The sequence below is a fragment of the Bacillus sp. NPDC057893 genome, assembly GCF_042796455.1.
Taxonomy (GTDB): Bacteria; Bacillota; Bacilli; order Bacillales; family Bacillaceae_G; genus Bacillus_A.
Genome location: NZ_JBHVNG010000011.1, coordinates 1 through 57,671 on the forward strand (window position 1 = coordinate 1; position 57,671 = coordinate 57,671).

General features: G+C 32.9%; 40 protein-coding genes and 17 pseudogenes (1 of these 57 running past the window's edge). 42 read left to right on the forward strand and 15 right to left on the reverse strand.

The window, feature by feature from the left end; translation table 11 throughout:
• The first annotated feature begins 398 nt into the window (after positions 1–398).
• Entirely contained in the window at positions 399–971 is a 573-nt protein-coding gene (locus ACFVQC_RS25960) for a dUTP diphosphatase (RefSeq protein ID WP_377899641.1), read from the forward strand.
• A 329-nt stretch (positions 972–1,300) separates the two neighbouring features.
• Here ACFVQC_RS25960 and fosB read toward each other — a convergent pair whose 3' ends face one another.
• Positions 1,301–1,720: a FosB/FosD family fosfomycin resistance bacillithiol transferase gene (fosB, locus tag ACFVQC_RS25965; RefSeq protein ID WP_377899642.1), complete on the reverse strand. Its 420-nt coding sequence runs from the start codon at positions 1,718–1,720 to the stop codon at positions 1,301–1,303.
• A gap of 179 nt (positions 1,721–1,899) precedes the next feature.
• Positions 1,900–2,092 (reverse strand): annotated as a pseudogene (locus ACFVQC_RS25970) (hypothetical protein).
• A 157-nt stretch (positions 2,093–2,249) separates the two neighbouring features.
• Here ACFVQC_RS25970 and ACFVQC_RS25975 point away from each other — a divergent pair.
• Positions 2,250–2,549: pseudogene (locus ACFVQC_RS25975) on the forward strand (dUTP diphosphatase); the annotation flags it as partial.
• A 1,619-nt stretch (positions 2,550–4,168) separates the two neighbouring features.
• On the opposite strand, the gene ACFVQC_RS25980 reads toward ACFVQC_RS25975, so the two are convergent.
• From ACFVQC_RS25980 to ACFVQC_RS25985, 3 genes and pseudogenes are all read right to left on the reverse strand, one after another.
• Positions 4,169–4,384, reverse strand: coding sequence for a spore germination protein (locus ACFVQC_RS25980; RefSeq protein ID WP_377899643.1), 216 nt, complete (start codon positions 4,382–4,384; stop codon positions 4,169–4,171).
• Between the two features lie 300 nt (positions 4,385–4,684).
• Positions 4,685–4,792 (reverse strand): annotated as a pseudogene (locus ACFVQC_RS30250) (CDI toxin immunity protein); the annotation flags it as partial.
• Between the two features lie 181 nt (positions 4,793–4,973).
• Positions 4,974–5,163 (reverse strand): annotated as a pseudogene (locus ACFVQC_RS25985) (hypothetical protein).
• Positions 5,164–5,420: 257 nt separating this feature from the next.
• Between ACFVQC_RS25985 and ACFVQC_RS25990 the strand changes: the two are divergent.
• The 4 genes and pseudogenes from ACFVQC_RS25990 to ACFVQC_RS26005 form a co-directional block, all read left to right on the forward strand.
• Positions 5,421–6,130: pseudogene (locus ACFVQC_RS25990) on the forward strand (IS6 family transposase).
• A gap of 84 nt (positions 6,131–6,214) precedes the next feature.
• A pseudogene (locus ACFVQC_RS25995) lies at positions 6,215–6,996 on the forward strand (5-deoxy-glucuronate isomerase).
• A 183-nt stretch (positions 6,997–7,179) separates the two neighbouring features.
• Positions 7,180–8,064: an Rpn family recombination-promoting nuclease/putative transposase gene (locus tag ACFVQC_RS26000; protein ID WP_377895504.1), complete on the forward strand. Its 885-nt coding sequence runs from the start codon at positions 7,180–7,182 to the stop codon at positions 8,062–8,064.
• A gap of 135 nt (positions 8,065–8,199) precedes the next feature.
• Positions 8,200–8,355, forward strand: a pseudogene (locus ACFVQC_RS26005) (IS6 family transposase); the annotation flags it as partial.
• Positions 8,356–8,363: 8 nt separating this feature from the next.
• Here the strand turns inward: ACFVQC_RS26005 and iadA are convergent.
• Positions 8,364–9,338, reverse strand: a pseudogene (iadA, locus tag ACFVQC_RS26010) (beta-aspartyl-peptidase); the annotation flags it as partial.
• Between iadA and ACFVQC_RS26015 the strand changes: the two are divergent.
• From ACFVQC_RS26015 to ACFVQC_RS26025, 3 genes and pseudogenes are all read left to right on the forward strand, one after another.
• Positions 9,326–9,460 (forward strand): annotated as a pseudogene (locus tag ACFVQC_RS26015) (hypothetical protein); the annotation flags it as partial. The pseudogenes iadA and ACFVQC_RS26015 sit on opposite strands and share 13 nt — an antisense overlap.
• A gap of 471 nt (positions 9,461–9,931) precedes the next feature.
• Positions 9,932–10,354 carry a DUF1801 domain-containing protein gene (locus ACFVQC_RS26020; RefSeq protein ID WP_377895503.1) on the forward strand — a complete coding sequence of 141 codons (423 nt, stop codon included), beginning with the start codon at positions 9,932–9,934 and terminating at the stop codon, positions 10,352–10,354.
• A 627-nt stretch (positions 10,355–10,981) separates the two neighbouring features.
• On the forward strand, positions 10,982–12,601 hold the full coding sequence (locus ACFVQC_RS26025) for an S-layer homology domain-containing protein (RefSeq protein ID WP_377899644.1): 1,620 nt from the start codon (positions 10,982–10,984) through the stop codon (positions 12,599–12,601).
• 191 nt (positions 12,602–12,792) lie between these two features.
• Here the strand turns inward: ACFVQC_RS26025 and ACFVQC_RS26030 are convergent.
• Positions 12,793–13,487 (reverse strand): annotated as a pseudogene (locus ACFVQC_RS26030) (IS6 family transposase).
• A gap of 479 nt (positions 13,488–13,966) precedes the next feature.
• A pseudogene (locus tag ACFVQC_RS26035) lies at positions 13,967–14,215 on the reverse strand (1,4-dihydroxy-2-naphthoate polyprenyltransferase); the annotation flags it as partial.
• Positions 14,216–14,608: 393 nt separating this feature from the next.
• Here ACFVQC_RS26035 and ACFVQC_RS26040 point away from each other — a divergent pair.
• The 5 genes from ACFVQC_RS26040 to ACFVQC_RS26060 are packed head-to-tail and all read left to right on the forward strand — an operon-like array spanning position 14,609 to position 19,253.
• Entirely contained in the window at positions 14,609–15,457 is an 849-nt protein-coding gene (locus tag ACFVQC_RS26040) for a HesA/MoeB/ThiF family protein (protein ID WP_377899645.1), read from the forward strand.
• Positions 15,444–16,337 (forward strand): HesA/MoeB/ThiF family protein, encoded by an 894-nt coding sequence (locus ACFVQC_RS26045; RefSeq protein ID WP_377899647.1) that lies wholly within the window; start codon positions 15,444–15,446, stop codon positions 16,335–16,337. The genes ACFVQC_RS26040 and ACFVQC_RS26045 overlap by 14 nt, the downstream gene beginning before the upstream one ends.
• A 14-nt stretch (positions 16,338–16,351) precedes the next feature.
• Positions 16,352–16,789: a DUF441 family protein gene (locus ACFVQC_RS26050; RefSeq protein WP_377899648.1), complete on the forward strand. Its 438-nt coding sequence runs from the start codon at positions 16,352–16,354 to the stop codon at positions 16,787–16,789.
• A gap of 14 nt (positions 16,790–16,803) precedes the next feature.
• Positions 16,804–17,868 carry an alpha/beta fold hydrolase gene (locus tag ACFVQC_RS26055; protein ID WP_377899650.1) on the forward strand — a complete coding sequence of 355 codons (1,065 nt, stop codon included), beginning with the start codon at positions 16,804–16,806 and terminating at the stop codon, positions 17,866–17,868.
• The gene (locus ACFVQC_RS26060; protein ID WP_377899651.1) at positions 17,865–19,253 is read left to right on the forward strand and encodes a homocitrate synthase/isopropylmalate synthase family protein; all 1,389 of its coding nucleotides are present in this window, start codon (positions 17,865–17,867) and stop codon (positions 19,251–19,253) included. Before ACFVQC_RS26055 ends, ACFVQC_RS26060 begins: the two co-directional genes overlap by 4 nt.
• 170 nt (positions 19,254–19,423) lie before the next feature.
• Here the strand turns inward: ACFVQC_RS26060 and ACFVQC_RS26065 are convergent.
• Positions 19,424–19,816: pseudogene (locus ACFVQC_RS26065) on the reverse strand (helix-turn-helix domain-containing protein); the annotation flags it as partial.
• 94 nt (positions 19,817–19,910) lie between these two features.
• Between ACFVQC_RS26065 and ACFVQC_RS26070 the strand changes: the two are divergent.
• A complete protein-coding gene (locus tag ACFVQC_RS26070) occupies positions 19,911–20,618 on the forward strand; it encodes an IS6 family transposase (RefSeq protein WP_377899652.1) in 708 nt (235 codons plus the stop codon).
• Between the two features lie 83 nt (positions 20,619–20,701).
• Here the strand turns inward: ACFVQC_RS26070 and ACFVQC_RS26075 are convergent, their stop codons facing one another.
• Both ACFVQC_RS26075 and ACFVQC_RS26080 read right to left on the reverse strand, forming a co-directional pair.
• The gene (locus ACFVQC_RS26075; protein WP_377899653.1) at positions 20,702–21,934 is read right to left on the reverse strand and encodes a HAMP domain-containing sensor histidine kinase; all 1,233 of its coding nucleotides are present in this window, start codon (positions 21,932–21,934) and stop codon (positions 20,702–20,704) included.
• Positions 21,935–21,938: 4 nt separating this feature from the next.
• Positions 21,939–22,631 carry a response regulator transcription factor gene (locus ACFVQC_RS26080; RefSeq protein WP_215553670.1) on the reverse strand — a complete coding sequence of 231 codons (693 nt, stop codon included), beginning with the start codon at positions 22,629–22,631 and terminating at the stop codon, positions 21,939–21,941.
• 705 nt (positions 22,632–23,336) lie between these two features.
• On the opposite strand from ACFVQC_RS26080, the gene ACFVQC_RS26085 reads away from it, so the two are divergent.
• The 3 genes from ACFVQC_RS26085 to ACFVQC_RS26095 are packed head-to-tail and all read left to right on the forward strand — an operon-like array spanning position 23,337 to position 27,337.
• On the forward strand, positions 23,337–24,137 hold the full coding sequence (locus ACFVQC_RS26085) for a lipoprotein BA_5634 family protein (RefSeq protein WP_377899654.1): 801 nt from the start codon (positions 23,337–23,339) through the stop codon (positions 24,135–24,137).
• 21 nt (positions 24,138–24,158) lie between these two features.
• On the forward strand, positions 24,159–24,872 hold the full coding sequence (locus ACFVQC_RS26090) for an ABC transporter ATP-binding protein (RefSeq protein ID WP_215575532.1): 714 nt from the start codon (positions 24,159–24,161) through the stop codon (positions 24,870–24,872).
• A complete protein-coding gene (locus ACFVQC_RS26095) occupies positions 24,869–27,337 on the forward strand; it encodes an ABC transporter permease (protein WP_377899655.1) in 2,469 nt (822 codons plus the stop codon). The genes ACFVQC_RS26090 and ACFVQC_RS26095 overlap by 4 nt, the downstream gene beginning before the upstream one ends.
• A 405-nt stretch (positions 27,338–27,742) precedes the next feature.
• Here the strand turns inward: ACFVQC_RS26095 and ACFVQC_RS26100 are convergent, their stop codons facing one another.
• A complete protein-coding gene (locus ACFVQC_RS26100) occupies positions 27,743–29,125 on the reverse strand; it encodes an alpha/beta hydrolase family protein (RefSeq protein WP_377899656.1) in 1,383 nt (460 codons plus the stop codon).
• Positions 29,126–29,534: 409 nt separating this feature from the next.
• On the opposite strand from ACFVQC_RS26100, the pseudogene ACFVQC_RS26105 reads away from it, so the two are divergent.
• From ACFVQC_RS26105 to ACFVQC_RS26120, 4 genes and pseudogenes are all read left to right on the forward strand, one after another.
• Positions 29,535–30,098 (forward strand): annotated as a pseudogene (locus tag ACFVQC_RS26105) (IS4 family transposase); the annotation flags it as partial.
• A 426-nt stretch (positions 30,099–30,524) separates the two neighbouring features.
• Positions 30,525–30,929: an alpha-ketoglutarate permease gene (locus ACFVQC_RS26110; RefSeq protein ID WP_377899657.1), complete on the forward strand. Its 405-nt coding sequence runs from the start codon at positions 30,525–30,527 to the stop codon at positions 30,927–30,929.
• Positions 30,930–31,376: 447 nt separating this feature from the next.
• Positions 31,377–32,135: an ADP-ribosyltransferase gene (locus tag ACFVQC_RS26115; protein WP_377899658.1), complete on the forward strand. Its 759-nt coding sequence runs from the start codon at positions 31,377–31,379 to the stop codon at positions 32,133–32,135.
• A 702-nt stretch (positions 32,136–32,837) separates the two neighbouring features.
• On the forward strand, positions 32,838–34,130 hold the full coding sequence (locus tag ACFVQC_RS26120; RefSeq protein ID WP_377899659.1) for a D-alanyl-D-alanine carboxypeptidase family protein: 1,293 nt from the start codon (positions 32,838–32,840) through the stop codon (positions 34,128–34,130).
• Positions 34,131–34,227: 97 nt separating this feature from the next.
• On the opposite strand, the pseudogene ACFVQC_RS30255 reads toward ACFVQC_RS26120, so the two are convergent.
• From ACFVQC_RS30255 to ACFVQC_RS26130, 3 pseudogenes are all read right to left on the reverse strand, one after another.
• Positions 34,228–34,389: pseudogene (locus tag ACFVQC_RS30255) on the reverse strand (IS6 family transposase); the annotation flags it as partial.
• Positions 34,387–34,790: pseudogene (locus ACFVQC_RS26125) on the reverse strand (helix-turn-helix domain-containing protein); the annotation flags it as partial. The pseudogenes ACFVQC_RS30255 and ACFVQC_RS26125, both read right to left, overlap by 3 nt.
• A gap of 68 nt (positions 34,791–34,858) precedes the next feature.
• A pseudogene (locus ACFVQC_RS26130) lies at positions 34,859–35,208 on the reverse strand (IS6 family transposase); the annotation flags it as partial.
• 327 nt (positions 35,209–35,535) lie between these two features.
• Here ACFVQC_RS26130 and ACFVQC_RS26135 point away from each other — a divergent pair.
• The 20 genes and pseudogenes from ACFVQC_RS26135 to ACFVQC_RS26230 all read left to right on the forward strand — a co-directional run.
• A complete protein-coding gene (locus tag ACFVQC_RS26135; protein WP_377899660.1) occupies positions 35,536–36,609 on the forward strand; it encodes a D-alanine--D-alanine ligase family protein in 1,074 nt (357 codons plus the stop codon).
• Positions 36,606–37,979: a UDP-N-acetylmuramoyl-tripeptide--D-alanyl-D-alanine ligase gene (locus ACFVQC_RS26140; RefSeq protein WP_377899661.1), complete on the forward strand. Its 1,374-nt coding sequence runs from the start codon at positions 36,606–36,608 to the stop codon at positions 37,977–37,979. Before ACFVQC_RS26135 ends, ACFVQC_RS26140 begins: the two co-directional genes overlap by 4 nt.
• Positions 37,976–39,058, forward strand: a complete 1,083-nt coding sequence (locus tag ACFVQC_RS26145) for an alanine/ornithine racemase family PLP-dependent enzyme (RefSeq protein ID WP_377899662.1) — start codon at positions 37,976–37,978, stop codon at positions 39,056–39,058. Before ACFVQC_RS26140 ends, ACFVQC_RS26145 begins: the two co-directional genes overlap by 4 nt.
• Entirely contained in the window at positions 39,048–40,049 is a 1,002-nt protein-coding gene (locus tag ACFVQC_RS26150; RefSeq protein ID WP_377899663.1) for an acyltransferase family protein, read from the forward strand. Before ACFVQC_RS26145 ends, ACFVQC_RS26150 begins: the two co-directional genes overlap by 11 nt.
• A 504-nt stretch (positions 40,050–40,553) precedes the next feature.
• Positions 40,554–40,715: a hypothetical protein gene (locus ACFVQC_RS26155; RefSeq protein WP_377899665.1), complete on the forward strand. Its 162-nt coding sequence runs from the start codon at positions 40,554–40,556 to the stop codon at positions 40,713–40,715.
• A 161-nt stretch (positions 40,716–40,876) separates the two neighbouring features.
• On the forward strand, positions 40,877–41,704 hold the full coding sequence (locus tag ACFVQC_RS26160; RefSeq protein WP_377899666.1) for a polysaccharide deacetylase family protein: 828 nt from the start codon (positions 40,877–40,879) through the stop codon (positions 41,702–41,704).
• A 220-nt stretch (positions 41,705–41,924) separates the two neighbouring features.
• Positions 41,925–42,440 (forward strand): transglycosylase SLT domain-containing protein, encoded by a 516-nt coding sequence (locus ACFVQC_RS26165; RefSeq protein WP_377899668.1) that lies wholly within the window; start codon positions 41,925–41,927, stop codon positions 42,438–42,440.
• Positions 42,441–42,532: 92 nt separating this feature from the next.
• The gene (locus ACFVQC_RS26170; RefSeq protein ID WP_377899670.1) at positions 42,533–43,228 is read left to right on the forward strand and encodes a response regulator transcription factor; all 696 of its coding nucleotides are present in this window, start codon (positions 42,533–42,535) and stop codon (positions 43,226–43,228) included.
• Complete coding sequence (locus ACFVQC_RS26175) at positions 43,218–44,372, forward strand: sensor histidine kinase (protein ID WP_377899690.1); 1,155 nt, start codon at positions 43,218–43,220, stop codon at positions 44,370–44,372. The genes ACFVQC_RS26170 and ACFVQC_RS26175 overlap by 11 nt, the downstream gene beginning before the upstream one ends.
• A gap of 100 nt (positions 44,373–44,472) precedes the next feature.
• A complete protein-coding gene (locus tag ACFVQC_RS26180; RefSeq protein ID WP_377899671.1) occupies positions 44,473–45,372 on the forward strand; it encodes a D-alanyl-D-alanine carboxypeptidase family protein in 900 nt (299 codons plus the stop codon).
• Between the two features lie 85 nt (positions 45,373–45,457).
• Complete coding sequence (locus ACFVQC_RS26185) at positions 45,458–46,165, forward strand: M15 family metallopeptidase (RefSeq protein ID WP_377899672.1); 708 nt, start codon at positions 45,458–45,460, stop codon at positions 46,163–46,165.
• A gap of 126 nt (positions 46,166–46,291) precedes the next feature.
• Positions 46,292–46,468, forward strand: a pseudogene (locus ACFVQC_RS26190) (IS4 family transposase); the annotation flags it as partial.
• On the forward strand, positions 46,440–48,179 hold the full coding sequence (locus ACFVQC_RS26195) for a sensor histidine kinase (protein ID WP_377899691.1): 1,740 nt from the start codon (positions 46,440–46,442) through the stop codon (positions 48,177–48,179). The pseudogene ACFVQC_RS26190 and the gene ACFVQC_RS26195, both read left to right, overlap by 29 nt.
• A 481-nt stretch (positions 48,180–48,660) precedes the next feature.
• A complete protein-coding gene (locus ACFVQC_RS26200) occupies positions 48,661–49,503 on the forward strand; it encodes a polysaccharide deacetylase family protein (protein ID WP_377899673.1) in 843 nt (280 codons plus the stop codon).
• Between the two features lie 499 nt (positions 49,504–50,002).
• Positions 50,003–50,671: a GDSL-type esterase/lipase family protein gene (locus ACFVQC_RS26205; protein ID WP_377896049.1), complete on the forward strand. Its 669-nt coding sequence runs from the start codon at positions 50,003–50,005 to the stop codon at positions 50,669–50,671.
• 431 nt (positions 50,672–51,102) lie between these two features.
• On the forward strand, positions 51,103–51,792 hold the full coding sequence (locus ACFVQC_RS26210) for a GDSL-type esterase/lipase family protein (protein ID WP_377899674.1): 690 nt from the start codon (positions 51,103–51,105) through the stop codon (positions 51,790–51,792).
• Between the two features lie 90 nt (positions 51,793–51,882).
• A complete protein-coding gene (locus ACFVQC_RS26215) occupies positions 51,883–53,289 on the forward strand; it encodes an MBOAT family O-acyltransferase (RefSeq protein ID WP_377899675.1) in 1,407 nt (468 codons plus the stop codon).
• A gap of 52 nt (positions 53,290–53,341) precedes the next feature.
• Positions 53,342–54,481, forward strand: a complete 1,140-nt coding sequence (locus ACFVQC_RS26220) for a DHHW family protein (RefSeq protein WP_377899676.1) — start codon at positions 53,342–53,344, stop codon at positions 54,479–54,481.
• A gap of 102 nt (positions 54,482–54,583) precedes the next feature.
• Positions 54,584–55,081 (forward strand): DUF4358 domain-containing protein, encoded by a 498-nt coding sequence (locus ACFVQC_RS26225; RefSeq protein ID WP_377899677.1) that lies wholly within the window; start codon positions 54,584–54,586, stop codon positions 55,079–55,081.
• An 829-nt stretch (positions 55,082–55,910) separates the two neighbouring features.
• Positions 55,911–57,671, forward strand: the 5' portion of a protein-coding gene (locus tag ACFVQC_RS26230) for an immune inhibitor A domain-containing protein (RefSeq protein ID WP_377899678.1). Its footprint extends 630 nt past the window's final position; only the first 1,761 of its 2,391 coding nucleotides appear in the window; it begins with the start codon at positions 55,911–55,913; its stop codon lies beyond the right edge, outside the window.

The window sequence follows — 57,671 nt, forward strand, 5'->3', positions numbered from 1 at the left end:
TGGATAGATACGAAATTTATATGCTTTATTAATCATCATTCATTTCACCTCCATTTCGGTATGTTTCTATTATACAACAAACGTACATTCGATAGGTAGTGAAGTAACAGTTTATGTATGTCGAACAATTAAGATGGCTCCCTGCCATCCCTTGTCCGAAGTCAATTCATCTCCCACCTACTCTCTTCGCGTTCCTTGAGGAAGGAGTCTTCTTGGCTAAAATGATAAATCTAAGGACGGGCTTCGAGATTTGTTCGAATGCTCGTTTGAGGAGTTAGTGGAATTGTTGGAGGGAGAAGAGTGAGCTTTAAAAAGGAAATGGTAATCATTTTAGTCAGCTGGCTTTTAATCAGTGTGACTATTTTCTTACTAAAATACAAACTTGGAGTGAACTTATAATGATTCAGTTACAAACAATTACATCTGAAGAGAAGAAACAAAACTTTGATATTACGGAACTATTTGAAATGCAAAAAGAACTGGATAAACGAATTGGATATAAAGGAAATGACAAAATGGATATGTTGTTTCGTGCATTACTGGTGGAGATTAGTGAAGCATGGAATGAAACTCGAGCGTTTAAGATGTGGAGCACAGGATTTGGAGTTCCTAAGAATGGACTATTAGAAGAGTTAATTGATGGTCTCCATTTTTTCATGAACATTGTAATTGAATTAGATAAATGTACATGGAGACATGAACTTATTCCATCGTTCAGTATGCAATCAATTATGAGAAAAGATACGAGCAATGTAAATATGCTGTTCGAATGGTACATGCAAGATGTGTTGACTGCAAAAAGGGCATGGTGTCAGTACAGAGATTTAACTACAACAATGGGGCATTTGAGAAGAGCGTTTGGCATTTTCTTTCGTATTTGCTATTTGTATGGATTTACTTATGAGGAAGTTATTGATTCTTATAAGGAGAAAAATGCGGAAAACTTTGATAGGCAGGATAAAGGATATTAATCAAATTTGAATTTTATAAAAAATTGGACTAAAAGCATCGATAATAAGATGGGAAAAAGAGCATCATCACTGAAATAAAAAAGCCCTGCACACAGTGCGTATAAAAAGATACCTTAGCAATAACGACGATTAGGGGGACGTATTAGCTAAGGTATCTGTATAGGTGATGCATACTAAGTATGCAATCAGGAGCATTGTTGAATGTATTGGGTTATTCAACACGTTTAGAATAACACGAAATTTCTGTTAACTCACCCGGTAAATTTATCCTGAAAATATTCGGTAGGATTTTTAGGTCTAAAATATGTTCATAAATTATAACAAAAGCGTTATTTGTAAAAGGTCATATGTTTTTTATCCTCTTTATAGTACTCTAAGCTGTTTTGCAAAGTACCAGTGTGGAATTCAAACTTATGGCCATCCGGGTCTGTAAAGTAAAGAGATCTTTGGTCTCTCTCGTCTCTTTCTCGACCATGTAAAATATTAACTTCATTTTGAATTAATATTTCTTTTAAATGATCTAATTTTTCATTTGTTACAGTAAAAGCTATATGTGTATAAGATTGCTTAATTTCATTTCTTGGTATATCTTCTTCAATATTTAAAGCAATCCATAATCCATGTAAATCAAAATACGCTAATTTTCTACCTGTTACTAATAATTTTGCTTGAAGTATTTTTTGATAGAATTCAATAGATTTTTCCAAGTTTGAAACAGAAAAACAAATATGATTAATTCCTTGTAGCATACGAAGCTCCCCCTATAATTAAATGATTTTTAATATTTTTATATAAAGATTATATAAGTTTAAGAGCGATTTATAAAGAATTACTACAAAATAGTTATTTGAATAGAAAATGACAGCTGAAATATTAAGATCGTATCAGCTGTCACTAAAATAGATATTAATTTTTATTATTAGGTTTTTTAGTTGGTATTTTTGCTTTTATTTCTAGAGGAAATTGTACCAAAGATTGCCCCGGACATTGCTCCGATTAAAGTCATAAAAATTGCACTCCATGCTGCAAATGACATAACTACACCTCCTAATAATAAATTATTGTAACTATCTAAAGCTATTGTTTCTTAGCCTTTTTAATAGAAATGATGATTGCAACAACTATTAAGAAAATAAGAGGAGACCAAGAAAAGAAAGACATTTAGTATTCTCCTTTCGATATTAATTTTAAATATTTTTATAAACCAATTATTACATGTTTGTAAATCTGACATACAGAATATGTAATATTGCATATCGAAACTTAAGAAAATAATCTGAGCTAGATAAATGTACATGGAGACATGAACTCATTCCATCGTTCAGTATGCAATCAATTATGAAGAAAGATACAAGCAATGCAAATATGCTGTTTGAATGGTATATGCAGGATGTATTGACTGCAAAAAGGGCATGGTGTAAGTACAGAGATTTAACTACAACGATGGGACATTTGAGAAGAGCATTTGGCATTTTCTTTCGTATTTGCTATTTGTACGGGTTTACTTATGAGGATGTTGTTGATTCATATAAGGAGAAGAATGCAGAAAACTTTGAGAGACAGGATAATGGATATTAATCAAATTTGAATTTTGTAGAAAATCGGAGGGGAACGGAAATAAAAGCCCCAGCTTAAAATGCTAGGACTTAGGGAAGTAAAGTTGTTGCAATTGTCGATTCCATAATAATGACTGCTAGGAACTTTAATAGTATAACTAATTATTAATTATAAGTATATATAAATTTTTAAAGATTAAACAAAATAGTTATTTGGGATAGATTAGTAGCTGAAATGCTAGATATCTAGCATTTCAGCGGGATGTTTATCCATTTTTATTATGGGAGTTTTTCAACTTGCTATTAGAAGAAATAACTCCGCAAAATATAGCAATAAAAATTGCAGCCCAAGTTCCCATGGACATAGAGATCCCTCCTAGTAATAAAATGAACTACTTCTATATTTTAACATTATTAAATGTCCTATTGTTAATAAATTGAAATATTACACAAGTGAGATGTTATAAAACTAAACAAAATCCTTATTTAAAACAAGAAGCCCTAGAGTTAGGGCTCTAGGGCTTCTTGTTTTGGTATATCTCACACGGTTTTATAAAAAGGATCGAACGTATTGAAGATAACATGTGAATGTTTCATAAATGTATCGAAAAAGTGAACAAAATTGCTATTGCAGAAGTAGCAGAAATGAAGTTTCTAATAGTTAAGTACGTAAAAGGTGTTATTTCCAGTGGATAAAATGCGCGTGGGGCACCTAATCATTATTTTATCGGAGGAAAAGAATATGTTATGAACTTGGTTGAATGAAAAAATGAAAATTTTACTTTAAGCGAAGTTAATGAAATATATTTTGGGGGTTATATCAATGATTGTTATCTCGATGGACACTTTAACTTTATAAAAGTCCTAGAAGAAAAACACAACTATGAGGAATAGCAAGCTATAAAAGTGAACAAAATCGTTATTTAAATAAAAGAAACCCCGATTGTCTGCGGGGCTTCTAAGGGTAATCGTCAAGTAATGACGTACTCGACTAAATAACCATATCATGAATTTTTTGGTAAAAACACTGGTAAATGTGTCCAAATATATGTGGCATCATTTCGAACAAAAACGCTATTTTAGTAGAAAACATTTAAAAAGAAGGACCCACATTGAGGGGGTGGGTCCTTTTAATAAAGCTAAGCATATTATAGAGATTACGTATATATTACCAAAAATGGAATCTGATTTATATATGTTAGATATTGAGAAAAAATCACTTTGTACAACAAAGTAGCCAGCTTAATCAGCTAACCACTTGTTGTACAAAAGAAAATTAGGCCCTACAAGCAATGTTTCATAATCTGTAACTTAAGGTTACCGTTTTAGTATAAACGGGCTTGAAAATATTATTCAGAATGAAGAAGCTCAATAAAAATTTCATTTTGTAGAAATAAAAACCCTAGTTTCCTAGGGTAATGGTATAACAGCTCAATATATTTTATTCTTTTATATTTCAACGTAATATTACGTTGAAAACATCAGGTGAATGTAACCAATTGTAGAAAAAGAGCAGCTAGCAAAAGCTAACTGCTCAGTCTTGAAGAAGATTTAAATGGTTACAGTACATTAAAGATGGATTATCTATAGTATGGACGGGATATTGAGTTTTATTCAGGGGGGAGAAGGAAGTGAATAAATTTAAGCTGTCCCAACTTGATTTTGGTCTGCAACATCAGCATCAAATGTGTTTGTTGCACTAACACCGCTAAAAGTATTGAAAACAAAACCAACATTTGATGCCCCTGAACCATTATAAGATTTTGTATTCTCTTTTGGAGAAACATTATAAAAATCGCCTAAGTTGAAAGAACCAGCACTATTTTGTACGACAAGGTTTGCTACAACTGTTGGCATAGTATTCACCTGCTTTCCTAGAAAGTATTTAAATTAGCATATGGTGTATCCGTCTAGAGGTTCATTTGGATCTAAGAATTCGAAGTTATGGCTTATGAAGATTTTAATAAAATAAACCTTTTAAAGAAATGGAGATTAATAAATGGGGAAAAGTCAAAGAGATAAAGGAATGAGACGGGAGAGGGAATTTGCTAGTTTGATAGGTGGTGCTCGTGTACCGCTTTCTGGTGCAATGGACGGGTAATCAAATGATGTGAAGGGTTTTAAGGTCTTGAATGGGATGTAAAAGCGAGGAAAGAAGGATTCAAGACATTCATTAAACAAGGGATTTGTATCATTTCTGCTTTTTGTTTTCAACGACTTTAACTTTTGTTGCATTTTCCATCGTCTTGAGGATCTATCATTCATTTTTATCATTCCTTCTACAATTAATTAGGAAGCAGTATAGCATATAAGGTCAGTCCTTATAAAAATGAATTTTTTAAATATAAATTAAACAAAAGCGTTATTTGAATAGAAAACGACAGCTGGAAGGTTAAATGCTTATCAGCTGTCGGTGAGGTGATTATTAAATTTTATTATTAAGTTTTTAATTTGGATTGTTGCTCTTATTTCGAGAAGAGATTGTGCCAAAAATTACTCCGGATATTGCGCCAATTAAAGTCATGAAAATTGCACTCCAAGCTGCAAATGACATAATTACACCTCCTAATAATAAATTGTTGTAACTATATAAAGTTATTGTTTCTTAGCCTTTTTAATAGAAACGATGATTGCAACAACTATTAAGAAAATAAGAGGAGACCAAGCAAAGAAAGACATTTAGTATTCTCCTTTCAATATTAACTTTAAATATTTTATAAACCAATTATCACATGTTTGTAAATCTAATATACAGAATATGTAATATTGCATATCGAATTTTAGAAGAGTAAACAAAAAGGGGTTCTGGTGCGAAAACTTCAAGATAATTGCAGGTAATCTCTAAATCTTGGACATACTGATACTAATACTCTAAAAAAGGTGCGTGATCAGTATGGAAAAGCGAAATTTATTCAAGTGGAAGCATTATCATCATGATATTATTTTGCAAACAGTAAGATGGTACCTACGGTACAACTTGAGCTTTCGTGATTTGGTGGAAATGATGGAGGAACGGGATTTATCCGTTGCTCATACAACGATTATGCGTTGGGTTCATCAGTATGGTCCTGAATTAGACAAAAGAATCCGTCGTCATCTCAAGCAAACCAATGACTCTTGGAGAGTCGATGAAACATATATCAAAGTGAAAAGTCAATGGATGTACCTGTATCGTGCTGTCGATTCGAAAGGAAATACCATCGATTTTTACCTAAGCAAAGCAAGAAACCACAAGGCTGCAAAGCGATTCTTCAAGAAAGCTTTGCAGTCTTTTCATATTTCTGAGCCTCGTGTCGTGACAGTAGATAAGAATCCAGCTTATCCTATAGCAGTTGAAGAATTGAGAAGAGAAAAAAAGATGCCATTAGGCATCCAACTAAGGCAAGTGAAATATCTCAATAACATAGTGGAACAAGATCATCGGTTTATTAAAAAGCGAGTTCGTTCGATGTTAGGATTGAAATCCTTTCGCACAGCTACATCCATTCTTTCTGGAATAGAAGCTATGCATATGGTGAAAAAAGGGCAACTTGTTTTATTGGACAAGTCTGTCCAATAAAACAAGTGAAGTTCATCCATCAACTATTTGGAATTGCTGCTTAAGACTAGATTTCACTAGGAAACTTTTCGCATCTTTATATCTTTCCTAAGTATTTGCACCAGAACCAATAAAAAGGGGGAGAAGTCATGTTAGGAAAATTAGGTGAATTAATAATGTATTAACAGAAATGAACGGTCAATACAGTGATATGTTAATGGATATAGGCATATATAAGATGTCTAATGAAAAAGAAGAGCTGTTATTAGATAGTAAGAATGAAACGGCAATTCTTTTACTAGAAGGGAAAATACGTTTAGAGTGGGAAGGAAATGTAGAAGTTATTCAAAGACAGTCTGTTTTTGAAGAAAATCCTTGGTGTTTACATGTGGCGAAAAATGTAAAGGTTATAATTACTGCTCTTTTAGACAGTGAAGTGCTTGTTCAAAAAACGGATAATGACGAAGAATTTGCATCCAAGTTGTATACTCCAAATGAGTGTCAAAGTGTTGTAGCTGGAGAAGGAGTATGGGAGGGGACAGCGTAGCGCGTTATTCGCACGATTTTTGACTATAACAATGCAGCATATTCTAATATGGTAGTAGGAGAAGTTATTTCTTATCCAGGACGATGGTCCAGTTATCCACCGCATCACCATGATCAGCCAGAGGTATATTATTATCGCTTTAACAAGCCACAGGGATTTGGATGTGCAATGGTTGGTGAGGATGCTTATCGCGTTGTACATAATAGCTTTATTACAATTCCGGGTGAGCTAGATCACCCACAAGCAACGGCGCCTGGATATGCAATGTATTTTTGTTGGATGATTCGACATCTTGAGAATAACCCATGGAATGATCGTATCATGGAGGAAGACCACAAGTGGTTATTAGAACCAAACGCGAAAATTTGGCCAGAAAAAGAATAGATGAAATTAAGGGTTTTGGTGCAAAAACGATGTTACTTGCAATTGTTTTTGCCCAGAACCACCAACTTTTTTGTGAATTTAGGCAGGTTCTTATGTGAGGTAGCATAAGAGCCTATTTGCATGTTCTACCTTTTTTTATGTACAATAAGGATAAGAGATAATATAGACAGGGAGAGGAAACCCATGTCCACTAAATTAGTAAATTTACGCATTGATTTTGCTTTTAAACAGTTATTTGGGACGAAAGGAAATGAGGAAATTTTAACAGGTTTCTTAAATGCAATTCTAGAGGAATCTTTAAAGGCACCAATTACATCGCTACAAATAGATGATCCGCATCTCCATAAATCTTATGAAGATGATAAGTTATCGATTTTAGACCTTTTAGCAACACTAGATAATGGGACACAAGTAAATATAGAAATTCAGCTTCGAAATACACATGATATGGTGAAGCGATCTTTATATTATTGGAGTAAACTTTATACATCCCAAATGCAGGAAGGGATGCCATATCGCTCACTTCGAAAAACAATTACCATTAACTTACTAGACTTTATTTTGTTTTCTCAGGATGATGCATTTCATACCATCGGACAATTATGGAATACAAAAATGCAGAAACTATTAAGTGACGACATTGAAATCCATTTTGTAGAGATACCGAAATTGGTAAAACAATGGCGTGAAGAAAAAGTAAACCCGTGGGAAAATACATTTGTTCGTTGGATGTTATTATTACCGGCACATGAAGATGAACATTTAACTCAAATATTGGAGGAGATTGCAATGAATCAAGATCCAATTTTACAAAAGGCAATGAATAAATGGGAAAATATGAGCCATGATTCTTCTTTCCGAACAGCATATGAAGCTCGAGAGAAATTACTTCTAGATGAACAAGCTAAGCTAGCACATGCAGAACAAGAGGGTATGGAAAAAGGCATTGAGCAAGGTAAGATGCAAATGATTCGAGGGATGCATGAAATTGGTGTACCGCTTGAAACTATTGCAAAAGCAAGTAAGTTAAGTGTGGAGAAAATAGAACGTATTTTGAAATTAAAGTAAAAATATATAAACATACAGAACTTATGTTAAATCCAAATTTGTATTCTATTCATGAGCAAACATATAGAAGAAAGTAGACGCTCATTATCGTAGTACGTCTAATCGAAAAGCATTGCTTAAGATTTTGGCAGTGCTTTTTCCAAATTCGCAGGATTTCAAAGTATTCGTTATGCTTCACGTAAGATAAAAGGAATCGGAACCGTTCATGCTCTATATAAACAAAGGCGAAGACATCAAACAGACTCCGCCTTTTCAGTGTATTATGAATTGCAACAATTACTAGAAGTTTCTTATCTTTTCTATTCAAATGTTCCCTTCACTATCGGAACTTTATTTTCTACCATAAACTTGCCTTTTGCAATGACGCTGTGAATATCCAACGTTTCTTTTTCCAACAATACGATGTCAGCATCCTTCCCGGTTTGGATACAGCCCTTACTTGAAAGCTTCAGCAATTGTGCGGGATTCGTAGTAATGACTTCCAGTGCCGTTTCTAACGGAATACCTTCCACTAAAACAGATTCTCGTACTTCGTGAAATAGCGAAGATACTTTTCCGACTTGAAGGCCTGCATACTCCCCTTTGTTGTCAAAGAAGGGGAGGCTGGCCTGTCCATCTGAGGAGAAGGTAATATGTCCGACTGGGACCCCATCTTCAAGCATAATACGTAATGCCTCACTGCATTTCACTTCTCCGTCCTCCAAAAATTGAGGAGTAGTACTTGTGGTAAAGTCTATGTAACCGCCTCGTTTTGCGTAATCAATACCCGCTCTGAATAATTCTTCGTTTCGGTTTATATGTGTTGGATGGAAGTGTCGAATCGGAATGTTGGTTTTATCAGCAATTTCATGCAACAATGAAAGTTTTCCCTCTCCGTCCCCTACATGAACTTCTAATATGCCAGCTTTTCCTGACAGAATACCGCCATTGCGTGCGGCAGTGGCGACTTTAACTATTTCCTCAAATGTAGGTTCTGATGATCTATGGTCGGAAATAGCAATCTCTCCAACACCGATAATTTTGTCAATTAAAATAATATCATCTTCGATTTTTCCCGTCAGCGTTTTTACAGGCACTTGATAGGAGCCTGTGTGAATGAAACAAGAAACTCCCTCTTCTTCAAGTGCCCGCGCTTTGGCAAGCAGACTTTCCATTTTACGTGTTGTCCCATCAGTACCGAGTAAACCGACTAGTGTTGTAATACCTGCAGTTGTAATATCAGTGAGCATCAGCTCAGGTGTGCGGGTTTTGAATCCGCCTTCTCCGCCTCCGCCTGGATATTTTAGAAAGTGAAGGATTTGTCGTAAAAGGCAGAGGGCGGGCCGGTACAAAGATCACTGATGCCGGAATAGAGTATTTGTATTTTCTTAAGTCAAAGTCTGCTGTGTATTGCTAAAGAAATCATTCCTATATTTTGATTGTGAAAGGAAAAGATATAATTAGCCATTACTAAAAGGGATAATACTAACATATAAATTTTTTTATAGTCGTATTACAAAAAAGCGCTATTCTTTCTGGAGAATCAAAGGAAAGGATGGCGTTTTTTTAGGTATTGGGCCATGAAAGATGGTTGATATTAAGCCATCTTTTATTTTTTATTATGAAAATGAAATTTGAAATCATAATTTTCAATCCATATTTAGCTGTAGAGACAAATGAATTTCACGTATCGTATTTTATATTAATAAGAAAAATTCAGTAATACTGGGATTTTAAGTGATTCAATTATCTTTATTCCCCATAATAATAACGATTTTGTGTATATAAGGGGCGTAAAACATTTAAAGTAGAGAGACATGTATGATGAGCCCTATATTATAATTATATGTGTTATGAAATCTATATCTAAAAAGGAGTGATTTTTAATATGTACAAGCTTAAAACAAAAGAAACTAACAATAGTGTAATTGAATTTATTGAAAGTGTTGAAAATCTTAAAAAACGAGAAAACGCGTATCAATTATTAGATATATTTACTGAAACAACAGGCTATACAGCAAAAATGTGGGGACCAAGCATTATCGGCTTTGGTACATACCATTATAAATATGCATCTGGTCATGAAGGAGATGCTCCATTAGTAGGCTTTTCCCCAAGAAAAGCTAAAATTAGTCTATATTTTGCAGCTGGTGATCCTAAGCGAGAGGAACTATTAAAAAGCTTTGGAAAATACACCTCTGGAAAATCGTGTGTTTATATTAATAAAATAGCAGACATTGATAGTAATGTTCTAAAAGCACTAATCAAACAATCTGTAAGTTTTTTGAAGGAAACGTATCGAAATCATTAATGAAATTTATTATTTTCCTAAAATGACCCTTCATACTCAGAATCGTTTACGTATTCCTTTTAGGCTCAGGTATCAATGTAAAAAGACGATAAAAATATTATGTTGACAAGATAAGGTATCACAAACTTTTAACGAATTATCCTTCCTCAAGAGTGTGAAGGGCAATGGCCCAACGGTGGAGGGGAGATGAATTTCGGTTTGGCATAGCCAAAAAATATTTGATTTTGCGTATATTTGTGCGCATTTAGTATAGCAAAGATTTTTCAAGAATTTTGTGGATTTCATAGAAAACAAGCGGAATATCTAGTAAAATATTATGTATTGTTTTATACATTTCAAAAGTTATTTTGATGATATTTTTGTAAGTGTATGAGTGGAAGTATCATCATGTATAGTATGGTTGAAATGGCAAAAGAGAACTATTTCAGTTCCTATCATTCTCTTTGATAATTGTTTGAAATACTTTTAAATATTGATATATCTAGGAGAATTCAGAGATTTCGATTGATTATATGCAATGAAAAATGAAGGTGTTATTTTTAGGTTTCTAACTATTAGGATTCACATTAAAAGAAGTGCAAGGAGGAAGGTATATCTACTAAAATAGCGAGATATACCAAATTAAACATGAGTATTAGATTTAGTAAAAAAGTAGTAGTATTAACAGCCGGACTAACCGTATTATCCTCACCGATGGTATCGATTGCAGAAGAACAACAATCAGTAAATAACCATCAATCCATAAGTGTTCAAGAACAAGCTGGAACAGCCCCACTTCAAGTATTAGACGAACAAGCTTTAAAAAGTATTGAAGAGAGTTTTGAAGGAGTAGACGGACGTGGTGAAGGTACTGTCGATAATAAGAAAGTGGACAGTCTTCAAAGTTCAGAAGGTATTTATGAAGAAACGGGTACATTAACGATCCCTAACAATTCAAATAGAACAAAACGTAGTCTTTCTTTCTCAGCACCTAAAGTTTCTAGTACTATAAATGGTGTTCCATTTACTGAATGGATTGTTCCAGAAGGAAACGATAATATTCGCCCTCAAAACCATATGATTCCAAAGTATATTACAATTCATGAAACTGATAATAAAAGTGTAGGAGCAGGGGCTAAAAACCACGCTCAATATTTATATAACCAAGCAGTAGGAAACACAGACCGGGCTGCATCATGGCACTTTACAGTAGATGATAAAGAGATTTATCAACACTTACCATTAAACGAGAACGGATGGCACGCAGGAGACGGTGATGGTTCAGGTAATAGAGAATCTATTGCAATTGAAATCGCAGTTAACAGCGATGGTGACTACAATAAGGCAGTGGATAACGCCAAGAAACTTGCGGCTTATTTAATGAAAGAAACAGGTGTACCATTAAATAATGTTGTAAAACACCAAAAATGGAGTGGTAAAAACTGTCCTGCTATTATGATTAATAGTGGGCAATGGGTTCCATTCGTAAATGGCGTTGAAGGATATTATAATAAATTTTATCAACCAACAGACGATATAACAGGAGGTTGGTATGAGTCAGCTATTCGTGATTTGAATAGAAGAGGTATTATGGTAGGAGAAGGAAACGGTATTTTTGCACCTAATAGATCCGTAACAAGAGCTGAGTTTGCTCAATTAATCTCTAAGTCTCTAAGTCTTCCAGCTGGAGAAGCAACGTTTAAAGACTTAAATGATGCAAATCCAACTTTACGAGATGGTATTAAGCGTACTGCAAGTGTGGGCATCATTTCTGGTAGAGGAGACGGTTATTTTGACCCTAACACACCTATTACAAGGGAAGAAGCAGCAATTATTGTAAATAGAGCTTTACAGTATAAAGGAATAAATGGACCATTGGCAAACTTACCATTTGCAGATAAAGATCAAATTATCTATAAAGAAGCTGTTCAAAGATTATACGGCTTAGGTATTGTAAAAGGTATGGGGGATAATCTGTATGTCCCTAAAGGAACAACAACTCGTGGTGAAACAGCAGCATTCATTTTAAACATGCTTCAAGTAATTGAAACTGGTAGTGTTCAAAAAGGAATTGGTACGGCTGAAATTAATGGCATTGGGGTAAATGTTCGAAGCGGGGCAGGAGCTGGCTACCTTGTTGTTAGAAAAGCAAGCAAAGGTGAAAAAGTTACAGTATACGAAGAAAAGAATGGTTGGTCAAGAATTGGTACAGATGAGTGGATTTATAATGAACCTAGTTACATCGTCTATAAGAAGGATGGAAATTAAATCATACACCCGGCATTTCTTTTATTCTCAGGCAATGGAGAGCATTTTCCCCATTGCCTGTTTTTGTGTTTCAGCCTTTTTAATGGTTATATAGAGATTTGAAATGAAGTTGCATACATGTATTCAGTGGTTCTGGTGCAAAGATTGTATTTATTTGAAAGAGGTATATAGATTCCTAATGGAATCTATTCTTATGCAGACATTCCGAATAGTTGATGAATAAACTTCACTTCATTTTGGACAGACTTGTCCCGTAAAATAAGTTGGCCTTTTTTAATGATATGCATCGCTTCTATTCCTGAAAGAATAGATTTAGCTGTACGAAAAGAGTTCAATCCTAGCATTGAACGAACTCTCTTTTTAATAAAACGATGATCTTGCTCTACAATGTTATTAAGGTATTTTACCTGCCTACAGGCATCTTTTTCTCTGTCTTCAACTCTTCAATCGCTATAGGATAGACCGGGTTTTTGTCCACTGTAATCACACGGGGCTTTGAAACATGAAAAGACTGCAAAGCTTTCTTGAAAAAACGCTTTGCAGCCCTATGATCTCTTGTTTTGCTTAAATCAAAATCAATTGTATATCCTTTTGAATCAACAGCACGATATAGGTACATCCATTGACCTTTGACTTTCACATACGTCTCATCGACTCGCCAAGAATCATTGGTTGACTTAAGATGACGTCGTACTCGCTTATCTAATTCGGGACCATATTGATGAACCCATCGCATGATAGTTGTATGAGCCAGGGATAGCCCGCGTTCTTCCATCATTTCGACTAAATCACGAAAACTGAGGTTGTACCGTAGGTACCATCTCACGGTTAATAAAATAATATCCGATTGATAATGTTTCCACTTGAATAGATTTTGCTTTTCCATACCAATCACATCCTTTTTTAGAGTAATAGTATCAGTATGTCCAAGTCTGAAAGACTTTTTTTAGATATTTTGAAGTTTTTGCACCAGAACGATTTAAGGTATCTATTTTAGATAATAATATGTCACTTGTCTTTTCCATTTCGAATCTCCTTCAAAAATTAATTATAGCCACACTTATATTATAGCAAGGCTCTACATGCTTCCCTATAGATACGACAATTTTTAGGGAAGCTTGACGAAGAACTAATGGAATCTTAGAACAGGTGCAAACAAATAGATACATAAACAATTTTAGTTATATAAAAATTATACAACTAAAAGAAATATTATTGAAGTATTGTTACTGTGCCTGAAAGTTCAAAGTATTTTCCAATAAATAAAGGAGATTCTAAAATAAAAATCCCAATTTCTCTGCATTAAAATTGAGAAATTGGAATTTAATTATTCAACAATAGTGCCTGATTGTTGAGGATTTTTATTTAAAACAGATAACTTATTAATAAACCTGCTGATAACAAGAAGCCAAAAACTGTATTTGTCATCGCTGTTGATTTCATTGCTATGCGCATATATTGAGGATCCTTTACTCCTTTTTGAAAACCTTGAATTGCAGAGAATGGCATTTTAAAACCTAAGAACATAATTAATGTCCAAGGGCTTACATATCCCATCAAAACAATCACTGCAATCCATCCATAGGAAATTAAAAAGACGACAGCTAGTGCTATCCCGACTATAGATAATAAGAACTTATGAGTTGGCGAAATGATACCAGCATACTTACCAATCTTGCTAAACGATCAAAATAAATATGAGTATGCATGTATAATTTCTAATGGCAAATTAGTTGGGTACACATATAAAAAAAACCTGAGTGTTAAGTGGGTATAATTCTGTCAATCTACACACTCACAAAAAACAGATCAAATATCATTTTGAATTTGATCTGTTTTTTATTTACATAAGATGTCTTCTGTTAACAAAAGATAAATAACTTGAAAATTTTAATTCTTTTTACAAATAACTCACAAAATTAACATATTTTAAATTTATTGTTATATATGTTGATTATTTTATATGGATAGTTTTTTTATAATTATTACATCACAGGAGGTTTTTCAATGGATATGGATACTTACTATTGGGAAATGGTAAAAAAGAACATTGGTGTCTATTCAAAAGCAGAACAAGAATGTCTTAGGAATAAAAGAGTAATTATCATTGGATTAGGGGGAGTAGGAGGTTATGAAGCCATCCTTTTTTCTAGAATGGGGGTTGGACATATTACAGGAATCGATCCAGATGAATTTGAAATATCTAATATAAACAGACAAATGTTAGCGCTTTCTAGTGTGGTAGGAAAACCAAAAGCAAAAGTTGCTGAACAAGTTGTAAAAGATATTTATCCTTATATCTCAACAAACTTTATACAAACAAAAGTAGATGAAGACAACGTGGTGGAATTAATGAAGGGTCATGATATTGTGGTAGAAGCAGTGGATGATATGCCTTCTAGGGTCATTATACATAGAACAGCTAGAGAATTAGGGATACCGAGTGTAGGTATGTCAGGGAGTCCTCCTACAAGAGGATTTGTTTCTACATTCTTTCCAACTGGGATTCCATATGAAGAGGCCTTGAATGTTTCTGTTGTAGGATCCATATTAACAGATTCAAAGTTAAGGCAGCAAATTGCTGATATTAAGAAAAAAAGAGCATGGTATTCGGTTGATAAGGGAGCGCCTGAAGAGTGGGCGAAAGATTTTTGTGAGGGAAAAGTAGGCTGGATTATTACTCCTATGCGAGCACATCTTTTATCGTTATTTAGCTTTCATGAAGCGATACAAGTGTTAACTGGTCGTGAACCTTTGGCTAGAGCACCAAAGGGCATTGTTATAGATGTAAATAGTCTCACTCCTGTTCAGATAAAAGACGCACCAGAAAATGGTTGGGATTATGCAACATTATAAGGGGGAAGCAAAATTGTTCACTGAAAATTTAAATACACAAAATATATATGAAGAAAGCTTTACACGAAATATTGGTGTAATTTCAATAGAAGAACAGAAAAAATTAAAGAATGCTCGTGTTACTGTAGTTGGTGCTGGGGGAGTAGGGGGGATTACGCTTATCCAGTTGGCACGAATGGGGATAGGGGATCTTCATGTGATTGATCAAGATGTTTTTGAAGCAAGTAATATTAATCGACAAATGCTTAGTTCTATAAGTAAGTTAGGGAAGCCAAAGGCACTTGTGGCTCTAGAAACCTTAAAAGACATTAATCCCCTACTACAGGTAAAAATAACACAAGAGTTTGTTACAGAAGATAACGCAAAAGATCTGTTAGCAAATACAGATATTATTATAGATGCAACTGATAATTTGGTAGCAAGGGTTATTATTCACCGTATGGCTCAAACTTTAGAGATTCCTTCTATTTGGATTGCTGTTACACCACCCTTTAGAGGTGGAGTCATGTCATTAACCCCTGAATCTGTACCTTATGAAATTGCGTTAGGATATCCATCTTATCAGCAAGAACTAACGCTTGAGATGCAAAACAAAATTCATGGTTTAAAAGATGGACGTGCTCTGTATTCTATTAAACATGGTGCAGATGAACAGTGGGCGAATAGCTATATAAATAAAGAGCAACCATGGGCTGTACTATCTCCTGTTGCAAACATTATAGGGATTCTAGCAAGCTTTGAAGCATTTAAGTTTATTGTAAATCGAGAAGATTTACAACCTATTATCAGTCCAAACCTTATACAGATTAACCTTTCACATCCAAATATGGTACAGGTATGTGAACCTGAAAACGACAGTTGGGATTATACAACTTTATAGAAGAGGTAAAATATATGGTTTCTTTTCTATTGTTAGGAATTATTTTTATACTTGCTTTGATTGTTAAAGATTATGCACTAGCTATTGCAGCAAGTTTATTAGGTGTTTTATTTGCTATGGGACAAAAAGCTATCTTGCATGCTATTCAGCAATATGCTTTTCCAATTGGTATTTTCTTTCTCATGTTATTTCTTTTAGTTCCCATTACATCAGGGAAGATTTTGAGCGATAACATAATGAAGTTAATTACTTCTCCAATTGGGTGGGGATCGATTTTAGCGGGGTTTATAGTGTCGTTTATAGGAGAAAAAGGAGTAGGGGTACTACCGATGAATCCAACTATATTATTGGGTGTTTTAATAGGTACTTTGATGGCTGTATTGTTTACAAAGGGGTTACCGGCGGGGTTAATTATTGCAGCTGGAATAATAGCCATCATTTCTATGAAATGAAAGGGATTTTAAAAATGAAAAAGAATTGGAAATCTATAAGTTTAATGGGTATTTTTTTCGTTCTATTACTGTCTAGCTGTTCAAATCATCAAGAAGTTTCAAAGGGGACAAAAACTTCTAAAATAATAAAAGAAGAATATAAAATTCCACTAGAAGACGAAACATTATTTTTACTTCATAAAAGTGTAAATACAAAAAAGCAATATACATCAGACGAAATCATTTTGTTTTTAGAACCATTTAGTGTTCCTACTGCAGCAGCTTTTGATGTATCAAAATATTCATGGATGGATGAGTATGCAAAAAAAGGATATGATACGTGGGCAATGGATTTTAGAGGATTTGGGCAATCTTCAAAGCCAAAAGAAATGTCAGAAGCGCCTAACTTAAATAAACCAGTCGTTCATTTAGATGATGCAACAAAAGATTTAGAAACGGTTGTGAATTGGATTAAAAGTAAAAGGAATGTAAAAAAAATTCATCTTGTTGGCTGGTCATACGGGGGAGTGGTAGCTGGAAATTATGCAATATCACATTTTGATGATGTTAATACACTTGTTTTATATGGGTACATGCATGGGTTTACGCTTCCAATGATGACAGAGCCCTTTGACAATCCGTTACAGCAGGGGGAATTCAATCCTCATGCCCCCTCTTATCAAACTGTAGACTTTGATAAAGGAATGCATCACTGGCATATGATGATGGGCGAGAAAAAAATTGTCACAAATGAAGCTATGGATTCTGTAAAAGACGTATTTCTTCACTCAGATCCAATTAGCGAGAAAAATAATGGCATCATTCGTCGACCGATGGGGCCTCTAGAAGATTTATATTCTATTTGGAATAACCGTCCTTTATATGATGCATCTCAGATTACTGCTCCTGTGCTGGTTATTTATGGAGAAGATGATTTATTTGCCGATAGAGATATGCTATCGAAATTAACTGGGACTAAGCAAAAAAAGGAAGTTGTGATTCCTAATGCAACACACTGGGCAGTATATGAAAAAAATCATGATGTTCTATTTAAAGAAGTATTGAATTTTATAGAAATGAAAGAAGGAAAAAAGGGATGAACAGAGATATAACAATCTTAGATGCTACTTTGCGAGAAGGGGAACAACAATGTGGTGTTCGTTTTTCAAAGAAAGATAAAATAACGCTGGTTCATATGCTTGAGGATTTTGGAATCCGGTTAATTGAAGTTGGACATCCTGGAATTTCTCATGAAGAAGAAGCGGTTTGCCGAGAAGTTGCGGCCGCTGCAAAACAAGCTGATATTTTAATGCATGCTCGAGCGAAAAAAGAAGAAGTTCATGCTGCATATCGAGCAGGAGCTGATTGGGTAGGGATTTGGGCATCTATTAATCCGATTTCTTTACAAACCAAGTATACAAATCGATCAAAAGATTATGTGATGAATCAAGTGAAACAAGCGATTGAAGAAGCTCGTTACTTAGGAATGAAAATCCGATTCACAATTGAAGATGCTTCCAGAACTACTTGGGAAGATATTTCTTACCTTGGAAAAATCGCATATCAAGCTGGAGCAAATCGAATTAGTTTAGCTGATACGGTGGGAATTTGGGAACCTAATGAGTGTGCAACCATAGTCAAGAAAGCGGTTGAAACATTCCCCTGTGAAATTGAAGTACACCTACATAATGATTTAGGACTAGCACTAGCGAATGCTCTTGCAGCTATTGATGCTGGTGCTTCTGTCATTGATGCAACTTTATGTGGGATTGGTGAACGGGCTGGAATTGTTGATTTACTAAATTTATCTGTTCTGTTATCACAAAAATATAATCAACACTTTCAATTGAAAATGATTCCAGAATTAACACAATCTCTTCAATTGGCTACAGGTTGTAAAGTCGATCATTGGAGACCTATTATTGGAAAAAATATTTTTACACATACAGCACCTTATCACGTAAAAGCCGTGAATTATAATGTTTTAGCATATGAAGGAGTTCAACCTGAAATGATAGGAAGAGTGAGGAAGATACAACAAAAACGGGTAGAACGAAAAGGCCCTCGCCTTTCAAAGAATTTACGCGTCAGTAAACCATTTGTAAAAGGGGCATCTGAACTTTTGTATCATAGGGATGGGCCAGGAGAACGATGGGTGCAGATGGATTATAGAACAGATGAGCGTGCTTCATTCTATGTAATACAACGTATATTCTGTAATCAGCATATGGACGAAAACTTGGAAGGTCATGTGGATTATCATGCACATCATTGTGATAGTGCTTTTGTGTTTTGGGGTAATAACATAGATGGTACAGGGCTTATATGTAAAGTGGAAATCGAGGGAGACGTGCAAACCGTTGAGAGCCCTGCATCTGTTTTTATTCCATCAGGTTTCAAACATAAATACAAGTACCTTTCAGGTGTAGGAACATACACAAACATTGTACTAGCCCCTAATTACAATTCAAGCTTGTTAGGGTAGCGCCACATCACAATCTAGCTAGGAAAAGCAAATACCCCGAAACAAGAAAATTGGCATCTCCAGGAAAAAGCTTAACTTTTTGTTTTAGGGTGTTATACAATTCTTAAGTTGAACAATTTAAGCAGCGTAGAAAGGTTTAATTTCTACGCTGCTTCTAATTGATAATAAATTTAATATTTTTCTAAATTTATTATATAAGATTTTATAGCTTGCAATAAGAATTCTTCCTGCCCCATACCAGCATCCGCGGCCATTTGAACTACTTTTTGCTTAAATTCATGATCTGCATGAAAAGTTAATGGCTCTATATTACTTTTAAAGTAAATTCTTTCTACATGTGGAAGTATCGTGCCGGATTTCATATGAGAATGTAAGTATTTAATCTCTTCTTGAAATTGCAAAGGCTCTACTTGTAATACGAAAGGTTTAATCTCTAATCGGATAGTATCTGATGAAATATTCAATCGCATATTTGTGACACCAAGCTCTTTATAAAATAAGTTTATTAGATTATAAGTGATGGAATTAAATAGTTGGGGTTTTTTAAATGAGAAAGATAAATACCGGTTCTGTTGCAAAAACTTAAGGACAATTGCAATGAATCTATAAATCTTGGACATACTGTTACTATTACTTTAAAAAGGGTGCGTGATTGGTATGGAAAAGGAAAATGTATTCAAATGGAAGCATTATCAGCCTGATATTATTTTGTTAACGGTAAGATGGTACCTACGGTACAACCTCAGTTTTCGTGATTTGGTGGAAATGCTAGAAGAACGGGGTTTATCCATTTCTCATACAACGATTATGCGTTGGGTTCATCAGTATGGTCCTGAATTGGACAAACGAATTCGCCGTCACCTCAAACAAACAAATGACTCTTGGAGAGTCGATGAAACATATATCAAAGTAAAAGGTCAATGGATGTATCTGTATCGTGCTGTTGATTTGAAAGGAAACACAATTGATTTTTTCCTTAACAAAACAAGAGACCAGAAGGCTGCAAAGCGCTTTTTCAAGAAAGCCTTGCGGTCTTTTCATGTTTCAAAGCCACGTGTTATAACAGTCGATAAGAACCCGGCTTATCCTATAGCAATTGAACAGTTGAAAAAAGAAAAAAGCATACCTGATGGTATGCAACTTAGACAACAAAAGTACTTGAATAACATAGTAGAACAAGATCATGGCTTTATAAAGAAGCGAATCCGTTCTATGCTAGGGTTCAAATGTTTTGACACAGCTACATCCATTCTTTCTGGAGTAGAAGCCATGCATATGATTAAAAAAGAGCAGCTTGATTTACGGGACCAGTCTGTCCAAAATCAGAAAGAATTCATCCATCAATTGTTTGGACTTGCAGCATAAGATACGATTCCGTTAGGAATATATGTGCTTTATTCTCCTATATTTTATTTTTGCACCAGAATCACAATAACTTTTATGAACTATTAATACTTCATAAAAGTTATTGTAAATTTTGTGAATGAGTGTTTTTGGCTTTCTACTTTAATAAATCCATGATGAGCTTCGATAATTGATTTTGCTAGTGCTAAGCCAATTCCAATGGACCCTTCTTTATTAGAATTTTTTGTTTTGTAAAATCTATCGAATATATATGGCAAATCTTCTGAGGCAATACCTTCACCAAAATCTTGAATTATAATTTCAGTATGAATAGGAGAGTTTGTGACTTCAATATAAATGGAACCATTCTCATTTGAATGTTCAATAGAATTCTTTAAAATATTTAATAAAGCTTCTTGCATCCAAATACTGTCATGGAAAAGTGATATTTTTTCATTGGTTTTTAAATGTATGTTCATATTTTTTTTATTTAATTTACTGTTCAAACTAGCAATGACCTCATAAATTGTATCAATAATATCAGAGTTTTCTTTTTCAAATAGTATTGCCCTAGCATCTATTTTTGAAACTTTTAATAAATTATGTATTAAAAAGCTGATTCTTGAAATTTGAACATCATTATTGTGTAAAAAATGATGTTGCTGTTCATTTAATTTACCTTGTAATAAGATATCGTTGTTCACTGTTAGTGTTGAGAGTGGTGTTTTTAGTTGATGAGAAATATCTTGTAAAGTTTGAATTAAAAATTGTTTCTCTTCCAATAAATTATGCATACTTTTTCTAATAACATTTTTCAGTTTATGAAAAGAATTAGCAAGTTTAGCTAGATCTCCTTCTCTATTTTCCTTGATATCAATGGTGTAATCACCTTCAATAATTTTATTCGCTGCAGCTGTTACATTTCTAATTTTTAAGAAAAAAGATTTATATTGTAAGTAATTTAGAAAAATTAGGATTAAACTGAACCCTATTGCTCCAAGGAACATGTATATATTGTTTTGGGATATATGTTTATTTAAATAAGGAAAAAGTCTTGAATCCAATTCAGCAGATAGACCATATTGATTTAATAGCATTTCTCCATCACTGGAATAATCTTTTTTATTCGCTGTATCATTTGTAAGTGCTTGTATTATTTCGTATTCATTTTCTGGGTTTTGTGCAATAAGTTTTCCGGTAATTTCACTCCAAATAGTAATATAATCATTTTTTAAATGATCATATAGAATATGAACTGTGATAACTTGATATATAATAAATAAAAAAGAGATTAATGCTAATGTAAGTATATTAATTTTTATTTCTCGATTTATCATTAAATTACTCCTTACTGACGTCTTTATTCCAATAATATCCGAGACCTCTTTGTGTGATTATGCAGTTAGGGTTTTGTGGAGTATCCTCAATTTTACTTCTTAATCTTTTTACATAAACAGAAAGAGTATTTTCATCGAAAAACACTTCACTTTCATCTGCTATTTTTTTCAATATCTCATTTCTTTGTAATACTTTATGAGGATTTAGCATTAACGTTAATAAGAGTTTGTATTCTAAATGCGTTAAATTTATACTTTTCTCATGCTTAAAAGCTCTGGCCGCTTCAACTTCAAGCTGTATATTTCCAGACCTCAATATAGTATTAGAAGCTGTTTTAATTTTTTTTCTTAATTGTACCTTTACTCTAGATAATAGCTCTTTTACCCTGAAGGGTTTTGTTATATAATCATCTCCACCAATTTCAAGGCCCATTACTACATTTGCTTCCTCATCTAGTGCTGTGAGAAAAATAATAGGTATATCACCTTTTCTTTTAAGATAGGTACATAAATCATACCCATTTCCATCTGGGAGTCCAACATCCAATATAGCTAAATCAAATTTATTATTTTCGTATTGGTCTTTTGCATCTTGTACAGTAGAAACTCTTATAACCTCAAGCCCTTCTCCTTTTAGAGTAAACTCAATAGCCATTCCTAGATCGTTATCGTCTTCAACGAATAATAATTTATCCACAGTCTCTCTCCTCATTTGTCTTTGATTATTGAAGTATTTTAGATTATGACAGTTATTTTACACGTTGATTGGCTAATTTAAAATAGTCTAGTATGGAAATGGACTTTTAGAGGCTTTTCTGAGTATAAGCATAATACCCAAATCGGCTTTCAGCTTTTCAGCACATAATGAGATACAACAATTACTTAAAGCATAATATTTACGTAATTCATACATATTCTTGCTTATATTTTGAAAAACCTTGTAATAGAGTCCTGTTGAATTTGTACGCCTTTATAAAATCAGTAATGTTTTATTTAAGTTATCTTATACAAAAATGTTAAATGAAAATTGGATTCGCATTAATTATGTAAATGAATTCAAAAAAACAGATTATTGGGGATAATAGCTAAATGGCAGTGGATTTTCGAGAATTTGAAAAGTATGTGTGTACTTAAATAAGTGTATTAAAGCCATTTAATTGTACAATTTTAAAATATATCTTGATCAGAGTTACGAGTATATAAAAAGTTAGATTTAGTAATCTTACTAAACTGTAAGATTAAAGTATATATAGTAAGACAAGAGTCATTCAATTAGCAAGAAAAGACGTCTATACTGAAGGTAATCATTTTTTATTAACAATTGTAGTATTTTAAGCTTTGGTCATATAAAAAAACTACTGTTTTAATCTAAAATTTAACACAGCATTTAAGGAGGAAGAAAATGAAAAAGATAATAGTATTTCTAGCAGTAACAGTAATTTTTATAGGTATAGGATTTGCTGTAAATCGATATATAAATGGTCCCTCACAACCAGTAAACGGTATCATGGTATCGGGAACAAAAGAAAATATATCTGCTGTTAAAAATCTGTATAAAGATCAAAACGTACAAACAGCAGATTATAGTTATAAATTGGTCACAGAATTAATAAAACAAGAACTCACTACCGAACAGAAAGAAGAGATTAAGAAAGAATGGAAAGAAAAAGAAGAAAATATGACTGAAGAAGAGATGGACAAGGAAATTGATAAATCATCTGTTAGAAAGAAACAATATGCGGTAATTACAAAATCTACAGCTGAAAAATTCTTAAAAAAAGGTATTGTAAGAACGCCCTTATCAAAAGAAGATAGCTCAATGACTTCAACCCCGGTAAAAGAAATAAAAGAATTAGCGAGTGAAAAAAACTTATTTTACAGAAAAAAGGAAGAACCTGGGGAGATACAGGATGGGAAATTAAATTTAAATGGACAAATGATACCTGTTCAACATATCGAACAAAATAATTGGATTGGCTATTTTTCATCACCCATAGTGATTGTTAATGAGGAAACATATAAACAATTACAAGAAAAAGAAGTAAACCTTTCGTTAATTCAGTTTGCAAAAGAAAATTTTGATTATAAAAATAAAAACAAGATAAACAAGGTGGTCGAAAACATTTCAGAAGTGTATGAAGTAAAAGACGAGAATGGTGACTACGATAAGGATAAACTCTATTTTGTAGAGATTCAAAATTAATCTATGAAAAGGATGGGCTTTATGGAGGTTGTTAAATTAGAAAATGTAGTAAAAACATATGGAGAGGGAGAAACGCAAGTACAGGCGTTAAAAGGAATTAATCTTTCCATCCATAGGGGAGAATTCGTAACCATAGTTGGAGCGTCAGGCTCTGGTAAAAGTACGTTATTGCATATTTTAGGAGGGCTGGATCGTCCGAGTTCAGGAAATGTGTTTATAGGAGGCGAAAATATATACAATTATAAAGATAATGAACTTTCTATTTTTCGCCGAAGAAAAGTTGGCTTTATATTTCAGTTTTTTAATTTGATTCCTGTCTTGAATGTACAAGAAAATATTGCTTTGCCAGCCCTATTGGACGAGGAACAGGTAGATGATCATTACCTGGATGAAATTATACGAACTCTAGGGTTAAATGAAAGACGAGATCATTTGCCTTCTGAATTATCAGGTGGTCAACAACAAAGGGTATCTATTGGTAGATCTCTTATAAATAAACCCGATATTATTTTAGCGGATGAACCTACTGGAAATTTAGATACAAAAAATACAAAAGAAGTGTTGAATTTATTAAAAGTAACGGCTAAAAAATATAATCAGACGGTGATTTTAATTACCCATGACCCTGCTATCGCATCAAATTCTGATCGAATAATAACCATTGAAGATGGAATGATTATTTCAGATAAACAATTAGTACAAAATCATGCAAACTGTGGAGGGGAGGAATATTGATTCGTAGTTACAAACAGTTAAGTCAAAAATATCTCAGGAGTAATATCAAACGTACTTTGCTAACATTAACAGGGATTATTTTAGCATTGGCGCTAATAACAACGATTGGACTGTTTTTTAATAGCGGATACACTTCGGGAATTGAAAATGCTAAAAAAGGTTCTATGGGTTCCGCAAATATTTCAGTTGAAAATTATAATCAAAAGCTTTTCAATATGATAAAAAGTAATCCCAATATATCTTCTTATGGCATTATATCTTCAGGAGAGACGTTCCATTTTGATGAGATAGCTGTCTCTTATATGTATGCAGATCATCAAGCATTAAAGTTTTTAAAGTCTAGTATTCCTGTACAAGGTAAGCTACCTTCAACTGAAAATGAGGCTGTTTTGGAAAAATGGATGCTACCTTACTTCGGGCCTAATCTTAAATTAGGCGATATGTTTACTATTCATGAAAAAAAATATAAACTTGTTGGTTTGCTAAATGATTCTAGTAGTACTAAGGGAAACAAAACAGGCCAATTATGGACATATAAAAATAAGTTTAAAGTTGGAGAAGGTAGCGTATTGATTGAATTGAATAAGTACGCAAACTTTGATGAAGTTGAAAATCAATTTAAATTATTGACGGATAAAGAAAATATAAAAGTGAATGTCGAATTAAAGAGAGCCTTAAAGCCTAGTGTGGAGATCATGGTGGCAGCCGCTATTAGTATTGGGATTGTTGTGATTTCTACGATTGTTATTATTTACAATGCATTTCAAATTAGTATAGTAGAGCGAATGAAACAGTTTGGGTTATTGAGAAGTATAGGAGCTACCAAAAAACAAATTAGAAAAATTGTGATAAGAGAAGCAACATTTCTTTCTATTATTGCTATCTTTTTTGGGGTTTTGTGCAGTATATTAGTAGTCTTTTTACTTAATCAAGTACTGATAAACGTACTTAAAAATTCTATGGGATATACAATTAAATTAGATTGGTTAATTATATGTGTAAGTTCTTTAATTACATTGATAACTGTCTATATTTCAAGCTATTTTCCTGCTTTTTTTGCAGGTAGAATTTCACCGTTACTGGCCGTAAGTAGCCGATTAGCTATAAAAAAAGATAAAATAAAGAAAAAAAAGGGAACAAAGCTAAAGAAACCACTATCTTTTCCGTTAAGTATGGCATTAAAAAATATACAAAGGAATCCCAATAGATATACAGTTACAATTTTGTCTATTATTATAAGTAGTGTACTGTATATCACGTTTACGTTTCTCATAGATACTGTCATTCAGCGTAAACAACCGGAAATTCAAGCTCTAAAATCGGACATATCAGTTTCGGTTAATTCGAATTTAGACAGGCCTAGTATAGATCGTATGAGTCGAAATCTTTATAAAATTAATAACGTAGAGAAGCTGTACAAGCAATATCAGGCACATGATTTTTATACGAAAGTACCAAAAAATAAACAAATTAAAGAATTACAAGGAAATGAATCGCTGTATCAAAAAGTAAAATATAATAATCAAACTGTAGAAGTTATGAAAACACAAATAAAAGCATACGATGAGAGTAGTTTAAAGAAACTAGCTGAAAATGTAACTAGTGGAAGGATTGATATTTCAAAATTAAATCGTGAAAAAGAGGTTATTTTAGTAAAACAAGCTGCATCAAATGATATGAATACAAGTAAAAAATATATAGGTTCTCTAAGCACTTTTCAGGTAGGGGATGAAATCCAAATAACAAGTCAGCAGGAAAGAAAATCTACAGAGGAAATCTCCTACAATGAAGAAAAACTAGAAGTTTTAAAAATAGCTGCAATTGTAGAATTGGATATTTTTAATATGAGCAGAGTGATGGATACCATAACTTTTATTACTAGTGAACAAATAGCCGAATATATTACACCATCTCCACAAAAATTAACAGGTTTTGAAATTGATTTAGAGAATCAATATCAGGCTGATGCTACAATTTTAGATATACAAAAGAAACTCGGTGGAGATGCATCTATAGATGTAAAAAATAATATTGTTCAAAGTAATTTCCATAAAGATAATATACTTTATATAAAAATATTAGGGTACGGATTTATAGCTGTTATTACACTGATTGGTTGTGTGAATATTTTAAATACCATTACAGTCAGCATCATTATGAGAAGAAAAGAACTAGCTGCTTTAAAATCGATTGGTATGTCGCAAAAGGATTTGAAAAAGATGGTTATATATGAAGGACTCCTGTACGGTTTCTTTGGAAGCATACAAGGGATCTATTTCGGTTGTATGCTGTCGTATATTCTTTATGTAGCACTTTCAAATACGGTGTCGTTTGAATGGATTATTCCTTATCAATCTAGCTTCATCACATTTATAACTGCACTGTTGATTAGTTATGTATCGGTACTAATTCCGCTTCGGAAAATTAGAAAGGATAACGTTATAGATGTAATTAGAGAAGAATAGCAGTAGTCATAACAATATGTGATTCTGAGGTTCAGCCGAGATACGTGTAAAAGGGTTCGTAATCTGTATTATATTTCTATTATTGGTTTTTTAGCTAAAAATAGCTGCCTCACGATTAACAAATAGCTGATTACCTAAATGCTATAAGGCCCGACACGACCGAGAAAAGAAAATTGTACGTTTAGGGGTTCAGCCACATTGCTATCAACCTAACAGAACGGGTTGCCCCAAAAACGATAAAAATGAACTTCATTGCTATAAATGACTCTAATTTTTCGTTATGGGGCAAATATTATATAAAATGATATCGAAAATAATAGATATGTCTGAATCACTTGGATGAAATCACTAGTTTCAAAAAAGCCTTCACGCAATGATGATTGCATGAAGGCTTTTGATGTTATCTTATTTTTTTGTCTCGTTGACCCATGTAATAATGTCCTGGATGACGTACTCGGGAACATTAGCAGGGATTTCGTATTCACTAGGAAGACTTAATTCTCCATCTCCCTCCGTGAAGAAATGATTCAATTTCGGGTATTCTTTGAACTGAACATTCCTGCGGTTTGAAAGTCCTTCCTGCCATTTTGTATATTCATCTTTTACTGTTACTTGATAATCGCGTGCCCCTTGCAGAATCAGTAAAGGCTCTTTTCGTGATTTTGCCTCTTCAACTGGACGCCACCTAGAAACATCATACATAAAATGGGGCGACCCAAAATTGTAGCCAGCTGGAGGATGGTCTGGATCAAAAGTAGGATCCTGGATAAATGCGACCTGTCTTTTTAGTTCATCGATTACTTCCTTTGGCGCCCCAAGGTATTGATTCTGATCAATGGCAATGTCAGTCAAAGGGCGTGCAGGTGGTGCGAGTAAGATACTTCCTCTGACAAGTGAGGAAGGTGCTTTGCTCAGTATACGCGGCATTGTGCCAGCTCCTAGGCTATGTCCAAGAATGAAAATATTATTTGGATCAATACCTTCCTGCTGGGCTGCTGATTTTGCTGCATATATGGCATCATCTGTAGTATCACGGTCTAACGTACCAGGTTCTGCACTCATCTTTAACGCGTGTTCTAAGGTGCGTTTTTCATAGCGTAACACTGCAATTCCGTTGGATGAAAGGCCCACCGCAAGGTCTCGTAAGATTTTTGTTCCCAGATATGTACTATCGCGATCATGGATGCCAGCACCATGAACAAGAACAACTACGGGTACCTTTTCTCCAGGTTTATGTTTCGGAACCGTTAATGTGGCTGGTAACGGATATGTAGAATTTCCAATGACGATTTCACGTTCTTGATAGGAAGCAGGTTGATCATAGCTAGGATGCGGGATGGTATAAGATTCTGGAGGCATCCTTACCCCAACTTCATCTACTTTTCCACCAGGTGTAAATTTAAGGAGTAGCGGCATGGTAGTTCCTTGGGTAGTTCTTGGAATTTCCACCGTCTGATGGACCAAGTTTCGTTCTTTTATCACGGGGGTTCCCATGCTTTTTATCCCGCTCCAGTCACTTTGTGTCCACCAGTTTTGTAATGTGTTTGCTGTAAACTTGGATTGAAAAGCAGCAGAAGTCAACTGGAGTGCCTCTGCATACTTACCTTGCTGGAGATATTCAAAAAATAATGATGTACGCTCCGTTAAAGAGAGTAGTTTCTTTTTTTTAGATTGTTCCTCGCGTGTATCTGCGTGAATAGCTGTTGTAAGCGGGAAAGATAAAACGCCTAAAGAAAAGAGTAGGGTAAAGGTAAGTGCTGATTTTTGTATTTTCTTTTTTTTATTCATGTTTTAACCTCCAATATGTTATGATAAAAAACAGTTATGGTAATTAGGGTTCTGGTGCAAAAACTTCAAAATATTTGCAAGTAATCTCCAAGACTTGGACATACTGATATTATTACTCTAAAAAGCCGTAGATTTCTCCTTTTTCCACATGCATATTAACCCCAGAAATAATCTTTCTTCCTTCACTTTATATTTTGATTATACGAAACAAAGCTCTCGTTTTTCTTACTTGATACTTACAAATTCCTTAAGTGTATAAAATTTTTGTTTTTGGGATATCTTAAAACCTTAGCTTGATGGATATGTGGTGCTACCCTATCGTTATCAAGCTAATAAAAAGAAATGCCACCCTAAAATGAAAAAATACGCTATTCTTTCTGTAGAATCATAGGAAAGGATGGCGTTTTTTATGTCTGTTTCTGTGTCTGACGAATTGCACCTATTTGCTCAAGAGATTCAAAGTTTTTTATCTCCAAATACCTTACGGGATCTTGCTAGAGATATTGGTTTTGTACAACGAAGCAGTAAGTATCAAGCAAAAGATTTAGTAGCTTTATGTGTATGGGTGAGCCAAAATACTATGACTTCTTTAGCTCAGTTATCTAGCTGTTTAGAAGCATCAACAGCAGTACTTATCAGTCCTGAGGGACTGAATCAACGATTTAATAAGGCGGCCGTCCAACTTTTACAACACCTACTGGCCGAACTACTAAGCAAAAAATTGTTCGCATCTATGCCGATTTCTTCTCCATACACTTCTGTTTTCAAGTGTATTCGTATTTTAGATTCAACTGCATTTCAACTCCCGGATGTATGTTCATTCGTTTATCCAGGTGCAGGAGGATGCAGCTATACAGCTGGGATAAAAATTCAACTTGAGTATGATTTGTTAAGTGGACAGTTCCTTCATATTCATACAGGTCCAGGTAAGCAACATGATCGCACTTACGGCTCTCTGTGTGCACCAACTGTGATTGTGATGTGGCGGTATCCCTACAGCACTATATAGCCTAATGCCAATGTTCAATAATCCAAGTGAAAGAAAGCCTTTCCATACAGTGGGCATTTAAAGCTTCTTCTTTTTAGTTATCAAAAAGAGGCCAAAAGAGAGTTAGGAATTAAACATAACATTATTATGAAAGTATTATATAGTACCTTTTCTTCCTTTTAGAAAAGGTTAGCTCCTCACTTCACCCAAGCCAAAAACCTCACACCCAAAAACAAAGGATAACTAAATTATCAAACTCATATAAAGTTTCAATCTTGTCTAAACACCCATTAGGATATACAACTGATCATCTATTTTTCTTTACATAATCTCCAGATACAGTCCATATCAACTATAGATTCTTGTCTTATGCTAAATGTAGTTCCAAACAAAACAAGGAGGTAATGAAAAATGATTAAAACATTATTAGCAGGAGCACTTTTAAGTACAGGATTGGTAGCGGGAGGTGCAGTAGGTGCAGATGATACGAAAATGGACAATTTAAAATCGAATGAAGATAGTTCAAATCAAGTAATTACACAGAGTGCAGATGGAACAACGCCTTTCTCACAAAACTTTGATGCACCTAAAGATGGAGTGCCAGCAACTCCTAAAGGAGATGCAAAAACTGTTGAAAGAACAGAAGGTACAGGTTCTCAAGAAGGAAAAATGGTACCAACAAAAGAAGGTACAGATTCTCAACCTGGATTTGAAATGGGAGCCCCTGAAAAACCAGAACATGCAAAAACTGTTGAAAGAACAGAAGGTACAGACTCTCAAGAAGGAAAAATGGTACCAACAAAAGAAGGAAAGTAAATAATATATAGTTATAACGAAGAGCATCCAAAAAGTGGTGCTCTTTTTATATGATAGGGATCAACTAGTTTTACTCAATATAGAACTGTAGGAGGAATTGAGGCTAGAACATGGGGTACTGTCTCTTCAAATCATGGTGTTTGGAGCAATAGTTTTGGTGGTAACGTCACAACACAAATATTTTAATTTACGTTTCATTATTTGCAACAGAACCAAAAAATCGCAAAGAGTGTATAAGGGGGGTTACAAGGATCTAGTGCAAAAAAGGATACAGTTCAAATATAAAGTTTCTAGCTTCATTCTGCTTATAGCACACGATTCCTATCCATCAAAATCTTTATACAATCTTTATTTTATCTTTCGTTTTATTTAATAATTAGTATCTATAATGAGTAATCGGTGTATAAGGATTTCTATTTTTACTAGAAAAAAGTAAGGAGGATGTATATGAAAATCAAGACAAAGTTTTTACCAGTTGTCCTAGCACTCAGTACAATGGTTACTGGAAGTACAGTATTTTTTTATTCAACAGTTCATGCGGCTACAGAACCTGTAGTACAAAAAAATATCCAAAAGGTCATAGATTTTAATCGTTCGGCCGATAAACCTCTTGCCACTGCTTGGGGAAACAAATTCTATAATCAGTGGATTCCAAACGTTAGTAGTGCAGAGAAAAAAGAATTCGTGTCATATACGGATCTAGGATATTTTCATTTAAATGCTTATCTTCAGGAGAATAAAGGTCAATTACCAGGAAAAGATATTGAAATGGAACAAAAAATAAAGCATTTAGATCGAGCATTTAGTGTGTCCAGTGTACCTGATAACATAGTGGTATATCGTAGGAGTAATGAAAGTGCGTTTGGCTTAGAGAAAGGCACGCTTATAAAAGATAATAAACTGAATAAACAAGAATTTTTAAAATTTAAAAATAAATTCTTAGGGAAATATCAAACAGATTATACGTATATGAGTACATCTATTCTTAAAGATGCTTCAGAAAGCTTTAGTGGGCGACCTATTTTAATCCGTTTAACGGTACCTAAGGGAAATCATGGAGCATATCTTGCTTCGTTAAGCCCATCTCCATGGGAAATGGAGATGTTATTGCCGAGAAATACGACCTATAAAGTTAATGGTATTTCATACGTTAAAAATGGTAATAGCAATTATGTACTAGTTGATGCTTCTATCATGAAAGCTTAACTTAATCGAATCCATAATATAGTTCTTTTGTTAAATTTTCGAAATTAAATAAAATCCCAAAAAACAAAATGAGGATAATGATGTATGGGAGACTCCTAGATACCATTATACCAGACTTATAGAAATGCACTAATAGAGTAGACTCTATCGGGATGGTTCACTCGTGAAAATAAAGACACCATGGAATTTACGCAATTAAAAATCGGGTTTTCTAGAATATATTTATTAAACATACAATTTTCTTTTGTAGGTCGTGTCGGGCCTAAATAGGTCTATGAATTTGGGATAGTTTAGGGGATTACTAATAGTTGTTGTAATTCCTAGTACACCGAAAAGACTTCGTCTTCGCTTAGAAAACTTTGCAACAGAAACATATATTTTATCTTAAGGTTAAATTTTCTTTTTAGTTATGGAACAAAGTTGTTACTCAAATTGTCTATTAAGTGTAAGGGTGAAGACTGGATACCTTGCATCTAATTTAATATTTATTGTAAGTGTTAAAAGTCTGAAAGGAATGATCATTTTGAAAAGTACAAGGATACTACAAATAGGAATGTGTGTTGGCGTCGAAAAGGATGGGAGTGAAAGATATCCTAATATTTTATATGTGAATAGGATTTGATAATTATATCTTATTTCTATTATATTATATTATATTAGAATGATGATTATGTGAGTAGAAAGATATTGGGGGTAACAGAAATGAAAGGGATTTTTTGCAAGAGGTTCATTACGATAGTAACAGTGCTTACACTCGCTTGTAGCATGTTTGTTACATATGGAAGTGTATCAGCAGAAACAGGATCTGCTTTAAATATTGAAGCAGGTGCAGCGATATTAGTAGAAGCAGATTCCGGGAAAATTTTGTATCAAAAAAATGCGGATGAACTATTAGCAATTGCTAGTATGACAAAAATGATGAGTGAGTACATAGTTAGTGAAGCTATAGCTAAAGGGAAACTTAAGTGGGATCAGAAAATTAAAGTTTCTGAATACGCACACGAAATTTCACAAGATCGCTCATTATCAAATGTGCCTCTAGAAAACGGTGGTTATTATACGGTAAGAGAACTATACGAGGCAATGGCAATTTGCTCTGCCAATGGTGCGACAATTGCTTTAGCTGAAGCGATTGCTGGAAAAGAAGTCGATTTCGTAAAAATGATGAACGATAAGTCGAAAGAATTTGGATTGAAAAATTATAAATTTGTAAACTCTACAGGCTTAACAAACAATGATTTAAAAGGACAGCATCCTGAAGGGACAACTCCAGACGAGAAAAATAAAATGTCTGCAAGAGATTGTGCGATTTTAGCACAACGTCTCATTCAAGATTTCCCGCAAATGTTAGATACAGCAAAAATCTCGAAAAAAACATTCCAAAAAGGGGGAAAGTATCCAATTGATATGGTGAACTCGAACTGGATGTTAAAAGGTTTAATTAAGCAATATGAAGGTGTAGATGGCTTGAAAACTGGAACAACTCCAGAAGCTGGGGATTGTTTCACTGGCACAGTAGAAAGAAACGGTATGCGTCTAATCTCTGTAGTAATTAAAGCAAACTCTCATACAGCACGTTTTGATGCAACAAAGAAATTATATGATTATGGATTTGCGAATTTTGAAGTGAAGAAGGCCTATGCAAAAGATTCAGCAGTAAAAGGACATGAAACAGTACGGGTAGAAAGTGCAAAAGGTAATGATGTAGCAGTTCAAACGAAGCAAGCTGTTTCACTTCCAATGCCAAAGGGCAGCAAAGACGTTTATAAAAAAGAATTTAAAGTATCGAATAAAGAACAAGAAGCGCCTATTAAAAAAGGTGTAACAATTAGTCAAATGATTATATCGCCTAAAGATAGTAACGATCCTGGGTTCTTATCAGGTAAATCATTACAAGTAGACCTTGTAACGAAATCTGAAGTAGAACAAGCAAATTGGTTTACACGTTTCTTTAGCGGCATGTGGAATAGTGCAGTTGATACAGTAAAAGGTTGATTTTAAGAGCTCTCCATTGTGGGAGCTCTTTCTTACGATATATTCAATACAGTTCTGTTGCAAAGTTTGAGAAAAGCATAAACAGGTTGAGAAATGTTCAGGAAGTGGCTAGTAATTGTTGGAGTTCATTGTATGTCGAAAAGGCGGAGTCTATTTGAAGGCTTCGCCTTTGTTTATATAAGGAATGAATGGTCTCAATACCTTTTATCGTACGGGAGGCATGAAGAAGATTTTGAAATCCTGCGGATTTAGCAAAACGGCTCTTTGCAAACTTCACAAGTCCGATTTTAGGTAATTTCATCTGATTGCCTATTACAGGAATGTTTCCATTTGTTTGTTTCGTCGTGTAAGATTGAATTTTATTTCGTTTGGAATTGAATCGTGGAGGATCGTTCGGTTTCTTAAAAAAACGAGAAAAAGCATCTGCTAGCTGTTTTAATGTGGATTGAAGAGCAATATTGTCTACTTCTTTTTTTATTGCGTAAGCTCGGCAGAGCAAGAATGATAGGTTAATCCTTTCCTTGTTTCTTTGGATGTACTGTTCCACATAGTAAGGAAGCGATTGAATACAAATCGACGACAACCAATCGTGTTCGGAATTAAGATTTCTTGTATTTTATTCGGGTAGATCCGAAATTTATATGCTTTATTTATTAACATTGATTGCACCTCATTTTCTAGCGTTCTTCTTAATAGTAAACAAAATAAGTAGGCTGCTGTCGGAAGGTGATAAAGGCATAGGCAGCCTGATAAACTCGTCTTTTACGAAGGTGGATATCCAATGTGTGCCCATCTGTATCTATTGAACGCATAAATAACACCATTTTCCTTTGACTTTTATATAGGTTTCTTCCAGTTTCCAAGATAGGTGTACGTTCTTCTTTTTCTTCCTCCATATTTTATAGATCAAATTTCCATATTCATGAACCCAACACATAATCGTTGTTGGATGAGCCGACACCCTACTTTCCTTGAGGGTCTCAGATACATCTCGATAGCTTAAAGAAAAACGACAGTAATAGCCCACGGCTATTAAGATAATATCTTTCTTGAATTGTTTTCCTTTAAAATATCCTATCTGTGATTCTCCACATTTTCTTTTCTGGAAGTATAGCGTAGTTTAGAAAATTTCGCATCAGAACCGAGTAGACCTTATTAAGGTGCTATATACTATTAAAAAAATAGAGGTGATTTTTTTAATAGGAAATTTCTTATATAGAAGTTTCCTATTTCTTTATAAAATCTTTAATTTATCTTTCTATTAATTTAAATAATCTGCTTTAAACTCAAGGTGAGTTAAGAAAAAAGGGCTGACAAAGAATTTATTAAAAAGATTAAGCAATGTGAACAAAACATTGCTTAAACATAGATTTTTTAGGCTTATTAAATTTTCGGAGGTAAAAAAATGAGACATAAAGTATTCGTGCTGTATGGTGGTAAATCTGCTGAACATGAGGTTTCCTTAGAATCAGCCTTAAATGTATTAAATGAATTAAATAAAAATCAGTATGATGTATTTGCTGTATATATTACACGAGAAGGAAAGTGGAGCAAACCAAGGCTAATATGTAATGAAAAAGTATTGAAACCCCAATTAATTATGGATACAAAAGAAAATCCGGGACAATCAATGTGTGAATTTCTACAAGAAATAGATGAAACCAGTATTGTGTTTCCAGTATTACACGGTACCTATGGGGAAGATGGAACGTTACAAGGAATGTTAGAAATGTTAAACATCGCATATGTTGGAAACAATGTAATAGCCTCTGCTGTTGGAATGGACAAAGTCTGGTCTAAAAAAGTATTTGCTCAGCATCTAATCCCACAAACACCGTATGTATATTTCAATATAAATCAATATAACTACAGTAAAAGGAACTGTATAAAAAAGGTTATTAAACAAATTGGATTCCCATGTTATGTAAAACCTGCAAACATGGGTTCTAGCATAGGGATTGGCTACTGTAAAAATGAAGAAGAATTAGTACAAGCCCTTGAAGTAGCCTTATTATATGATAATAAAATTCTTGTTGAAAAAGAAGTAGTAGGTAAAGAAGTAATTGTTGGCGTAATAGGAAATGAGGAGATACATTGCTCCTTAGCAGGAGAATGGAAAAGAGAACAAACCTTCTTTAATTTTGAGGATAAGTATGAAGATGATCATTTGACGCCACAAATTCCAGCACTTATTCCGGATACAACATATTTACAGTTGTGTAAATATGCGAAAGAAGCCTATACAGCTTTAGAAGGTTCAGGGCTGATGAGAATAGATTTCTTTGTTACAGAAGGAAATACGATTTATTTAAATGAAGTTAATACACTTCCAGGTTTTACAAAACATAGCATGTTCCCCCTGCTATTTGATAAAACCGATGGTATTAAATATTCCGAGTTATTAGACCGTTTAATATATTTAGGCTTATTAAAACACAAGAAAAAAAATAATATTCAATTTAGGAAATCTGTCTTATGATTACAAGGACCTTATCAGAAGTTATTAATATGATCAAAAGAAGTTATTTTACAGGTGAAAATGTTGTAATTAAAGGCGTTTCAATTGATTCGCGAAATCTTGTAGACGGCTCCTTATTTATCCCAATTATTGGCCCGAATAGTAATGGGCATCATTTTATTCAAGGAGCTATTAAAAACGGAGCAGCAGCAACATTATGGAAAAAGGGAGAGCCCAATTATCCTACTAACATACCTGTTATTTTTGTAGATGATACAACAGTAGCGCTACAGCAATTAGCAGCTTCTTATCGTCAACAGCTAAAAGCTACTTTTATTGGTATAACGGGTAGTAATGGAAAAACATCTACAAAAGATATTCTGCATAGTATTTTATCTACTAGTTATAAAACCCAGAAAACTCAAGGGAATTACAATAATGAAATTGGTGTTCCATTAACCTTGCTGCAGTTAAAAGAAGATGTAGAAATGGCGGTAATTGAGATGGGAATGGGGCGTATAGGAGATATTACATTTCTAAGTAAAATGGTCCAACCAAATATCGGCATTATCACAAATATTGGTCATGCACATTTAAGTAATCTTGGATCACTAAAGAACATTGCATCAGAAAAAATGGAAATGATGATTGGACTAGATCCAGAAGGCATACTTTTTTTCAATGGTGATCATTCTTTACTAGTTGAAGAGGCGAAAAATTATCCGCATAAAAAATGTACTTTTGGGGTAGAAGAGATTAATGACATCTATCTAACTTCATGTAGGACATTCTCATCTTCCATAGCATTTACAGCTTCACAGAGTAATGTACAATATCGTTTACCACTTATAGGGGAACATCAAGCAGTTAATAGTTTAGTAGCCATTAGTGTGGCGAAATATTTTAATATGTCAGATAAATGGATCCAACAGGGGTTAGATAATGTAATTTTATCTTCACAACGTAATGAAGTAATTCAAATTGGTAACATAACTATTATTAATGATACGTATAAATCTAATCCGGAAAGTGTAAAAGTAGCTATAGATACCCTTGCTTCATTAGATGTTAGCTCTAGAAAGCTTTTTGTGATGGGTGATATGTTAGATATGGGAAGTCAGGATAGAATGCTACATGAACAAGTTGGTGAGTATGTAAAAAGAGCTAAGCTAGATACAATTTTTGGATATGGTGAATTAGCATTTCACACGATTGCTAGGGTACAAAAGGAATTTCTACCAAACCAAGCCAGACATTTTAAAGAAGAAACTGAATTAATTGAGGGTATTATTGAGTATACAAAAGAACCATGTACTATTTTATTTAAAGCTTCAAGGAATTTGCGATTTGAAAAATTAATTGAACTGTTAGAGCAGCGGGTGACCCTATGAAGCCGCAATTACAAATAGATATAAATAAAGTAAAGAAAAACATGTCAGAATTAGTAAAAAAAGCACACCAAAATAATATCTCTATCACAGGTATTACTAAAGGCGTTTGCGGTAATGAAGATTTTGCAGTAGCACTAATGGCAGCTGGGGTAGATTCATTGGGCGATTCGCGCATTGAAAATTTGAAGAAGCTTAGTCACTTGCCAATTAAAAAAATACTATTAAGATCACCAAAATATAGTGAAATTGATGATGTTATACAATATGCTCATTGCAGTTTAAACTCTGAGCTAAAAGTAATAGAAAAACTTTCAGAAGTAGCCGAAGCACTAAATAAAAAACATGATGTTATTCTCATGATTGACGTCGGAGACCTTAGAGAAGGTATTTGGTATGAAGATGAAAAAAAAATTCACGATACCATATCGAAAAGTTTACAAATGAAAGGGATTAATATAACTGGAATCGGAACAAATTTAACTTGTTTTGGTGGAATCATTCCTACTAAAGAAAATTATGGATTAATAACACAGCTAGCACAGGAAATTCGTGATAAATACAATATACCATTACCAATCATATCAGGTGGAAATTCTAGTAGTTTACACATGCTATATGATGGGATAATCCCAAAGGGTATTAATAATTTACGAATTAACCAATCTATATTTTTAGGAAGAGAGATTGCATATGGTCATGAACTGAATCAATGGGAAGAAGATGTAATAAGGCTACGGGCGGAGATTATCGAAATACAAACAAAACCTTCGTTACCAAAAGGAGAAGTAGCTGTTATGAATGCATTTGGAAAAATAATTGTTCCAAATGATAAAGGGATTCGTAAAAGAGCAATTGTTGCTATTGGAAAGCAAGATATAGATATCAACGGCTTAAAAGCTATTGATGAAAATATTACTGTAGAGGGTTCAAGTAGCGATCATTGCATTATAGATGTTACAAATAGTTCACGTAATTTTGCGATTGGCGATTGGATAGATTTTAACATTATTACGTATAGCGGTGTTTTATCAGGAATGGCTTCTAACTATATAGAAAAAGTTTGTATAAATGAAACATAATGTTGCCATTGATATAACACGAGTTATTGCCGCAATTTTAGTAATTACTGTTCACACGGACCCACTTTTTCATTATTCACAGGACGGTAATTATTTTTTAGTTTCGGTATTAGCTCGTATAGCCGTTCCATTTTTCTTTGTAGCATCTGGATTTTTTTTCGCCCAAAAGATCCGCATAAACCATTCGATCAAAGATGACTTACCACAAGTAATATCAGTGATAAGTAGAGTCATAGCACTTTATTTTGCATGGATACTAATATACTTCCCATTACAAATGTATAGTTGGATTAAAAGTGGAGAGTCGTGGAGGTATTGGTTAGTATATGTTCAAAAAACATTGTTTGAAGGTAGTTACTACACACTTTGGTATCTATCTGGCCTAATTTTTGCAATGGCCTTTTCATTTGTTTTGTTTAAATTATGTAAACCTCAGATAGTGTTGGGAATCACTCTCATATTTTTTGTTTGTGGTACTTTTCTTCAATCTTATTTCGATATATTCGGTTCGAAAGATTTATTTTCTTGGTACTACACTATATTTTTAACAACAAGAAATGGCTTGTTTTTTGGTAGCTTTTTTGTAAGCCTAGGAATGTACATTGCTTACTCAAAAAAGAAAAGTTCATTAAAATATAATTTAGGTTTTTTATCTCTATCATTTGTATTACTAATATTTGAAGTATTTAATGTGCAAAATTTAGCTTTTACTAAGGGGAATGGCATGTGGTTTACGCTAGTACCAACTGTTTATTTTCTATTTATGACATTATTGAATGTGAATTTAGAAAATCATTCGAGTTACCACATTTTAAGACCATTGAGTTTTCTTATGTATGTGTCACATGGCTTATTTCTTATCCTCTTCTCAAAATTGTATCGTATAGATTCTTTGTTGTATTTTATAGTTATATTATTGGGAACATGTATTTTTTCAATAGTATTATTGTTTGCTAGCAAACAAATACCGTGTTTTAAAAAATTATATTAATTAAAACTTAGAGGTTTTTGGCCCAAATAAAAATTTCTTGCTATACAACGAAAATATATATGAAAACAGAATGTGCTAGAAAGAGCATGAATTCCTTATTCACCTAACTTCAAATTTGTTCTAATTATGAAAGGGATCTACTAAAAAGGTAGATTCCTTTTTAGTAGATAAGTGATTAGAATGCTATTGCAAATCTAGTTTAAATAAGTGACATGATGAAAAAATATTCATTATTCCATCAAATGGACAATAAAAATTGTAATCCACGTAATCAAGCTAATACATGGATTTTCTAAATCAATTTGTACATGTGAATTTTAATAAAATCTGTTGTGCTATTCGTTATTTAAAAGACTTTAATTCGATCATATTCTAATACAAGTATCACTCTCTGTGTACCTATACCTTTTCTTTTATCAATCTTTATAAAATCTTTATTTTATCTTTCTTTCCTATTAAATATTTTGTTTTAAATTAATTATATAAAGAAATGGAGGCTAGAAAATGAAATTTTCAAAAAAAATAAAGTACCTTTTTATTGCGCTTATCCCTATGTATATAGTTATTCTTTATTTTCAACCGAATAAAAGAAAGCTAGGTATTCGAAAAAAAAGTGCTCTTTTAATGGATGTACCATATGGAGAAAACACTCCCTTACAACAGTAAATGCGCCAAAAGTGATAAAAGCGGATGTTAAATAGAATGGAACCTCGAATAATTACAATAAAAACCGCTACTTAATATAATAACAACGGCATTTTTTCATTGCCACCTTTGTAAATTTTAATTTATATATATTGCATATATAACAAATGGAGAGAGAAATAATGAAACTATTAAAAAATAATAAAAATAGAATATTTAAGACCGTACTATCATTAGGAATTCTTCTAACAACAGCATTTTTAGTGTACTTTACAATAGGTAAATTCAATTCTCCTTCTGCAAAAGCGGGAGTTAAAGAAAATAGTAAACGAGCTATAGAACAACCAAAAGAAAAAATAGAGCATACAAAAAAGAAAAAACCTGATGGAAAGCCCGAAGGGAAAGTAGTGTATTTAACATTCGATGATGGGCCGAGTACATTGACTGGTCAATTTTTAGATGTATTAAAAGAGCAAGAAGTCAAAGCAACATTTTTTATGATAGGAAAAAACCTACAAAATGCGGGATTCCAAGAAAATGTTAAACGAGCGATAAAAGAAGGTCATTATATCGGTGGACATAGTATGACACATGATAGTAAGAAGTTATACACTGATGGACAATTTGTACCAGAGATGAAAGAAGCATTAGCGCTTATCCGTAATATTACAGGAACAAATCCTACATTGGTGCGTCCTCCATATGGCTCAGCACCGGGATTGAAAGACCAACAAATTCGGGACCAAATTGTAAAAGCTGGTATTAAAGTTTGGGATTGGACAATTGATTCTCATGATTGGGAGCTAAAAGATAATCCTAACCAAATTGTAGAAAATATTAAAAAGGGAACAACAGATGACGTGGAGGTCATTCTTGTGCATGAAAAGCCGCAGACATTACAAGCACTTCCAGAAATCATCAAATTTTATAAAGAAAAAGGATATGAGTTTGGTGTTTATCAGGATGCTGACCATTTTCACCTGAATTTCCAAAAAGACGCACGCTTATAGGCTGACAATAATACAGAAGCTCTGTGCTAACAGGGCTCTCTATGTATTTGATGAAGGAGATTACGATAAAGTCATAACAAATAGTAATGTAAAACCGGCTGGGGGTAGCAGTAATTAACGAAAAAGAGAACCATCGAATGATTAACGATTACGAGTTAATATCCCCCAAAAATATGATTATTAGTGACAATATTTGATACGAACAAGTGAGGTGATCTGGATGAGAGGAACATTAATAAAAATTGGAGTATTTATTTTGGTTTTAACAGTAGGGATATACATTTTTAAATACGCATATGACCAACATACCACTCTAGCTAAAGTAAGAACCACGATTAAACAAATATCAATAGAATATGGTATACCATCATGGATTCCCCTATCTATTGCATTTCATGAAAGTAAGTTTGATTCAAATGCAGTCGGAGATCAGGATACATCATTTGGACTATTTCAACTCCATCGAGGTGGATTAGCACCTGAGGATTTAACGGACGAAGAGCTAAAAAATGCAGAAACCAATACACGAATTGCAATATCTAATATGAAAAATGCATATAACCGTGGTTTACAGCAAAAATTAAAAGGACTAGAGCTATTAAAACATGTTGCTAATACCTCAGGTTGGCCTGGGAATAAGGGTGTTCAATGGACAGAGAAACAGACAGACTATAACAAGGGATTAGAAAACAGTTTTAAAATGTTTTCTAAACGAATACACGATTTTATAGAATAAAATTTTTTAGTAGAAGTAACTTTCATATGATTTAGGATTATAAACTTTTAACAATTTACATTAAACAAAAGCTACAGGAAGGGTGTAATTGCGTGAAGACGAAAATTTTAATTGTTGATGATGAAGCTGATATTGTACAGTTAATCGATTTATACCTCCGAAATGAAGGATATACGATTCATACAGCCTCTAATGGTATAGAGGCATTAGATATCATGAAACACGAACAAATTAATTTAATGATACTAGATATTATGATGCCGCATATCGATGGCATAGAAGTATGTAAACAAATAAGGAAATTTAGTGATGTTCCTATTCTTATGTTAAGCGCAAAAGCTGAAGATATGGATAAAATAATAGGATTAATGACGGGGGCTGATGATTACATGATCAAGCCTTTTAATCCGTTAGAATTAGTTGCACGAGTAAAAGCTTTATTAAGAAGATCTTTTTTGAAAAATACTTCCAATCAAAATGTAAAAAAAAATATTATACAAATCCGATCACTTGTAATTAATAAGGAAAATCATATTGTTACAATTGGAAATACTATCATAAAATTAACGCCTATTGAGTTTGAAATTTTATATGTATTAGCATCTACCCCTGGAAAAGTCTATAGTTCTGAAGAGATTTTTGAGCGTGTTTGGAAAAATATAGCATGTGATTCAAATAAAACCGTTATGGTTCATATTAGTAATATCAGAGAGAAATTAGAAAATGTTTTAGAAGGGGAAAGGATAATTCAAAATGTATGGGGAGTGGGATACAAAATTGAAAAATAGTTCTTTACAAATTCTTAAATCCATTCCTATATGGAAAATATGTATATATATTTTTCTTGCAGTATGTCTATCCTATGGAACCCTTTATATTATTAATGTGTTTTATTGGGGATTAGATGCTACGTCAAGTACGTTTGGTACGGTGCGTAGAGAAATTGCAAGAGCTTATGGGCCTAGGCACCTAGAACAGCTGTTTGCTAATCTTTACTATCTCTTTAATTTTGTTTTTATTCTTTTTTATATTTCACTATGCTATTTGTATGAAAAAAGAATATATTCAAAAAAATATTTCGATCAAATTTTAAATGAAATCAAGCATATTGGACATAGCAATTTTGAACATGAAATTATCATTATACCTGATACACCATTGGGGGAATTGGCTAAAGAAATTAATAACATAGTAAAGCAATTAAAAATATCTATTGAAGAAGAACGTTTAATAGAACAGACAAAAAAAGATTTGATTACAAATGTTTCACATGATTTACGGACACCGTTGACCTCAATTGTTGGATATTTAACTTATATTCATCAAGATAAATATAGGGATGAAATAGAATTACGTTATTTTATAGAGATTGTATATGATAAGGCTTTAAGACTAACTAGTCTAATAAATGATCTATTCGAATATACCCGTTTTCAAAATAAAGGAACTCACTTAGAAAAAACTAAAATCGATATCACTGAAATGCTTGAACAATTAGTAGTGCAATTTCGGTTTGAAATAAAGCAGGCCAACATGAATGTTCGGCAATCTATATCATCAAAAAAATTAAGTGTATTTGCAGATGGTGAAAAATTAGTAAGGGTGTTTGAAAATCTAATTACAAATGCAATTAGATATGGAAATGATGGGAAATATATAGATATTGTAGCACGTGAAGAGAATAATTTAGTTGTGATAGATATTATAAATTATGGTAGCTCTATTCCAACTACAGAATTACCTTATATATTTGAACGTTTTTATCGAGTTGAAAAATCTCGCGCTCTTCAGACAGGTGGTTCAGGACTTGGTTTAGCAATCACCAAAAGTATTGTGGAATTGCATGATGGAACAATTGAAGTACACAGTGATGTAGAAAAAACAACTTTCACAGTAAAGTTACATGTATTTTCAGAGGAGGCTTCTTTATAAGAAGCTTCCTCTTTCTTTATTAAATCTTTATTTTTTCTTTTCTTCCATTTTAATATTTTATTCTAAACTAATTTTACAAAAGAAAAAAGGAGATTAGAAAATGAAGATTTTAAAGAAACGGATTTATATTCCTATACTATGTATCTCAGCAATTATATTCCTCTATTTTTTTCAAACACATAAAAATGAGCTGAATATTCAAGCAAAGGCTGCAATTCTAATGGATGCCGAATCAGGAAAAGTCATCTATAAAAAAAATGAAGATATACCTTTTGCACCAGCGAGTATGTCGAAAATGATGACAGAGTATATCGTATTAGAGCAAATCGAAAATGGCAGCTTAAAATGGAATGATTCTGTTACGATTAGCTTAAATGCTGTGAATAGCGATGGTGTAAAAATTAATGTAAAAGATGGAGATCGTTTAACTGTTAGAGAACTATTTCATGCGATGGTAATATCATCAGCAAATAATGCTGCAATTGCATTAGCTGAACATATTTCTAAGAGTGAAAAGAATTTTACACTGCTTATGAATGAAAAAGCAAAACAATTACAATTATCAAATCAGACGCGCTTTGTTAATGCAACCGGCCTTGCTAATGAAAAAAATGAAGAATCCCAAATGACTGCATTAGATGCAGCAAAATTAGCACAACATTTGATAAAAAATTATCCGAATATATTAGAAACATCCAAACTTACATCTTTTAATTTACGTGGAACCACTGTAAATACAACTAATAAAATGCTTTATCCATCTAATAGAAGATTATATTTTCAAGGAGTTGATGGATTAAAAACTGGATTTACAGATGCAGCAGGATACTGTTTTACAGGAACAGCAAAACTAGATGGTAAAAGGATGATTTCTGTTGTAATGGGTACTAGTGATGGCTCTAAGCGTTTTATAGAAACCAAGAAACTATTCTCATATGGATTTGACAAATTTTATATACCTTTTTTTGAATCTATAAAATCTATTTTAAGATTATGGTAATTCGTTGAATCTTCCGATAATTTAGCGGGTAGTTTCAGCAATCATATGCAACACATAAAAAAGGCATCTATAAGGAGTAGATAAAATGAATATAAAGGTAATAGGTAGCTTAGTAGGGGGGACTGCTTTAATCCTCTTGGGAATATATATATTTTTTCGTGATACATTGGATACTGTCCACAGTAAAGAGAATATTCAAAGTAATGATGAGGTTATAACGATAACCTCTCCAGATGCTGCAGATGTAGTAGTGAATAAGCATAGAAAACTTCCAAGTGGTTATAAACCCAATGATTTAATTGTGCCAAATGTTAAGTTTGCATTTGATGGTATTCAAGAGAAGAATTATATGCGGAAAGAAGCCGCGATAGCTTTAGAAAAATTATTTTCCCTAGCAAAACAAGATGGAATAAGATTACACGCTATATCAGGATTTCGCTCTGAAAAATATCAACAGAATGTCTATAAGCGTAATGTAGAGACACAAGGTCAAGTTCAAGCTGATACAGTTTCTGCAAACCCGGGGCATAGCGAACACCAAACTGGACTAGCTATGGATGTTTCTGCTGATAGTGTCAATAATACATTAGAAACCGAATTTTCTAATACTATTGAAGGGAAATGGTTAAAAAATAATGCCCATCGTGCAGGTTTTATCATTCGTTATTTAAAGGACAAAGAACAGATTACAGGTTATTCATATGAACCATGGCATATTCGATATGCAGGTGATATTGCTAAAGATATTTACGAGCGAAATATCACCTTAGAAGAATATCTCAACATAAAATGAAAATATACATTTAATTAATAGGGGAAGAATCACATCGCCATCAACTTAAGAGATTTTAATACCCTCAAGTACCAAAAAACGTCATCCTTTCTAATCTAGCTTATTTAGAAAGGATGACGTTTTTTGATGAATCTCTCGATTCAAGATGAACTACAACCATTTGCAGAGGAATTACAACGATATGTGACACCTGTATTTTTAGAAGAACTTGCAAGAGAACTTGTGTTTGTAAAGCAGAAACGTAAGTTTTCTGGCTCAGACTTAGCCACCATTTATATCTGGATTAGTCAACGAGTCGCTAGCCCTTTTATTAAAACTCAATAAATGTAAGGAAAACTACGCGAATCGAAAAGTTAATGATATTAAAACGAATATTCAATCCTTTGAAAAAGCATATGTAAAATCTGGAGATGATGCGAAAGCAATTCAAGAATTGGAACAAAATTTCTATCAAGAGAATGCGACATGGATTACAACGCTAGACAGTGTAGGCAATATAAAATATGCAAATGGGTTTTCTTTAGAAATTCAATTAGATCCTAATAAAAATAATTTTTTTTCTAATCGTGTAATTCATATTCCAATGTATAGTTTTATCGATTTAGAGGATATGCAAAGGATGCAGTTTCGTTTAGAACCGGGGAATCGTATTATTATTGATGGATTACAACAAGGTGATACAGTGATACCTGCGATGTTAACAGTAAAAAATGGGAATTTGGTATTGGAGAATAAGCAACTTTCAGAAAGGTTATATGGAAGAGAAGACACAACGGATCCGTCATTAAAAGAAAGCTTATTAGGAAGCATTAAGAAAGTACAATTCCCAGAGGGAACTATAGGGCCAAGCTTTATTTATACAAATCGTGTATTTATAGACAGGATAAAACAATTTCAGATAAATCTAATATTAGATGAAAAAGATAAAAAATTAACTTCTATGGAAATAATGGATTATGAGCAAAATGATATTAAATATAAAATATTCATTAAACCAATAAAAGATGTAAATGGTAAGATAAATTATTTTTTTGCTATGACATCATTACAACCAGTGGATGAAGCTGTACAAATGATAAAAGATTATTATATTTATTTAGTTATATTAGTGCTAATTCTTATTGTTTTAGTATCGTTCTATTACTCAAAAAAAATCGCTAAACCATTGTTACAAATAAATGATACTACAAAAAGAATTGCGGATTTGGATTTTTCAGAGAAGATACCTATTACTACAAAAGATGAAATAGGTGATTTATCAAACAGTATTAATACACTTTCTATGACTTTGCATTCGTATATTAACCAACTGCAGCAAGACATAGAGAAAGAAAAGCAATTAGAAAATACACGTAAAGAATTTATCTCTGGTGTTTCACATGAGTTAAAGACGCCTTTAAGTATAATGAAGAGCTGTATTTCAATTTTGGAAGACGGTGTTGCAAGTAATAAAAAAGAGTATTACTTTAAAGCAATGTCAAAAGAAGTGGATAAAATGGATATGCTCATTATTGATATGCTAGAATTAGCAAAGTTTGAATCCGGTACGTATAAAATGGAAATGGATGTTTTCCATATTGATGAGATGATTGATTATATATGCGAGCAATTATCCCCGGAGATAACGGCTAAGCAATTACATGTCCATAAGCACCTTTCTAAAATTGAAGTTGTTGCAAACCAGCATCGAATAGAACAAGTTATTACTAACTTTGTTACCAATGCGATTCGTTACACACCAGAAAATGAGAATATTATTATTTCTACAATAGAAGAAAATGAACGTGTCAAAGTATGTATAGAAAATAAAGGAGCTCATATCGCACCAGAACATTTAAAGAAAATATGGGATCGTTTTTATCGAGGAAATACGTATCGTCAACGAACCAAAGGTGGAACAGGGCTGGGGCTTGCTATTTCAAAGAATATTTTAGAATTGCATAGTGTACAATATGGTGTATCAAATACTGAAGATGGTGTATTATTTTTCTTCTATTTAAATAAAAGCTTGTAGAATTTGAGTTCTACAAGCTTTTATTATTTTTAAACAAAATTGATCTTATCTGCACTTTATCTTTATCAGCGTTCATTAATTATTTTACTATCTAACAAAATAGGTAAATAGAAAAATACTATTCTTTCTTTATCTTAATCAGGAAGAATAGTATTTTTTATTTTGGGTGTATAGGGCTAATGCTGGTGATATTTTACATATTTATTCACCAGCAATTGAATGTTTGTTCACTATTTATTAGGTGTATAACCAGTTCTCGAATTCGGGAATTAACTTAACTTTAATAGAGAGGCAAATATTTTTCTAAAGAGTGAATTAAAGTATTCTTTAACTAATTTCGACATTATCTGCATTTTATCTTTATCCCTCTCTATTAATCTATTTATTGTAAGAACCGATTGAAATTACTGAGTCAACCAAATAAAGGTTCGGATTTATAAATAATTGATATAAAAATCAATAGAGAAAGGATAGATAAATAATGAAAAAAACAAAAAATAAAAATAAAACAGGTGTAATAACTAAGGCAATAATATCGCTAGGAGCTGTTCTAGCAACGGCTTGTTTCATGTTCTTATTGATTGGAAAATTTAATTCCACCCCTGCGAAAGGGATAGCTCAAGAAAGTATTAAACAAGTTAACACGCAGCAACAAGAAAAGAAAGGTGAAACACCACCGACAAAACAAAAAAGGCCGGATGGAAAACCTGTAGGAAAAGTAGTCTACTTAACATTTGATGACGGTCCGAGCACATTAACTGGTCAATTTTTGGATGTATTAAAAGAGGACAATGTTAAATCAACATTTTTCATGCAAGGAAGTAATTTGCAAAATACCAGTCTTCAGGAAAATGTAAAACGAGCAATAAAAGAGGGGCATTATATTGGTGCACATAGTATGACACATAATAGTAATAAGTTATATAAAAATGGGCAATTTGTACCAGAAATGAAAGAAACTCTAACACTTATACATGAAATTACAGGTACAAACCCTAAATTAGTTCGCCCGCCATATGGTTCCGCACCAGGTTTAAAAAGCGAAGAAATTCGCAACAAAATTGTAGAATCTGGAATAAAAGTCTGGGATTGGACGATTGATTCTCATGATTGGGAATTAAAAGATAATCCAACTCAGATTGCAGAAAATGTAAAAAAACAAACGACAGAAGATATAGAAGTTGTTTTGATGCATGAAAAACCACAGACATTACAAGCTCTTCCTGAAATTATTAAATTTTATAAAGAGAAAGGATATGAATTTGGTGTATACAATGATGCAGATCATTTCCACCTGAATTTCCAGAAAGATCAACGTTTATAGTATTTGACACTCCCCCCTAAAGGGTCAAGCTGACAAACGTCAGTGGGATTCTTGCTACCAAAGGCGAAGTCCATTTCTGGTATCGCTGACGTGCAAGATTGCGGTGTGCCATCACCACTCTCACGACAGACCGTATAGGATCGTGAGCTACGGTACTATCACCATACCGTACAGGTTCGTGTTCAGATGTTTTAGCGTCTAGTTCTTGACGACACATATCATTTTACCGATAGCATGAATTCGGCTACCGAACTCCATATGATATCTTGTTTTCAAGGAACACAATGTCGTTTTAAAGACTTGTACTTGTCTATAGTTTGTGTATAACCAAAACACAACTGTTTTTCTATGAAAAAGCGATCCTTTCATCCCATGCCTAAAGTCCGATATGGGCTTTCCCGTATCGCAAAATCTGTAATTATCTTTGAAAATTGGCTTTCATCAGTAAAAACGTTACCTAATTTCACTAATAAAAGCACTGTAAGAAAGGAAATTGTATATGATTTTTAAAAAAATTACAATCTCATTGATAAGTATCATTTCCTTAGTAGCTTGCGGAAATCCAGATAGTAAGAAAGCAGTCCCTAAAATAGAATCTTCTTCTATCACCTTAGAAAAAGAGTTTCCCTCTTCTTCTAATATAGATACTTCTACATTTAAATCTATTTTTAAAACAAGTGTATTTTTAGGGGATTCCATTACAGATGGACTTCATAATCTTGATATATTAGACGAAGAAAATATTATAAGTGGTATAGGGAAATCAATTGGAGATGCTCAAAAAAATGTAGAGCAAGTAGCCAATCAAAAACCGGAAAATATATTTATTCTACTTGGGCTATGTAATCTTGCTGAAACAAAAGAATCTACAGTAACCCAATATTCTCAATTGATTCAAAAAATAAAAGAAAAATTACCTGATACAAAAATAAATATCCTGTCAATTACACCAGTTACACCAGAACGTACACAAAAAGAAGAGCGTTATAAAAATATTAATGATTTTAATGAAGGATTTAAAATGATAGCGAAAAAAGAACAAGTGAATTTTATCGACTTGTCCCCGATGTTTAAAGATAATCCAGATCTCTATGTTGAGGATGGCATACATTTTAAGCCGGAATTTTACCCAATTTGGTTGGAATATTTAAAAAATCAATTAAAATAAACAAAAATATTTTTGTATTATTAAATTACTACTTTTAATGTGTGTATTGTTTATACAAAGTTAATATAAAAAGGAAGTGAACTATTGCAACTAGCAACAATTCGCTTCCTTTTTTATTTAAACCAACTCGTATTTCCTATCTTGAAATCGACTATTACCAAACCATTTCATTGATTATTAAACACATTTTATTCAATCAAATTTCATATTCAATCTCAGAAATATAAGTATCAAATTATTCTTCTGTTAAGCTATTTAATAACTAATTTTCAAACTTAGGATTCTTTAAATTATTTCTATCTTATCTGCACCTTATTTTTACTTGTAACGATTAATCTATATTTGTAAACGAAAGGTTCGCATTGAAAATAAAAATAGCATCGCTATATACACAATAGCTTACGAAATAATGACTTGAGAGGAAGATAAAAATGTTAAAGAAAGTATGTGTTTGTCTAGTTACGGGGACCATTGCATTGTCCTCCGCAGCCTGTGTAAATAAAGGAACTGAAAAAACATCAAATAAGGTCACTCAAGAGGCTGTGCATGAAAAAAAATCGAAAGATAGTGCGTATAAACCTATTTTTAAAAACAGTTTATTCTTTGGTGATTCCATTACTGAAGGGATGATTGATCAAGAATTAATCCATGATCAAAATATTATTGCTGACAAAGGTAAAATTACAGCAATGGCTATAGAGGAAGATGTTAACAAAGTAGTAGAAAAAAACCCTGAACATATTTTTATGAGCTTTGGAACAAATGATTTACTGATGCCTATGGATCTTGAAGGAAAACCTATCGAAAATCCAGTCAAGTTTTCAATAGATAACTATTCAAAATTAATACAAAAAATAAAAGAAAAACTTCCAAATGTAAGCATACAACTTTTATCTGTTACACCAGTTATAGATAAGGTATTACAGGAATACCCACAATATAAACATATTGATGAATATAACGTGAAACTTAAAGAATTAGCAAAAGCTGAGAAAGCAGAGTACATTGATTTATCTCCAATCTTTGAAAAAAACAAAGATTTACATGATCAAGATGGTGTACATTTTAAAGCTGATTATTACAAGCTACTACTTGAACAATTAAAAAATGCCGTTAAGTAATACTTATACCTAAAATTTACAGTTCTTATATGAGGACTGTAAATTTTAAATAAAAAACAAAGACAAAACCATTTAGGAGGTGAAAGAACAATGGTGTTCAGTAGTTTGATTTTTCTTTTCTTATTTTTACCATTAACAATTCTCATTTATTACGTATCACCTAAAGTTCTTCGAAATTTAATATTATGTATCTGCAGTCTCATTTTTTATGCATGGGGTGAGCCTGTGTACATAGTCATTATGATATTTTCCACCATATTTGACTATGCTAATGGCATACTTATAGATAAGTATAAAAATCGCAAGGGTATTACAAAAGCAATATTTATCAATTCTATAATAATAAATTTAGGAATACTTGGTTTCTTCAAATATTACGGTTTCGTGGTGGATAATATCAATACCATTTTTAATTTGAATATTCAGGTTGAGACGCTTCCACTTCCTATAGGAATCTCATTTTATACTTTCCAAACAATGTCTTATGTAATTGATGTTTATTTAGGTAAAGTACAGGCACAAAAAAATATTATTTCGTTTGGTACCTATGTTACGATGTTTCCTCAACTTGTTGCAGGGCCTATTGTAAAATACAGTGATATTGATAAACAATTACAAGAAAGAAAAGTAACATTAGATCGTTTTGGTGAAGGAATGGAATTATTTATTAGAGGACTTGCGTTAAAGGTACTTTTAGCTAATAATATAGGACTTCTTTGGACAAGTGTAAAAACAACTTCTATATCAGAACTTACAGTCCTCACAGCATGGATCGGGATTATTGCTTTTGCTTTCCAAATTTATTTTGATTTTAGAGGATATTCAGCTATGGCTCAAGGGTTAGGCAAAATGTTCGGATTTGATTTTCCAGAAAACTTTAACTATCCCTATATATCCAAAAGTGTAACCGAGTTTTGGCGTAGATGGCACATATCATTAGGTTCATGGTTTAGAGAGTATGTATACATTCCTCTCGGCGGAAATCGGATCGGATTAATGAAACAACTTAGAAATTTGTTTGTAGTTTGGCTCTTAACAGGATTATGGCATGGAGCGAACTGGAATTTTATTATTTGGGGATTGTATTTTGGATTATTTGTAACACTAGAAAAGCTATTTCTTTTAAAATGGCTTAAAAATAGAATGAGCTTTATCGGACATATGTATACACTTATTATCGTTTTAATCGGATGGGTATTTTTTGAGTTTGAAAACTTATCAGTAGCAATAGATTTCATAGGAACAATGTTTGGCTTTAATCAATCCGTTTTCTTGGATAATAAAACTCTATATTATCTTACAACTAATTTTATACTATTTTTTGTCCTAGCAATTTGTTCAACACCATTCCCTAAAAGAGCGTTTGTATATATTAGAGAAAAGTCGAAGTTACCAGGTGCTATTGGCATTCCAGTCTTTTATGTAGTACTAGTAGTTCTTTCAACTGCTTATTTAGTGAATGCCACGTACAATCCATTCTTGTATTTTAGGTTTTAATGATAGCCTATAGAACAATAATATTGTATTTAGCTAGAAAGAGGTGAGTTACTTGAATCAGTATGAAAAAATATACAAAAGCACAATGGCAGGGTTATTGTCACTATTTATAGGGGGGATGTTCAGTATAAATTTATTAACTCCCAATAAAACATTTTCAGATACAGAGAATAGAAAGCTAGAACAGTTTCCAGAGTTCTCTTTCCAAAATCTTATAGAAAAGAAGTTTACTTCTAACTATGACAAATATATTTCTGATCAGTTCGCATTTAGGGACCTTTGGATAAGCGTGAAATCTGATATGGAACGAACAATAGGAAAGAAAGAGAATAATGGTGTGTATATAGGTAAAGATGGTTATTTACTTCAAAAGTTTAGTAAGCCTGAAGAACAAGATGTAAAAGGAAAAATAGAAGCAATAAATGATTTTCATATTGCGAATCCTAATGTGAAAATGCAGGTCATGTTAGTACCTACAGCAATTAGTATTTTGGAAAATAAATTCCCAAATTATGTTTCTCATGGTGACGAGCTTGCGTATATTAATAAAGTGAAAAAATCTTTAGATAAGGATATAAACTTTATAGATGTATATCCTGTATTGAGTTCAAAAAAGGATGAATATATATATTATAAAACCGATCATCATTGGACCACCAAAGGCGCATATTATGCCTATCAAGAACTGGGTAAAAATATGAAATTTACTCCTAATAAAAATGGGTCATTCAACATTAAACAAATTACAAATAGTTTTTATGGATCCCTATATTCAAAAGCAGGTTTTAGAAATATAAATCCTGATAGTATTGAATTATATGAGCCAAAAAAAGATAACAAATATAAAGTAAAGTATATTGATGAAAACAAAACGTCCACCTCTCTTTATGAAATGGAGAACATCAAGAAAAAAGATAAATATACTGTATTTTTCAATGGGAATCATCCATTAATAAAAATAAAAACTGATAATATGAATGGAAAAAAATTATTAGTTGTCAAAGATTCTTATGCGAATTCTTTACTGCCATTTTTACTACCACATTTTAGTGAAATCTATATAGTCGACCTTAGGTACTATACAGATAGTCTAAATATGTTGGTACAGAATAATAAAATTAATGATATGTTAGTGCTTTATAATGGAAATACTTTCTTTGAAGATTCATCTATAAACAATTTATCTGAATAAATTAATTTATGTTTATCGCGATATTCATTAAATATAAATCGTTAGAACCCTTGTTTAAATTAAATGATTAAAACAACTAAATGCAAAGGAGAATTTAAACTAATGATAAATTTGTTGAAACCTTTTAATATAAAATTCATTAATACTATTATTGTTTGTACAATTACTTTGGGAGCTTTAAGTGGTTGTTTTGGAAAAAAAGAAAACGTTAATAGCCTTTCAGTTACAGAAATAGGAGAGGAAATTAAACATGCTACTAACTTAGAAGGAATGAAGGAAGGAGATAGTAAAAAACTTCAAAAGCTATATAACATAAATCTTGATGAAGTCGAAAGTTTTGTGTTATATACTGCTCCTACAAATATCAAAGCTGATGAAATCGCTGTAATTAAATTGGATAATACGAAAAGTGTAGACAACATTAAAAAGAAAATTATAAGTAGGATCGAAAAGAAATCAAAAAGCTTTAAAGGCTATCTTCCAGAAGAATATTTCTTAATAGAAAAACATGTTTTGAAAACAAAAGATAACTATATCCTTTTAATAATATCAAAGGATGCTGATAAAATTGAAAAAATATTCGACGAAAATTTTAAGTAATATAAATTAAAACAAGGGATTAAATACAGGCATTTTCATATTAGTTATAGTTTAACTTGTAAATGCTTTTTCTCTTAAGAATTTTTTAGAAATAAGGTCTTGATAATGTACGAAATTCATATTTTTTAGTAAGAACTTGCCTATAAATATGATTTTTATATGGTAATTTTTCATCACTAAGTCAATAACTAAGCCAAAAGTCGATTTCTTATACAATAAAGAAATTGGCTTTTTTTATAAAACTTTGCTTAGCGTACGAAATTCGCGTTTTGATGGTGCTCCCCAAAATCTTATAGCAGCATTTGTTTACATCGTTATTTAATGTATATCGTATACAAATCTAGCTAACATAACACCTAATTATCCGTAGCAAGGAATGAGTTTAGTAAATTAGTAAATAAATTCCTGAAAAGCATTTACAAATAATTCTATAAAAGGTATTGTTTATAACATAAGTAGACTTTATTTTCAGAATATTTTTATATTTTAAATTTCAATTCTCTTATAATAATTATGATTGGGGGGATGCCTTGTGAATGCAATGTTAACTTCTTATCAAGTGTTTCTCATGACAAAAGCACATTAGATAGGTTTCCTAATGATATTCGTTTAATGAGGCATGGAAGACTTACTTCTTTTAAAGGCACGACTAATGAATTAACTAATTTAATTAGACCGGAAGGAATATCCGTTTCTTTGTTTAATAGCATTTCTTATTATCACAATTTATAGTCTTCTTCTAATTAAATTAGACAAAGAATGTTGAAAAACCGAAGTATGTTGTTATCGGCAAAAAACGATAATTTGCAAACACTGGGGAGGAAATACATTGAAAAAGAAAAAGAAATTAAAACCTTTAGCAGTATTAACAACAGCAGCGGTGCTAAGTAGTACTTTTGCTTTTGGAAGTCATGTAGCGTATGCCGAAACACCAACATCATCTATACCAATGGATGAGCATTTAATACCAGTTGAACGTTTAGCGGAAGCACTAAAACAACGGGGAGTAATTGATCAATCTGCATCACAAGCTGAGACATCAAAGGCTGTCGAAAAATATATTGAGAAAAAGAAAGGGAAAAACCCTGGGAAAGAAATCTTGACAGGAGATAGTCTTACGCAAGAAGCTTCTGATTTTATGAAAAAAGTAAAAGATGCAAAAATGAAGGGAAATGAACAGGCGCAGCAGCCCGCAGTAGGACCAGTAGCTGGACAAGATGCAGGGTTGAATCCTGGAAAATTAAATGGAAAAGTACCTACTACACCAGCTAAGCAAGAAGAGTATAATGGGACTGTTCGAAAAGATAAAGTACTTGTTTTACTTGTAGAATTTAGTGATTTCAAGCATAACAATATTGATCAAGTGCCAGGATATATGTATTCTAAGGACTTTAATCGTGAACATTATCAAAAAATGTTATTTGGTGATGAACCATTTACGTTATTTGATGGATCGAAGGTTAACACATTTAAACAATATTATGAAGAACAATCTGGTGGTAGCTACACAGTTGATGGAACTGTAACGGAATGGCTTACTGTTCCAGGAAAAGCTTCAGATTATGGCGCGGATGCGGAAAATGATCGTGATAACAAAGGTCCTTTAGGGCCACGTGATCTTGTGAAAGATGCATTAAAAGCAGCGGTAGCGAAAGGGGTCAATTTAGCAGACTTTGATCAATATGATCAGTACGATCAAAATGGTGATGGAAATAAAAATGAGCCAGATGGCATTATTGATCATTTAATGGTTGTACATGCTGGCGTGGGTCAAGAAGCTGGCGGCGGTAAATTGAAAGATGATGCGATTTGGTCTCATCGTTCAACACTTGATGATGATGAACCATATGCGATTGACGGCACAAAATCTTCTGTTTCGTATTGGGGCGGAAATATGGCTGCATACGATTATACAATCGAGCCTGAAGATGGAGCGGTTGGTGTGTTTGCACATGAGTATGGTCATGATTTAGGCTTACCAGATGAATACGATACGAATAACTCAGGACAAGGTGAACCTGTTGGGGTATGGTCTATTATGAGCGGCGGCAGCTGGGCTGGAAAAATTGCGGGAACAGAGTCAACTAGTTTTTCGCCACAAAACAAAGAGTTTTTCCAAAAGAATATGAAGGGCAACTGGGCGAATATCGTTGAGGTAGATTATGATAAACTTCGCACAGGAGTCGGTGTCGCAGCATATTTAGATCAAAGTGTTACAAAATCAAAACGACCAGGAATTATTCGTGTTAACTTGCCAGACAAAGTTATCAAAAATATCGAGTCGACATTTGGTAAGAAGTTTTATTACAGTACACAAGGAAATAACATCCATACAACACTTGAAACACCAGTATTTGACCTAATAAATGCAAAAGATGCTAAGTTTGATTATAAGGCATTTTATGAAATTGAAGCGAAGTATGATTTCCTTGATGTAAATGCGATTACAGAAGAAGGAACGAAGATACGTATTGATAGAATCGGCGAAAAAGATGTAAAAGGCGGTATGGATACAACTGACGGTAAGTGGGTTGATAAATCATACGATTTAAGCCAATTCAAAGGGAAAAAAGTAAAACTGCAATTTGAG

What these genes read in the sequence shown, in the direction of transcription:
- ACFVQC_RS25960 (WP_377899641.1), top strand. Translation starts at nt 399, where the DNA reads ATGATTCAGTTACAAACAATTACATCTGAAGAGAAGAAACAAAACTTT.
- fosB (WP_377899642.1), bottom strand. Translation starts at nt 1,720, where the DNA reads ATGCTACAAGGAATTAATCATATTTGTTTTTCTGTTTCAAACTTGGAA.
- ACFVQC_RS25980 (WP_377899643.1), bottom strand. Translation starts at nt 4,384, where the DNA reads ATGCCAACAGTTGTAGCAAACCTTGTCGTACAAAATAGTGCTGGTTCT.
- ACFVQC_RS26000 (WP_377895504.1), top strand. Translation starts at nt 7,180, where the DNA reads ATGTCCACTAAATTAGTAAATTTACGCATTGATTTTGCTTTTAAACAG.
- ACFVQC_RS26020 (WP_377895503.1), top strand. Translation starts at nt 9,932, where the DNA reads ATGTACAAGCTTAAAACAAAAGAAACTAACAATAGTGTAATTGAATTT.
- ACFVQC_RS26025 (WP_377899644.1), top strand. Translation starts at nt 10,982, where the DNA reads ATGAGTATTAGATTTAGTAAAAAAGTAGTAGTATTAACAGCCGGACTA.
- ACFVQC_RS26040 (WP_377899645.1), top strand. Translation starts at nt 14,609, where the DNA reads ATGGATATGGATACTTACTATTGGGAAATGGTAAAAAAGAACATTGGT.
- ACFVQC_RS26045 (WP_377899647.1), top strand. Translation starts at nt 15,444, where the DNA reads ATGCAACATTATAAGGGGGAAGCAAAATTGTTCACTGAAAATTTAAAT.
- ACFVQC_RS26050 (WP_377899648.1), top strand. Translation starts at nt 16,352, where the DNA reads ATGGTTTCTTTTCTATTGTTAGGAATTATTTTTATACTTGCTTTGATT.
- ACFVQC_RS26055 (WP_377899650.1), top strand. Translation starts at nt 16,804, where the DNA reads ATGAAAAAGAATTGGAAATCTATAAGTTTAATGGGTATTTTTTTCGTT.
- ACFVQC_RS26060 (WP_377899651.1), top strand. Translation starts at nt 17,865, where the DNA reads ATGAACAGAGATATAACAATCTTAGATGCTACTTTGCGAGAAGGGGAA.
- ACFVQC_RS26070 (WP_377899652.1), top strand. Translation starts at nt 19,911, where the DNA reads ATGGAAAAGGAAAATGTATTCAAATGGAAGCATTATCAGCCTGATATT.
- ACFVQC_RS26075 (WP_377899653.1), bottom strand. Translation starts at nt 21,934, where the DNA reads ATGATAAATCGAGAAATAAAAATTAATATACTTACATTAGCATTAATC.
- ACFVQC_RS26085 (WP_377899654.1), top strand. Translation starts at nt 23,337, where the DNA reads ATGAAAAAGATAATAGTATTTCTAGCAGTAACAGTAATTTTTATAGGT.
- ACFVQC_RS26090 (WP_215575532.1), top strand. Translation starts at nt 24,159, where the DNA reads ATGGAGGTTGTTAAATTAGAAAATGTAGTAAAAACATATGGAGAGGGA.
- ACFVQC_RS26100 (WP_377899656.1), bottom strand. Translation starts at nt 29,125, where the DNA reads ATGAATAAAAAAAAGAAAATACAAAAATCAGCACTTACCTTTACCCTA.
- ACFVQC_RS26110 (WP_377899657.1), top strand. Translation starts at nt 30,525, where the DNA reads ATGATTAAAACATTATTAGCAGGAGCACTTTTAAGTACAGGATTGGTA.
- ACFVQC_RS26115 (WP_377899658.1), top strand. Translation starts at nt 31,377, where the DNA reads ATGAAAATCAAGACAAAGTTTTTACCAGTTGTCCTAGCACTCAGTACA.
- ACFVQC_RS26120 (WP_377899659.1), top strand. Translation starts at nt 32,838, where the DNA reads ATGAAAGGGATTTTTTGCAAGAGGTTCATTACGATAGTAACAGTGCTT.
- ACFVQC_RS26135 (WP_377899660.1), top strand. Translation starts at nt 35,536, where the DNA reads ATGAGACATAAAGTATTCGTGCTGTATGGTGGTAAATCTGCTGAACAT.
- ACFVQC_RS26140 (WP_377899661.1), top strand. Translation starts at nt 36,606, where the DNA reads ATGATTACAAGGACCTTATCAGAAGTTATTAATATGATCAAAAGAAGT.
- ACFVQC_RS26145 (WP_377899662.1), top strand. Translation starts at nt 37,976, where the DNA reads ATGAAGCCGCAATTACAAATAGATATAAATAAAGTAAAGAAAAACATG.
- ACFVQC_RS26150 (WP_377899663.1), top strand. Translation starts at nt 39,048, where the DNA reads ATGAAACATAATGTTGCCATTGATATAACACGAGTTATTGCCGCAATT.
- ACFVQC_RS26155 (WP_377899665.1), top strand. Translation starts at nt 40,554, where the DNA reads ATGAAATTTTCAAAAAAAATAAAGTACCTTTTTATTGCGCTTATCCCT.
- ACFVQC_RS26160 (WP_377899666.1), top strand. Translation starts at nt 40,877, where the DNA reads ATGAAACTATTAAAAAATAATAAAAATAGAATATTTAAGACCGTACTA.
- ACFVQC_RS26165 (WP_377899668.1), top strand. Translation starts at nt 41,925, where the DNA reads ATGAGAGGAACATTAATAAAAATTGGAGTATTTATTTTGGTTTTAACA.
- ACFVQC_RS26180 (WP_377899671.1), top strand. Translation starts at nt 44,473, where the DNA reads ATGAAGATTTTAAAGAAACGGATTTATATTCCTATACTATGTATCTCA.
- ACFVQC_RS26185 (WP_377899672.1), top strand. Translation starts at nt 45,458, where the DNA reads ATGAATATAAAGGTAATAGGTAGCTTAGTAGGGGGGACTGCTTTAATC.
- ACFVQC_RS26200 (WP_377899673.1), top strand. Translation starts at nt 48,661, where the DNA reads ATGAAAAAAACAAAAAATAAAAATAAAACAGGTGTAATAACTAAGGCA.
- ACFVQC_RS26205 (WP_377896049.1), top strand. Translation starts at nt 50,003, where the DNA reads ATGATTTTTAAAAAAATTACAATCTCATTGATAAGTATCATTTCCTTA.
- ACFVQC_RS26210 (WP_377899674.1), top strand. Translation starts at nt 51,103, where the DNA reads ATGTTAAAGAAAGTATGTGTTTGTCTAGTTACGGGGACCATTGCATTG.
- ACFVQC_RS26215 (WP_377899675.1), top strand. Translation starts at nt 51,883, where the DNA reads ATGGTGTTCAGTAGTTTGATTTTTCTTTTCTTATTTTTACCATTAACA.
- ACFVQC_RS26225 (WP_377899677.1), top strand. Translation starts at nt 54,584, where the DNA reads ATGATAAATTTGTTGAAACCTTTTAATATAAAATTCATTAATACTATT.